The sequence below is a fragment of the Caulobacter sp. DWR1-3-2b1 genome (assembly GCF_049895765.1).
Classification (GTDB): domain Bacteria; phylum Pseudomonadota; class Alphaproteobacteria; order Caulobacterales; family Caulobacteraceae; genus Caulobacter.
In genome coordinates, this window is record NZ_JAFCSZ010000017.1 from 1 (window position 1) to 56,067 (window position 56,067).

Annotated in this window: 51 protein-coding genes and 1 pseudogene (1 of these 52 only partly in view); 31 read left to right on the forward strand and 21 right to left on the reverse strand. The window is 65.3% G+C overall.

Annotated features, from left to right (window positions below; all coding sequences use genetic code 11):
• Positions 1-505: 505 nt before the first annotated feature.
• Positions 506-1,102, reverse strand: a complete 597-nt coding sequence (locus tag ACP69S_RS14655) for a TetR/AcrR family transcriptional regulator (RefSeq protein WP_425998404.1) — start codon at positions 1,100-1,102, stop codon at positions 506-508.
• Between the two features lie 187 nt (positions 1,103-1,289).
• On the opposite strand from ACP69S_RS14655, the gene ACP69S_RS14660 reads away from it, so the two are divergent.
• Genes ACP69S_RS14660 through ACP69S_RS14670 form a run of 3 tightly spaced genes read left to right on the forward strand, consistent with a single transcriptional unit; the run spans position 1,290 to position 7,005 of the window.
• The gene (locus ACP69S_RS14660) at positions 1,290-2,435 is read left to right on the forward strand and encodes an efflux RND transporter periplasmic adaptor subunit (RefSeq protein WP_425998406.1); all 1,146 of its coding nucleotides are present in this window, start codon (positions 1,290-1,292) and stop codon (positions 2,433-2,435) included.
• Between the two features lie 12 nt (positions 2,436-2,447).
• Positions 2,448-5,561 (forward strand): efflux RND transporter permease subunit, encoded by a 3,114-nt coding sequence (locus ACP69S_RS14665; RefSeq protein ID WP_425998407.1) that lies wholly within the window; start codon positions 2,448-2,450, stop codon positions 5,559-5,561.
• A gap of 31 nt (positions 5,562-5,592) precedes the next feature.
• Positions 5,593-7,005, forward strand: coding sequence for an efflux transporter outer membrane subunit (locus ACP69S_RS14670; RefSeq protein ID WP_425998409.1), 1,413 nt, complete (start codon positions 5,593-5,595; stop codon positions 7,003-7,005).
• Positions 7,006-7,122: 117 nt separating this feature from the next.
• On the opposite strand, the gene ACP69S_RS14675 is transcribed toward ACP69S_RS14670, so the two are convergent.
• Together ACP69S_RS14675 and ACP69S_RS14680 are read right to left on the reverse strand one after the other, a co-directional pair.
• Complete coding sequence (locus ACP69S_RS14675) at positions 7,123-8,271, reverse strand: hypothetical protein (RefSeq protein ID WP_425998411.1); 1,149 nt, start codon at positions 8,269-8,271, stop codon at positions 7,123-7,125.
• Between the two features lie 107 nt (positions 8,272-8,378).
• Positions 8,379-8,846: an Lrp/AsnC ligand binding domain-containing protein gene (locus ACP69S_RS14680; protein WP_425998413.1), complete on the reverse strand. Its 468-nt coding sequence runs from the start codon at positions 8,844-8,846 to the stop codon at positions 8,379-8,381.
• Positions 8,847-9,279: 433 nt separating this feature from the next.
• Between ACP69S_RS14680 and putA the strand changes: the two genes are divergently transcribed.
• The 6 genes from putA to ACP69S_RS14710 all read left to right on the forward strand — a co-directional run bounded on the left by putA (position 9,280) and on the right by ACP69S_RS14710 (position 16,507).
• Positions 9,280-12,369, forward strand: coding sequence for a bifunctional proline dehydrogenase/L-glutamate gamma-semialdehyde dehydrogenase PutA (gene putA, locus ACP69S_RS14685; protein ID WP_425998415.1), 3,090 nt, complete (start codon positions 9,280-9,282; stop codon positions 12,367-12,369).
• A gap of 40 nt (positions 12,370-12,409) precedes the next feature.
• Complete coding sequence (locus tag ACP69S_RS14690; protein ID WP_425998417.1) at positions 12,410-12,673, forward strand: antitoxin; 264 nt, start codon at positions 12,410-12,412, stop codon at positions 12,671-12,673.
• On the forward strand, positions 12,670-12,957 hold the full coding sequence (locus tag ACP69S_RS14695) for a type II toxin-antitoxin system RelE/ParE family toxin (protein ID WP_425998419.1): 288 nt from the start codon (positions 12,670-12,672) through the stop codon (positions 12,955-12,957). The genes ACP69S_RS14690 and ACP69S_RS14695 overlap by 4 nt, the downstream gene beginning before the upstream one ends.
• Positions 12,954-13,268: an ACT domain-containing protein gene (locus ACP69S_RS14700; protein ID WP_425998421.1), complete on the forward strand. Its 315-nt coding sequence runs from the start codon at positions 12,954-12,956 to the stop codon at positions 13,266-13,268. Before ACP69S_RS14695 ends, ACP69S_RS14700 begins: the two co-directional genes overlap by 4 nt.
• 225 nt (positions 13,269-13,493) lie before the next feature.
• Entirely contained in the window at positions 13,494-14,816 is a 1,323-nt protein-coding gene (locus ACP69S_RS14705; RefSeq protein WP_425998423.1) for a glycoside hydrolase 5 family protein, read from the forward strand.
• A 71-nt stretch (positions 14,817-14,887) separates the two neighbouring features.
• Positions 14,888-16,507: a carboxylesterase/lipase family protein gene (locus ACP69S_RS14710; protein WP_425998425.1), complete on the forward strand. Its 1,620-nt coding sequence runs from the start codon at positions 14,888-14,890 to the stop codon at positions 16,505-16,507.
• Between the two features lie 110 nt (positions 16,508-16,617).
• On the opposite strand, the gene ACP69S_RS14715 is transcribed toward ACP69S_RS14710, so the two are convergent.
• Positions 16,618-16,995 (reverse strand): group I truncated hemoglobin, encoded by a 378-nt coding sequence (locus ACP69S_RS14715; RefSeq protein ID WP_425998427.1) that lies wholly within the window; start codon positions 16,993-16,995, stop codon positions 16,618-16,620.
• 103 nt (positions 16,996-17,098) lie between these two features.
• Here ACP69S_RS14715 and ACP69S_RS14720 point away from each other — a divergent pair, with 103 nt between their 5' ends.
• On the forward strand, positions 17,099-17,542 hold the full coding sequence (locus tag ACP69S_RS14720) for an RrF2 family transcriptional regulator (RefSeq protein ID WP_425998429.1): 444 nt from the start codon (positions 17,099-17,101) through the stop codon (positions 17,540-17,542).
• A gap of 4 nt (positions 17,543-17,546) precedes the next feature.
• On the opposite strand, the gene carA is transcribed toward ACP69S_RS14720, so the two are convergent.
• Entirely contained in the window at positions 17,547-18,713 is a 1,167-nt protein-coding gene (carA, locus tag ACP69S_RS14725; RefSeq protein ID WP_425998431.1) for a glutamine-hydrolyzing carbamoyl-phosphate synthase small subunit, read from the reverse strand.
• Between the two features lie 299 nt (positions 18,714-19,012).
• On the opposite strand from carA, the pseudogene ACP69S_RS14730 reads away from it, so the two are divergent.
• Together ACP69S_RS14730 and ACP69S_RS14735 are read left to right on the forward strand one after the other, a co-directional pair.
• Positions 19,013-19,282: pseudogene (locus ACP69S_RS14730) on the forward strand (DUF1272 domain-containing protein); the annotation flags it as partial.
• A 135-nt stretch (positions 19,283-19,417) separates the two neighbouring features.
• A complete protein-coding gene (locus tag ACP69S_RS14735) occupies positions 19,418-19,585 on the forward strand; it encodes a hypothetical protein (protein WP_425998433.1) in 168 nt (55 codons plus the stop codon).
• Positions 19,586-19,600: 15 nt separating this feature from the next.
• Here ACP69S_RS14735 and ACP69S_RS14740 read toward each other — a convergent pair whose 3' ends face one another.
• Positions 19,601-20,761, reverse strand: coding sequence for an alpha-hydroxy-acid oxidizing protein (locus tag ACP69S_RS14740; protein ID WP_425998435.1), 1,161 nt, complete (start codon positions 20,759-20,761; stop codon positions 19,601-19,603).
• 599 nt (positions 20,762-21,360) lie between these two features.
• Here ACP69S_RS14740 and ACP69S_RS14745 point away from each other — a divergent pair.
• The 4 genes from ACP69S_RS14745 (at position 21,361) to ACP69S_RS14760 (ending at position 27,473) form a co-directional block, all read left to right on the forward strand.
• Entirely contained in the window at positions 21,361-21,732 is a 372-nt protein-coding gene (locus tag ACP69S_RS14745; RefSeq protein WP_425998437.1) for a hypothetical protein, read from the forward strand.
• A 67-nt stretch (positions 21,733-21,799) separates the two neighbouring features.
• A complete protein-coding gene (locus ACP69S_RS14750; RefSeq protein WP_425998439.1) occupies positions 21,800-23,086 on the forward strand; it encodes a TolC family protein in 1,287 nt (428 codons plus the stop codon).
• Entirely contained in the window at positions 23,083-24,336 is a 1,254-nt protein-coding gene (locus tag ACP69S_RS14755) for an efflux RND transporter periplasmic adaptor subunit (protein ID WP_425998441.1), read from the forward strand. The genes ACP69S_RS14750 and ACP69S_RS14755 overlap by 4 nt, the downstream gene beginning before the upstream one ends.
• A gap of 8 nt (positions 24,337-24,344) precedes the next feature.
• Entirely contained in the window at positions 24,345-27,473 is a 3,129-nt protein-coding gene (locus ACP69S_RS14760) for an efflux RND transporter permease subunit (RefSeq protein ID WP_425998443.1), read from the forward strand.
• 628 nt (positions 27,474-28,101) lie between these two features.
• On the opposite strand, the gene ACP69S_RS14765 is transcribed toward ACP69S_RS14760, so the two are convergent.
• The gene (locus ACP69S_RS14765) at positions 28,102-28,254 is read right to left on the reverse strand and encodes a hypothetical protein (protein ID WP_425998445.1); all 153 of its coding nucleotides are present in this window, start codon (positions 28,252-28,254) and stop codon (positions 28,102-28,104) included.
• A 72-nt stretch (positions 28,255-28,326) separates the two neighbouring features.
• Complete coding sequence (locus ACP69S_RS14770) at positions 28,327-29,328, reverse strand: glycoside hydrolase family 43 protein (RefSeq protein ID WP_425998447.1); 1,002 nt, start codon at positions 29,326-29,328, stop codon at positions 28,327-28,329.
• 413 nt (positions 29,329-29,741) lie between these two features.
• Between ACP69S_RS14770 and ACP69S_RS14775 the strand changes: the two genes are divergently transcribed.
• Entirely contained in the window at positions 29,742-30,701 is a 960-nt protein-coding gene (locus ACP69S_RS14775) for an alpha/beta hydrolase (RefSeq protein ID WP_425998449.1), read from the forward strand.
• Between the two features lie 171 nt (positions 30,702-30,872).
• Here ACP69S_RS14775 and ACP69S_RS14780 read toward each other — a convergent pair whose 3' ends face one another.
• The 4 genes from ACP69S_RS14780 to ACP69S_RS14795 form a co-directional block, all read right to left on the reverse strand.
• Positions 30,873-32,375 carry a tryptophan halogenase family protein gene (locus ACP69S_RS14780; RefSeq protein ID WP_425998451.1) on the reverse strand — a complete coding sequence of 501 codons (1,503 nt, stop codon included), beginning with the start codon at positions 32,373-32,375 and terminating at the stop codon, positions 30,873-30,875.
• Between the two features lie 17 nt (positions 32,376-32,392).
• Complete coding sequence (locus ACP69S_RS14785) at positions 32,393-33,424, reverse strand: cupin-like domain-containing protein (RefSeq protein ID WP_425998453.1); 1,032 nt, start codon at positions 33,422-33,424, stop codon at positions 32,393-32,395.
• Positions 33,421-34,143, reverse strand: coding sequence for a SapC family protein (locus tag ACP69S_RS14790; RefSeq protein ID WP_425998455.1), 723 nt, complete (start codon positions 34,141-34,143; stop codon positions 33,421-33,423). The genes ACP69S_RS14785 and ACP69S_RS14790 overlap by 4 nt, the downstream gene beginning before the upstream one ends.
• Before the next feature lie 111 nt (positions 34,144-34,254).
• On the reverse strand, positions 34,255-37,356 hold the full coding sequence (locus ACP69S_RS14795; RefSeq protein WP_425998456.1) for a TonB-dependent receptor: 3,102 nt from the start codon (positions 37,354-37,356) through the stop codon (positions 34,255-34,257).
• Between ACP69S_RS14795 and ACP69S_RS14800 the strand changes: the two genes are divergently transcribed.
• Positions 37,295-37,552, forward strand: a complete 258-nt coding sequence (locus ACP69S_RS14800) for a hypothetical protein (protein WP_425998570.1) — start codon at positions 37,295-37,297, stop codon at positions 37,550-37,552. The genes ACP69S_RS14795 and ACP69S_RS14800 overlap by 62 nt on opposite strands.
• Positions 37,553-38,170: 618 nt before the next feature.
• On the opposite strand, the gene ACP69S_RS14805 is transcribed toward ACP69S_RS14800, so the two are convergent.
• Positions 38,171-38,749: a fasciclin domain-containing protein gene (locus tag ACP69S_RS14805; protein ID WP_425998458.1), complete on the reverse strand. Its 579-nt coding sequence runs from the start codon at positions 38,747-38,749 to the stop codon at positions 38,171-38,173.
• Positions 38,750-39,117: 368 nt separating this feature from the next.
• Between ACP69S_RS14805 and ACP69S_RS14810 the strand changes: the two genes are divergently transcribed.
• A complete protein-coding gene (locus tag ACP69S_RS14810; protein ID WP_425998459.1) occupies positions 39,118-39,822 on the forward strand; it encodes an HAD family hydrolase in 705 nt (234 codons plus the stop codon).
• On the opposite strand, the gene ACP69S_RS14815 is transcribed toward ACP69S_RS14810, so the two are convergent.
• Positions 39,779-40,885, reverse strand: coding sequence for an acyltransferase family protein (locus tag ACP69S_RS14815; RefSeq protein ID WP_425998567.1), 1,107 nt, complete (start codon positions 40,883-40,885; stop codon positions 39,779-39,781). The two genes, ACP69S_RS14810 and ACP69S_RS14815, sit on opposite strands and share 44 nt — an antisense overlap.
• Positions 40,886-40,992: 107 nt before the next feature.
• On the opposite strand from ACP69S_RS14815, the gene ACP69S_RS14820 reads away from it, so the two are divergent.
• From ACP69S_RS14820 to ACP69S_RS14830, 3 genes are all read left to right on the forward strand, one after another.
• On the forward strand, positions 40,993-41,382 hold the full coding sequence (locus ACP69S_RS14820; RefSeq protein ID WP_425998461.1) for a group III truncated hemoglobin: 390 nt from the start codon (positions 40,993-40,995) through the stop codon (positions 41,380-41,382).
• 207 nt (positions 41,383-41,589) lie between these two features.
• A complete protein-coding gene (locus ACP69S_RS14825) occupies positions 41,590-42,090 on the forward strand; it encodes a 2OG-Fe dioxygenase family protein (protein ID WP_425998463.1) in 501 nt (166 codons plus the stop codon).
• 135 nt (positions 42,091-42,225) lie between these two features.
• Positions 42,226-42,615, forward strand: coding sequence for a hypothetical protein (locus tag ACP69S_RS14830; protein ID WP_425998465.1), 390 nt, complete (start codon positions 42,226-42,228; stop codon positions 42,613-42,615).
• Here the strand turns inward: ACP69S_RS14830 and ACP69S_RS14835 are convergent.
• Positions 42,587-43,504: a LysR family transcriptional regulator gene (locus ACP69S_RS14835; RefSeq protein WP_425998568.1), complete on the reverse strand. Its 918-nt coding sequence runs from the start codon at positions 43,502-43,504 to the stop codon at positions 42,587-42,589. The two genes, ACP69S_RS14830 and ACP69S_RS14835, sit on opposite strands and share 29 nt — an antisense overlap.
• A gap of 146 nt (positions 43,505-43,650) precedes the next feature.
• Here ACP69S_RS14835 and ACP69S_RS14840 point away from each other — a divergent pair, with 146 nt between their 5' ends.
• From ACP69S_RS14840 to ACP69S_RS14870, 7 genes are all read left to right on the forward strand, one after another.
• Positions 43,651-44,568, forward strand: a complete 918-nt coding sequence (locus ACP69S_RS14840) for an NAD(P)-dependent alcohol dehydrogenase (protein ID WP_425998467.1) — start codon at positions 43,651-43,653, stop codon at positions 44,566-44,568.
• 71 nt (positions 44,569-44,639) lie between these two features.
• Positions 44,640-46,538: a DNA primase gene (dnaG, locus tag ACP69S_RS14845; protein ID WP_425998469.1), complete on the forward strand. Its 1,899-nt coding sequence runs from the start codon at positions 44,640-44,642 to the stop codon at positions 46,536-46,538.
• A 569-nt stretch (positions 46,539-47,107) separates the two neighbouring features.
• Positions 47,108-49,063, forward strand: coding sequence for an RNA polymerase sigma factor RpoD (gene rpoD, locus ACP69S_RS14850; protein WP_425998471.1), 1,956 nt, complete (start codon positions 47,108-47,110; stop codon positions 49,061-49,063).
• A 168-nt stretch (positions 49,064-49,231) separates the two neighbouring features.
• Positions 49,232-49,513: a type II toxin-antitoxin system RelE/ParE family toxin gene (locus ACP69S_RS14855; protein ID WP_425998473.1), complete on the forward strand. Its 282-nt coding sequence runs from the start codon at positions 49,232-49,234 to the stop codon at positions 49,511-49,513.
• 156 nt (positions 49,514-49,669) lie between these two features.
• The gene (locus ACP69S_RS14860; RefSeq protein ID WP_425998475.1) at positions 49,670-49,978 is read left to right on the forward strand and encodes a HigA family addiction module antitoxin; all 309 of its coding nucleotides are present in this window, start codon (positions 49,670-49,672) and stop codon (positions 49,976-49,978) included.
• 138 nt (positions 49,979-50,116) lie between these two features.
• Positions 50,117-50,458: an ArsR/SmtB family transcription factor gene (locus tag ACP69S_RS14865; RefSeq protein ID WP_425998477.1), complete on the forward strand. Its 342-nt coding sequence runs from the start codon at positions 50,117-50,119 to the stop codon at positions 50,456-50,458.
• Between the two features lie 3 nt (positions 50,459-50,461).
• Positions 50,462-50,920: an SRPBCC domain-containing protein gene (locus ACP69S_RS14870; protein ID WP_425998479.1), complete on the forward strand. Its 459-nt coding sequence runs from the start codon at positions 50,462-50,464 to the stop codon at positions 50,918-50,920.
• Between the two features lie 139 nt (positions 50,921-51,059).
• Here the strand turns inward: ACP69S_RS14870 and ACP69S_RS14875 are convergent, their stop codons facing one another.
• The 3 genes from ACP69S_RS14875 to ACP69S_RS14885 all read right to left on the reverse strand — a co-directional run bounded on the left by ACP69S_RS14875 (position 51,060) and on the right by ACP69S_RS14885 (position 53,181).
• On the reverse strand, positions 51,060-51,821 hold the full coding sequence (locus ACP69S_RS14875; RefSeq protein ID WP_425998481.1) for a hypothetical protein: 762 nt from the start codon (positions 51,819-51,821) through the stop codon (positions 51,060-51,062).
• A gap of 107 nt (positions 51,822-51,928) precedes the next feature.
• Positions 51,929-52,231, reverse strand: a complete 303-nt coding sequence (locus ACP69S_RS14880) for a S8 family serine peptidase (protein ID WP_425998483.1) — start codon at positions 52,229-52,231, stop codon at positions 51,929-51,931.
• Positions 52,228-53,181, reverse strand: coding sequence for a S8 family serine peptidase (locus tag ACP69S_RS14885; protein ID WP_425998485.1), 954 nt, complete (start codon positions 53,179-53,181; stop codon positions 52,228-52,230). Before ACP69S_RS14885 ends, ACP69S_RS14880 begins: the two co-directional genes overlap by 4 nt.
• A gap of 132 nt (positions 53,182-53,313) precedes the next feature.
• Here ACP69S_RS14885 and ACP69S_RS14890 point away from each other — a divergent pair, with 132 nt between their 5' ends.
• Complete coding sequence (locus ACP69S_RS14890) at positions 53,314-53,814, forward strand: RNA polymerase sigma factor (protein WP_425998487.1); 501 nt, start codon at positions 53,314-53,316, stop codon at positions 53,812-53,814.
• A complete protein-coding gene (locus ACP69S_RS14895) occupies positions 53,811-54,572 on the forward strand; it encodes an anti-sigma factor family protein (protein WP_425998489.1) in 762 nt (253 codons plus the stop codon). Before ACP69S_RS14890 ends, ACP69S_RS14895 begins: the two co-directional genes overlap by 4 nt.
• A 110-nt stretch (positions 54,573-54,682) precedes the next feature.
• Here ACP69S_RS14895 and ACP69S_RS14900 read toward each other — a convergent pair whose 3' ends face one another.
• The 3 genes from ACP69S_RS14900 to ACP69S_RS14910 all read right to left on the reverse strand — a co-directional run.
• Positions 54,683-55,012: a (2Fe-2S) ferredoxin domain-containing protein gene (locus ACP69S_RS14900; RefSeq protein ID WP_425998491.1), complete on the reverse strand. Its 330-nt coding sequence runs from the start codon at positions 55,010-55,012 to the stop codon at positions 54,683-54,685.
• Between the two features lie 187 nt (positions 55,013-55,199).
• On the reverse strand, positions 55,200-55,799 hold the full coding sequence (locus tag ACP69S_RS14905) for a hypothetical protein (RefSeq protein WP_425998493.1): 600 nt from the start codon (positions 55,797-55,799) through the stop codon (positions 55,200-55,202).
• A gap of 170 nt (positions 55,800-55,969) precedes the next feature.
• On the reverse strand, positions 55,970-56,067 hold the end of the coding sequence (locus ACP69S_RS14910; RefSeq protein ID WP_425998494.1) for a flagellar hook protein FlgE. Its footprint extends 211 nt past the window's final position; the window shows 98 of its 309 coding nt (coding positions 212-309); the start codon falls outside the window, past its right edge; the stop codon is at positions 55,970-55,972.

The window sequence follows — 56,067 nt, forward strand, 5'->3', positions numbered from 1 at the left end:
GGTGGAGTTCAGGTTTTGCAGCGCGATAAGCGCGCCGCTGTTCGTGTTGATGCTGTTCAGCGCCATTGCGAAATGAGGTCCTATTCGAGGATGCCCGACGTCATTTTGACTGCCGGGAGGCTTTTGCCTGTCTGCAATTTCGCCCCATGCAATTTATTCCGAGTAAATCTGGATGGTTAACGCGTGCGATATGGGTTTTCGACGGCGAATTCGTCAAATTTGCCGGAAATACAACCTTAAATAGGCTCTCAAATCACTAAAGTACTTACACGACTATTTACGGGATAAAGAATAGGCGCTGCGGCATAGGGTCGCGGCAGGCGGTAACCTTATCAACCCGTCGCGGCTCGGCCCTACCTCCGACACAAGGGCTAGAGGGGGCCAGCCAGGGCCACCGACGATCGCGACACTGTGCGTCAGGCGCGGGTGATCGCCCGGTCAAAGGCCCGGCGAGGCAAGGCTCGTTGGAAAATCTTGCGGTCAGGTCGACCCCTTGGCGGGGCGGTCAGTCCAGAATGCTTCTCAGCGCCCTCTGGAACACGATGGCGAGGGCGGCGCGGTCGGTATCGGGGTTATTCACCGCCCTCATTACGAGGCCATCGAACAGCACGCCGATCATCTCTGCGCGAGCCTTGAAGTCGGCGTCGCTCCAATGCGGCTTGCGGGTGCGCTCAAGCATCCTGAGGCCCAGGAGTCGCTCCTGGGCGTCTGCGGCGCGAACGATGGCGGCGACCTTGGGATTGCGCGCCGCCTCGGCCAGCACCTCAAGCACCAGAGCCGCCCGGCTCTGGTCGTAACACTTGTCCAGCGCGTCGGGCAGGTGATCGAGTATGGCGTCCAGCACCGGTTCGGGCCGGAGTTCCAGTTCGGCGAACTTCTCGCGCATCTCCGCTAGGTCCTGGGCGACGATGGCCGCGATGATCGCCTCCTTGTTCTCGAAGTATCGATAGATCTGGCCGACGCTTAGGCCGGCGGCCTTGGCGATATCGGCCATGCTGGCGCCATGGAATCCGGACAGCCGCACCTGATCGCAAGCGGCGTCGAGAATTTGCTGCCGCCGGAGTTCCACCGTCGGTCGGCCCGATTGCGCCTCAACGCCCATTGCAAATCTCGTTGCGCATTACATTTCCGTTAGGTCAGCCAAAAAGCGGGCCGTCGGTGTTGACTTGCGACAGCCTCGCACTTATGTCCACCCTTGAATGAGAATGAACGTTCATTCTCATGTTGTTCATCAAACCGGCTTCGTCAAGGGCAAGAGCTCGGCGGACCCGACGCCTCCGGGGTTTCACATGCAATTCCAACGTTCGACGGCGACCGCCGTCGCGCTCGCCGCTATTTCGTTGACCCTGGCCGCCTGCGGGCAAAAGGGCGCCGGCGGCGCGCAAGGCATGGGCGGTCCGTCCAATGTCGGCGTTATCGTCGCCAGGACCGAGCCGGTGAATCTGACCACTGAACTGGCGGGCCGAACCTCAGCCTATCTGGTTTCGGAAGTGCGGCCGCAGGTCGGGGGCATCGTCAAGACACGCCTCTTCCAGGAGGGCGGCTATGTCCGCGCCGGCCAGGCGCTGTACCAGATCGATGCCGCCACCTATCAGGCCGCCTATAACAGCGCTGCCGCGGGCCTGGCCCACGCGCAGGCCGCCTACACCGCCGCCAAGCTGAAGGCCGACCGCTTCGGGACCCTGGTCGCCACCGGCGCCGTCAGCCGCCAGGACAATGACGACGCCCAGGCCGCCAGCCAGCAGGCCGCCGCCAATGTCGCCGCCCAGAAAGCCTCCGTCGATGCCGCCCGCATCAATCTTGGCTACACCCGCGTAACGGCCCCGATCTCGGGTCGGATCGGCAAGAGTTCGGTGACCCCCGGCGCTCTGGTCACCGCCAGCCAGACTGCGGCCCTGGCCACCGTTCAGGACATGTCCAGGGTCTATGTCGACCTGACCCAGTCCTCGGCCGAACTTCTGAAGCTGCAACGCGACATGGCCAACGGCCAGTTGGGTCGCTCGGGATCGGCCCAGGTGACTCTGAAGCTGGAGGACGGCTCGACCTACCCCACGGCCGGCCGCCTGGAATTCTCGGACGTCACCGTCGATCCGACCACCGGCTCGATCGGTTTGCGCGCCACCTTCGCCAACCCCAATGGCGTGCTGCTGCCGGGCATGTATGTCCGCGCGGTGCTCAGCACCGGCACGGCCCAGAACGGCATGCTGATCCCCCAACCCGCCGTCAGCCGCGACCCCAAGGGCAATGCGACCGTGATGGTCGTCGGCGCCAAGAGTCTGGCCGAGCCCCGCGTGGTCGTCGCCAGTCAGACCATTGGCGACAAGTGGCTGGTGACCAGCGGCCTCAAGCCTGGCGATCAGGTCATTGTCGAGGGCCTGCAAAAGGTCCGCCCCGGTGCGCCCGTAAAGGCCGCCGTCATCACCGCCCAACGCTAAGGCCTGTCCGCCATGCTTTCCCGCTTCTTTATCGACAGGCCCATCTTCGCGTGGGTCATCGCCATCGTCATCATGCTGGCCGGCATTCTCGCCATCCGCACCCTGCCGATCGCCCAGTATCCCAGCATCGCCCTGCCTCAGATCGCGGTCAGCGCCAACTATCCCGGCGCCTCGGCCAAGACCGTCGAGGACAGCGTCACCCAGGTCATCGAACAGAAGATGAAGGGCCTGGATGGCCTCGAATACATGTCGTCGAGCAGCGACAGCTCCGGCTCGGCCACGGTGACCCTGACCTTCAAGGCTGGCACCAATGTCGATATCGCCCAAGTGCAGGTCCAGAACAAGCTGCAGACGGCCACCGCGCTGCTGCCGCAAGAGGTGCAGCAACAGGGCCTCAGTGTGGTCAAGTCGACCCGCAACTTCCTGATGATCGTGGGCCTTTATTCCAAGGCCCCGGGCACGACCAATGTCGATCTGGCCGACTATGTCGCGGCCAACCTGCAAGACCCGCTGAGCCGCGTCGAAGGCGTGGGCGACGTCCAGCTGTTCGGCGCGCAATACGCCATGCGCATCTGGCTGGACCCCGACAAGCTGGCCAGCTTCTCGCTGACCCCGACCGACGTCACGGCGGCCATCCGGGCCCAGAACGCCCAGGTCTCGGCCGGCCAGTTGGGCGGCACCCCCGCCGCGCCGGGCATGGCCCTGAACGCCACCATCTCGGCGCAGTCGCGCCTGCAGACCCCCGAGCAGTTCCGCGCCATCATCGTCAGGAACACCACCGGCGGCGCCATCGTCCATCTGAGCGACGTGGCCCGCGTCGAGCTCGGCGCCGAAAGCTATTCCTACAACGGCCACTTCAACGGCCACCCGGCCGCGGGCCTGGCCATCAAGCTGGCTCCCGGCGGCAACGCCCTGAACACCGCCGAAGCGGTCAAGGCCCGCATGACCGAGCTCTCCAAGAGCTTCCCGGCCGGCTTCGAATACGTGGTTCCCTACGACTCCACGCCCTTCGTCGAGCAGTCGATCCATGAGGTGGTCAAGACCCTGATCGAAGCGGTGATCCTGGTCTTCATCGTCATGTTCCTGTTCCTGCAGAACTGGCGCGCGACCCTGATCCCGACCATCGCCGTCCCGGTCGTCCTTCTGGGCACCTTCGGCGTGCTGGCGCTCTTCGGCTACTCGATCAACACCCTGACCATGTTCGGCATCGTGTTGGCCATTGGCCTGCTGGTCGATGACGCCATCGTCGTGGTCGAGAACGTCGAACGGGTGATGAGCGAAGAAGGCCTCTCGCCCGTCGAGGCCACCCGCAAGTCTATGAAGGAAATCAGCGGGGCCCTGATCGGCATCGCGCTGGTGCTGTCGGCCGTGTTCGTGCCCATGGCCTTCTTCGGCGGCTCGCAGGGCGTGATCTATCGCCAGTTCTCGATCACCATCGTCTCGGCCATGCTGCTGTCGGTGGTCGTCGCCCTGGTGCTGACCCCGGCCCTTTGCGCCACCCTGCTCAAGCCTGTCGCCAAGGGCCACACGGTCTCTGACAAGGGCTTCTTCGGCTGGTTCAACCGCAGCTTCGATCACGCCAGCCGCAACTATCAGCGGTCGGTTCGCGGAATCCTGGGCAAGAGCGTCCGCTGGATGGCCATCTATGGCGCGATCATCCTGGTCATGGCCTTCCTGTTCATGCGCATGCCGAGCTCGTTCCTGCCCGAAGAAGACCAGGGCACCATCTACACCCTGGTGCAGCTGCCGGCCGGCGCTACCGACGAGCGCACCCAGGGCGTGCTCAAGCAGGTCGAAACCCACTTCCTCAAGGACGAGGCGGTCAAGTCGATCTTCACCGTCTCCGGCTTCAGCTTCGCCGGCGCCGGTCAGAACGCCGGCATCGCCTTCATCAGCCTCAAGCCGTTCGAGGAGCGCAAGAGCGCGCAGATGAAGGCTCCGGCCGTGGCCGGCCGCGCCTTTGGCGCCTTCTCCCAGATCCGCGACGCCATGGTCTTCCCGATCGTGCCGCCCGCGGTTCAGGAGCTGGGCAACGCCTCGGGCTTTGACTTCCAGCTGCAGGACACCGGCGGTGTGGGTCACGAAGCCCTGATCAACGCCCGCAACATGATGCTGGGCATGGCCGCCCAGAACCCGGTGCTGGCAGGCGTTCGCCCCAACGGCCAGGACGACACCCCGCAGCTGCGGATCGATGTCGACCAGGCCAAGGCCGGCTCCATGGGCCTGACCACCGCCGACATCAACGCGGCGCTCAGCACGGCCCTGGGCGGCTCCTACGTCAACGACTTCATCGACCGCGGCCGCATCAAGAAGGTCTATGTCCAGGCCGACGCGCCGTTCCGCATGAAGCCGGAAGACCTGAACCGCTGGTACGTGCGCAACAACACCGGCCAGATGGTGCCCTTCTCGGCTTTCGCCACCACCGCCTGGACCTACGGCTCGCCGCGCCTGGAACGCTATAACGGCCTGGCGTCGGTCAACATCCAGGGCACGCCCGCTCCGGGCCAAAGCTCCGGCGCAGCCATGGCCGCCATGGAAGAGATCGCCGCCAAGCTGCCCCCGGGCATCGGCTATGAATGGACCGGCCTGTCGGCCCAGGAACGCGAGTCCGGCAACCAGGCGCCCGCCCTGTACGCCATCTCGATCCTGGTCGTGTTCCTGCTGCTGGCGGCGCTCTACGAGAGCTGGTCGATCCCGCTGTCGGTGATCATGGTCATTCCGCTGGGCGTGGTCGGAGCCCTGCTGGCCACAACGCTGCGCGGCCTCAGTAACGACGTCTATTTCCAGGTCGGACTGCTGACGACCATGGGTCTGGCCGCCAAGAACGCCATCCTGATCGTCGAGTTCGCCAAGGACCTCTATGAGAAGGGCACGCCCCTGATCGAGGCCACCCTGGAGGCCGTCCGCATTCGTCTGCGGCCGATCATCATGACCTCGCTGGCCTTCATCTTCGGCGTGCTGCCCCTGGCGATCTCCAACGGCGCGGGTTCGGGCAGCCAGCACGCCATCGGCACCGGCGTGATCGGCGGCATGCTCTCGGGCACCCTGCTGGCGATCTTCTTCGTCCCGCTGTTCTTCGTGGTCGTCGAAAAGATCTTCAAACCCAAACACAAGCGCGTCGAATAAACGCCCGCGACTCCAGCGGAGAGCCCCCAAAATGCATAGAGCCATGCTTCTGCGTAACCTCACCCTGACCCTGCTGGCGGCGACCTCTCTCACCGCCTGCACCCTGGCCCCGCCGCACCAGCGCCCGGCCCTGCCGGTCGCCCAGACGTGGCCGACGGCCCAGCCGGCGGGAACCGTCTCCGCCGCCGATCTGGGCTGGCGCGAGGTGTTCGAGGCCCCTCGCCTGCAAGGCGTCGTCGAACTGGCTCTGGTCCAGAACCGCGACCTGCGCGTCGCCCTGCTCAATATCGAGCGGGCCCGTGCCCAGTACGGCGTCCAGCGCGCCGCCCTGTTGCCGGGCATCAATGCCGGCCTCTCGGGCTCGCGCGCCCGGACCCCTGCGTCGGTCAGCCAGTCCGGCTCGGCCATCGAAACCGAACAGTACAGCGCCAGCGTCGGCTTCACCGGCTATGAGCTGGACCTGTTTGGCCGCGTCCGCAGCCTCAACCAGGCCGCGCTCCAGAACTGGCTGGCCGTACGCGAAAATAGCCGCGCCGCCCAGATCAGCCTGATCTCGGAAGTCGCCGGAACCTGGCTGACCCTGGCCGCCGACGAGGACCTGCTGGCCCTGGCCCGCGACACCCTGGCCGCGCGCGACCAGTCCCTGAAGCTCACCCAGAGCCGGGTGGACGCCGGCGCGGCCTCGACCCTCGACCTGCGCCAGGCCCAGACCCTGGCCGAACAGGCCCGGGCCGACGTCGCCGCCTTCGTCGCCCAGGTGGCCCAGGACCGGAACGCCCTGCGCCTGGTCGTCGGCGCCGAGGTCCCCGCCGACCTGATGCCGGCGGGCGGTCTCATCACCGCCCAGATCATGCCCGACCTTCCGGCCGGCGTGGTTTCCGATGTTCTGACCCGTCGTCCCGACGTGCTGGCCGCCGAACACCAACTGGCCGCCGCCAGCGCCAATATCGGCGCGGCCCGCGCGGCCTTCTTCCCGCGCATCGCCCTGACCGGCTCGGCCGGCGCAGCCAGCGGCGAGCTTGGCGACCTGTTCAAGAGCGGCTCGGGCGCCTGGAGCTTCGCGCCCAGCATCAGCCTGCCGATCTTCGCGGGCGGGGCCAACAAAGCCGGCCTGGACGGCGCCCGCGCCAGCCAGGGCATCGCCGTGGCCACCTATGAGAAGACCGTGCAGACGGCCTTCCGCGAGGTCGCCGACGCCTTGGCAGTGCGCGACACCGTCGCAGACCGCGTGGGCGCCCAGGAACGTCTGGTCGCCGCCGCCGCTGACAGCCAGCGCTTGGCCCGGCAGCGCAACGAGGCGGGTCTCGACAGCAATCTGACCCTGCTCGACGCCCAGCGGACGCTCTACGGCGCCCAGCAGGCCCTGATCGCGGCGCGGCTGGTCCGTGCGATCAACCTCGTCACCCTCTACAAGGTCCTCGGCGGCGGATCGCCCGCCACCTGAGAACCTTACCCCACCCCCGGCGACGGTCGGGGGGAGGTTCGCCTCGTCACCCCCCCGATGACGGCGAACCCGAAGAGGCGCGCTCCTCCCCCCAAACCTGGGGCGCGCCTCTTCCTCCTATTTGGGCTTGCTGCTCGCGGGCGGTGGGACCGGCCAGGGCAGGCAGTCGCGGACATAGCCCCATCGCCAGCCGAGGCGGCCTTTGTGAACCGCAAGGCAGACAACAGAATTAGGTTGAGCACTGGCGAAGCGCTTAGATGATACTTTGACACCTCCGAACTTATCGTAAGGCGCGGAAATGTTGCGCAAATAGAGTGTGGGATCATTATCTGCCTCACCTCCAGTTGTGTACAATATCGTTTGGACTCTCTGGGGCGCGGATTCATCCAGAAGCACATTCGCGAAACTGAGAGCGCCCCATACCCACACCGCCGAGAAAAAGAACGCTGCAAAACGCTCCGTCCGCCTCTGCTCAATGAAGAAAATCAACATGACAGCGAGCGATGTGACCAAGCCCGTCACTATGAGCGTTGGTAACCAGTCAAACACATTGAGATCGAGCATTGCCCGAAGCCCAAGGGTGCAGGCCGGAAGGGCAAAAAGCGTGAACAAACCTACCGTCTGCTTTTCTCTCGTAAGAGATACCGCCCCACGCCAGCGCAAGGCAATTGCTAGAACTATGAGCGGCACCACAACGCCTGACAGGACCGCGATCTCATAAGGACGCGGCCAAAACAATATCCATCCCCCAAGCGGTATCCCGCAGAGATCGAGCACCGATATTGCCAACCCGAAGCGGGACACAGCGTCTTTGCGCCTATCGGGCGTAGAGCCAAATCGCTCGTCCGCCTCTAGGCGTTCCTGCTCTTGAGCGGTTTCAATCTGATCAAGGTCTGGCAATATTTGCAGCCAGGCGATCCAAACAGGATTGGAAAGTACGTCTGCTGTCAGACACAGCCCTTTGCCGGCCCCAGGCCGGACGCACAGTTCTAGTGTGCTGGCAAAGATGCGGAAACCCACGACATCCGCTCGTAGAAGTACGTTGCGGCCAAACAGACCAGCGTCTTGGACACGATCAGGGAGCAATCGCGTGCAGCTCACCTTGAGCGAAATGGCGGAATACGTCGCTAGTAGACCTGCTCCGAGTATCAATAAACCCATGAATATATCGAAATAGATATTTCCACGCCGGTGAAGGTCAATAAAGCAAACGACAAGAACGGCTACAGTGATGAAGCCCCCAATCGTCCACACCCACACCTTCAACGGCGACGCCCGCACCTCGCCATCCGGCGCAATACCCCTCGCCCTTCGAACTCTCGCCAAACCCGCCCCCGACACGCGATAATTGAATCAGGCGTAGCCCACACGCCCTACAGCGGCAACTGCACCGTGCTCTTCACCTCTTCCAGCACCGCATAGGTCCGCGTCTCGCGCACCCCCGGCATCTTCACCAGGATGTCGCCGAGGAACCCGCGATAGGCCTCCATGTCGCGCACGCGGGCCTTGATCAGGTAGTCGAAGCCGCCGGCCACCATGTGGCACTCCAGGATCTCGGGCGCGCGACGCACGGCGGCGGCGAAGTCCTCGAACACCTCGCCGGTCGTGCGCTCCAGCATCACCTCGACGAAGATCAGCAGGGCGCGATCAACCTTGGCGGGGTCCAACAGGGCCGCATAGCCGACGATGTAGCCGCGCTCGCGCAGGCGGCGCACGCGGTCGAAGGTGGCGGCCGGCGACAGATTGCACTGCTTGGCCAACTCGGCGTTGGTGATGCGGCCATCGGCCTGCAGCACCCGTAAAAGCCGGCGATCGGTGTCATCAAGAGTGGAAATGGCCATTTTCACCTTTCATCGAAGATCGTTCGGAAAATAACTGTCATAAACAAAGCACATTCAGCAAACTTGGCTTTACACCATCAATCGCCCTAGTCGGTTTCGCACCGCCGTTCCTCCAGACGGCGCCCGGAGTCCCTGGGACCTGTCCCCATCCTGAAGAGGGGACACCAGCGGCGCCTTATCCCCCAAAGGCGCCGCCGAGAGCGGAAGGGACGCGCGGCCTCCCCCCCAGTCGCGTCCCTTCCCACCTCTCCCTTTAAGCGCCATTCTGATCGCGTCCACGGCAGTTCAGCCTTCACCCACACGGCTGGAGCAAACATGCGGCTGGCGGGTTAATCGACGAATTTCCTGCAATCAGACCGGCTCACAAACGAAGCACATTCAGCCCAAGGCTACTTATACCGTTGATCATCAAACCACCCCAAGGGCGAAGCGCATGACCGACTGGGACAGCCTCGACAACGGCAAGTATCGCGACGAGGCCGCCGTGATCAGCGACCTGCTGGCCGCCGCGCCGATGACCTCGGAAGACCGCGCCGCCGTCCGCGCCGAGGCCGAGGCCCTGGTCCGCGGCGCCCGCCGCAGCGTCCGCAAGCAGGGCGTGGTCGAGAGCTTCCTGCAGGAGTTTTCCCTGGGCACCCGCGAGGGCCTGGCCCTGATGTGCCTGGCCGAGGCCCTGCTGCGCACGCCCGACGACGACACTCGGGACAAATTGATCGCCGAGAAGATCGGCTCGGCCGACTGGGCCAGCCACCTGGGCGGCAGCGACAGCCTGTTCGTCAACGCCTCGACCTGGGGCCTGATGCTGACTGGCAAGATCGTCGAGCCTGACGTCCAGGCCAGGAACGACCTGCCCGGCTTCATCAAGAAGATCGCCGGCCGTCTGGGCGAGCCGGTGATCCGCGCCGCCGTCGGCCAGGCCATCCGCATCATGGGCGAGCAGTTCGTGCTGGGCCGCACCATCGAGGCGGCCATCAAGCGCGCCGCCCACGATGGCGACATCTGCAGCTTCGACATGCTGGGCGAAGGCGCCCGCACCGCCGCCGACGCCGAGCGGTATGAGAAGTCGTATGCCGACGCCATTCAGACCGTTGGAAAATTGTCGAACAAGGCTGGCCCGGAAACTGGTCATGGCGTGTCGGTCAAGCTGTCAGCCCTGACCCCGCGCTATGAAGCCACGCAAGAGGCCCGGGTCTGGGACGAGCTCTATCCGCGCGTCCTGCGCCTGGCCCTGATCGCCGCGAAATATGATCTAAATTTTACCATCGACGCCGAGGAAGCCGACCGCCTGGCCCTGTCGTTGAAGCTGCTGGACCGCCTGTGCCGCGAGCCGGAACTGGGCCAGTGGACCGGTCTGGGCCTTGCCGTTCAGGCCTATCAGAAGCGCTGCCCCGAGGTGATCGCGCGCTTGGCCGCCCTCTCCCAAGAGACCGGCCGCCGCCTGATGGTGCGTCTGGTCAAGGGCGCCTATTGGGACAGCGAGATCAAGCGCGCCCAGGTCGCCGGGCGACCGGACTATCCGGTCTATTCGACCAAGCCGGCCACCGACCTTTCGTACCTCGTCTGCGCCAAGGCCCTGATCGCCGCCGCCCCGCACCTCTACGCCCAGTTCGCCACCCACAACGCCCACACCCTGGCGGCCGTGGTGCGGATGGCCAGAAACGCCGGCGTCGAGATCGAACACCAGCGCCTGCATGGCATGGGCGAGGCTCTGTATAAGGCCGCCGACGACCTCTATGACGGCCTGACCGTGCGGGCTTATGCCCCGGTCGGCGGTCATGAGGAGCTGCTGCCCTATCTGGTCCGCCGCCTGCTTGAGAACGGCGCCAATACCAGCTTCGTCCACGCCCTGCTCGATGAGCGGGTGCCGGTCGAGAAGGTCATTGTCGACCCCATCGACGCCGTCGAGGCCCATCCCGACCGCCACGCCAAGATCCCGACCCCGATCAATGTCTATGGCGACCGCCGCCAGAATTCGACCGGTATAGACCTGTCGACCAAGGTGGAGCGCGACCGCCTGACCGCCGCCCTCGCCCAGTTGGACGCAGTGACCCTCTCAGCGGGCCCTCTGGTCGGCGGCAAGATGTCGGCCGGCGCGACACCGCAGCCGGTGGTCAGCCCCTCAGACCATGGCCGCGTCGTCGGCGTGGTCTCGGAAGCCCAGCTGCCGCAGATCGACCAGGCGTTCAAGCTGGCCCGCGCCGCGCAACCGGCCTGGGACCGCTCCGGCGGCGCTGCGCGCGCCAAGGTGCTGCGGGCCATGGGTGACGCCCTGGAAGCCAATATCGACCGCTTGATCGCCATCCTGTCGCGTGAAGCCGGCAAGACCCTGAGCGACGGCATCGCCGAGGTCCGGGAAGCCGCCGACTTCTGCCGCTACTACGCGGTGCTCGCCGAAGACCAGTTCGGCGACGGCGAGGTGCTGAAGGGGCCGGTCGGCGAGACCAACGTGCTGCGCCTGGCCGGTCGCGGCGTGTTCGTCTGCATCAGCCCGTGGAACTTCCCGCTGGCCATCTTCACAGGCCAGATCGCCGCTGCTCTCGCCGCCGGCAACGCCGTGTTGGCCAAGCCCGCCGAACAGACCCCGCTGATCGCCATGGAGGCTGTGAAGCTCTATCACGCAGCGGGCCTCGACCCGCGCCTGCTGGCCCTGCTGCCGGGTCGCGGCGAGACCGTCGGCGCCGTGCTGACCAGCCACGAAGGCTTGGACGGCGCGGCCTTCACCGGCGGCACCGACACCGCTTGGCGCATCAACCAGACGCTCGCCCAGCGCCAGGGCCCCATCGTGCCGTTCATCGCTGAAACCGGCGGCCTCAACGGCATGTTCGTCGACACCACCGCCCAGCGCGAACAGGTGATCGACGACGTCATACTCTCGGCCTTCGGCTCGGCCGGCCAACGCTGCTCGGCCCTGCGCCTGCTGTTCCTGCCCCATGACACCGCCGACCACATCATCGAGGGCTTGAAGGGCGCGATGGACGCCCTGGTGCTGGGCGATCCAGCCTTGGCCGTCACCGACGTCGGCCCGGTGATCGACGCCGACGCCAAGGGCGCGCTGGACAAGCACATGGTCCGCCTGAAGCACGAGGCCAAGATCCTCCACGCCCTGAAAACCCCGGCCGCCGGCACCTTCTTCGCTCCGGTCCTGGCCGAGATCCCCGCCGCCGACTTCCTGGAGCGGGAGGTGTTCGGCCCCGTCCTGCACGTGGTCCGCTACGCGCCCGAGGATCTGGAACAGGTGGGCGGCGCCCTGGCGGCCCGCCGCTATGGCCTGACCCTGGGTATCCATTCGCGGATCGAGAGCTTCGCCGCCGACGTCCAGCGCCTGGTCCCGGCCGGCAACACCTATGTCAATCGCTCCATGACCGGCGCGGTCGTCGGCGTGCAGCCGTTCGGCGGCGAAGGCCTGTCGGGCACCGGCCCCAAGGCCGGCGGCCCCCACGCCCTGCTCCGCTACGCGGTCGAGCGGGCGCTGAGCATCAACATCACGGCCCAGGGCGGAGACCCGGCGTTGTTGAACCTGTAAGTGGCTTGACGTGAACGGCCATGGGCGAGACCCTTAGCTCATGGCCGACGGCTTCGACATTCACATCGACAACGAGCAGGCCGCCAAGCTGAAGGCGGCGGCGAGTCGCGCGGACATGTCTCCAGAGGCCTATGCCTTGGCGCTGATCAACGTAGGGCTTGCGAGCCTGCCTGCCGCGACGATCGATCCTGACCCGGCTATTGACGAAGCCATCGCCGACGCCGTCGAACGGGGTGAGGAACCGGCAATCTCGCTGGACGATTTCCGCAGCCGGCTGCGCCGCTTCGGCAAGGGCGCGGATTGAGCTTCACCGTTTCAATCTCGGCTCGGGCCCAAGAGGAGCTACGCCGTCTCGACCTCCAGCTTTCCGCTCATAGTCCCATAGCCGCCGCCCGGCTAGGCTTGCTCTTTGAAACGGCCTTGGACAGCCTGGTTGAAGCGCCGATGCGAGGGCGCCTGGTCGGGCGGACAGCCCGTGAGATCAACATTCCATTCGGCCGGAGCGCTTATGTCCTCCGCTACCGCGTCGGTGGATCACGCGTGATCATCACCCGGATCTGGCATGGTTTGGAGGATCGCCAGCCGTGAGCGGTGAAACCACCCTCTCCGCCCTGCCGGCCGCAATGGAGCCCGTCCTCAGCGACGAGGTCTGGATGTTCGCCACCCTGCCGCCCGGCGACGCGGTCCCGCGAGGCGTCACGCCGCTAATGACCTATGGCGAGGCCGAAGGCCTGACCCTGATCCTAAGGCGGGACGAAGCTGAGGCGGCGCGCTTGACCTGCATATTCCCCTGCCGGCGGATTACTCTGAACATCCATTCGTCGCTGGAGGCCGTCGGCTTCCTGGCCGCCTTGCTGCCGCCGCTGGCGGCGGCCGGCATCGGTGTGAACCCGGCCTAGGGCTATTTTCACGACCATCTGTTCGTGCCCGCCGACCGCGCCGAAGAGGCAATTGACATCCTGCGCGCGGTCGCTGCCCAAGCGCGATAAACGCTTCAGGCTTCACAACCCTCGCGGGCATGAACTAAGCTGGTCGTGAAAATGATCCAGGCGGTTGTTAGCGCTACCCGGTCAAGCCATTGTCGCCGCTGGCGCGCCGGCAGAGAGCGCGACGGAGGACACTTCATGACGACCCTTTCCCGCCGCGCCATGCTGGCGGCTTTGGCCGCCACGCCCGCCCTAGGCGCCGCGACCGCCAAGCCCAAGGGGTTCGTAGGCGTCGCCGGCGGCAAGCTGGTCCTGGATGGCAAGCCGTATCGCTTCGTCGGGACCAATCTCTGGTACGGCGCGTGGCTGGGCTCCCCCGCCGCCTATGGCGACCGCGCCCGGCTGGGGCGTGAACTCGACAAGCTCAAGAGCCTGGGCGTCACCAATCTGCGGGTGCTGGGCTCGGGCGAGCGCTCACCGGCCAAGGTGGCGATGGATCCCACCTTTCGGGGACCTGGCGAGGACTACAGCGCGGACCTGCTGACGGGCCTGGATTTCCTGCTGGCCGAGATGGCCAGGCGCGACATGAAGGCCGTGATCTATCTCAACAATTTCTGGGATTGGTCGGGCGGCATGCCGGCCTATCTGAACTGGACCGGAAACGGGACATGGTTCCAGCAGGGCGACCCCGCCCATCCCTGGCCGGAATATCCAGACTACTCGGCCCGCTTCTACGGCGACGCCAAGGCCAACGCCCTGTTCCGCCACTTCATCCGCGCCGTGGTCGGCCGCACCAGCGCCATCACCGGCAAGCCCTATCGCAACGACCCGACCATCATGGCCTGGCAACTGGCCAACGAGCCGCGTCCGGGGGGGACCGAGGACTTCGGGGTCAAGAACCTGCCGACCTATTATCGCTGGATCGACGAGACAGCTACCTACATCAAATCGATAGACCGACATCACCTGGTCTCGACCGGCAGCGAGGGCGCGATGGGCTGCCTGGAGCGCGAGGCCTGCGTGGTCGAGGCGCACAAGCCCGCCTCCATCGACTACATGACCTTGCATGTCTGGCCCAACAACTGGAGCTGGATCGCCTTCAAGGACCAGCCCGGGACCTACGAGGCCGGCGAGGCCAAGTGCCGCGACTATGTCACGCGTCACATCGCCTTGGCCAAGGGGCTGAACAAGCCGCTGGTGATCGAGGAGTTTGGTCTGATCCGCGACGACCGCGCCTTCGCGCCCGGCGCGGCGGCCACCTACAAGGACCGCTTCTACAAGACGATCTTCGACATGACCCTGGCCGATATGAAGGCCGGCGGCCCGGTGGCGGGCACCAACTTCTGGGCCTGGAACGGCGAGGGTCGCGCCCAGCAGCCGGACGCCTGGTTCAAGCGCGGCGACACCAGCTTGGTCGGCGACCCACCGCAGGAAGAGCAAGGCCTGTTCGGGGTGTTCGACGCCGACATCTCGACGCTGTCTGTCGTCGCCGAGCACGCCAAGGCGGTCGCCCGACTCTAAATCCTGTCCACCGGTGTCATTGCTTGTGGTAACCCTAGCCACAAGCTCGTCAGAAGCCGCTGGAGGACGCCATGGACACCCGCCACACCCTCGACCGTCGAGGCCTGCTGCTCGCCGCGGGCGCGGCTGCCTTGACGCCGTCCGCAGGCCTGGCAGCCGGCGCGGCGCGCTCGCCCGTCGTGGCGACCACCGCCGGCAAGGTGCGTGGCGCGAGCGCCGAGGGGGTCCACGCCTTTAAAGGCCTGCGTTATGGGGCCGACACGGGCGGCGCCCGCCGCTTCATGCCGCCGATCCGGCCGCAACCCTGGTCCGACACCAAGGACGCCCTGACCTATGGCGCGGCCTCGATGCAGACGGGCAAGGGCGAGGATGGCGAGACGCTGTCCGAAGACTGCCTGTTCCTCAACGTCTGGACGCCTGCGAAAACCGGCAAGAAGGGCCTCGCCGACGGCGTCAAGCGGCCGGTGATGGTCTACATCCACGGCGGCGCCTATAACGGCGGCTCGGGCGGCAGCCCGCTCTATGATGGGACCGGACTGTCCAAGCGCGGCGACGTGGTGGTGGTCACCGTCAATCATCGGCTCAACGCCTTCGGCTATCTCTATCTGGCGCGCCTCTTCAACGATCCCAGCGTTGCCGACAGCGGCAATGTCGGTCAGCTGGACCTCGTTCTGGCCTTGGAATGGGTGCGCGACAACATCGCGACCTTCGGCGGTGATCCGGGCAATGTCACGGTGTTTGGACAGTCCGGCGGCGGGGGCAAGATCGCCACCCTGATGGCCATGCCGGCGGCCAAGGGCCTGTTCCATCGCGCCGTCACCATGAGCGGCCAGCAGGTCACGGTGGGCGGCCCGTTCAACGCCACCAAGCGCGCTCAGCTGTTTGTCGACAAGCTGGGGATCAGCGAGTTGGCCCAACTGCGCGCCCTGCCCGCCGACCAATTGCTGAACGGGTTGAAGGCCATCGATCCCGTCGCGGGCTCGGGCGGCGTCTATATGGGTCCGGTGCTGGACGAGCGGTCCCTCACCCGCCATCCGTTCTTCCCCGACGCCGCGCCTCAGGGCCTGGGCGTGCCGATGATGGTCGGCAACACCCACGACGAGACGCGTGGCTTCGTCGGTTACGACAAGAAGATGCTGGAGCTGACCTGGGACGAAGTGATCGCCCGCCTGCCCGGCCAGTTCAACGCCCGCGTCGACATCGACCCGGCCACAGTGGCCGCTGCCTATCGCAAGATCTATCCGGACTATTCGCCGTCCGACGTGTTCTTCGCCGCCTCGACGGCAGGCCGCTCGTGGAAGGCGGCGATCATCCAGGCCGAGGAGCGGGCCAGAGCCGGCGCGCCGGCCTATGTCTATCAGGTCGACTGGCGCTCGCCCCGGGACGGCGGCGTCTGGGGCGCGCCCCACACCATCGACATCGCCCTGGTGTTCGGCACTGTGACGGCGAAGGGCTCGCTGGCCGACGGCGGCGCGGACTCGGTGGCCATGTCCAACCAGATGAGCGACGCCTTCATCGCGTTTGCCCGCACCGGCAATCCCAACACCGCCGCGATCCCGGCGTGGGAGCCCTACACCCTGCCCCGCCGCCAGACGATGGTGTTCAACACGCCCTCGAAGCTGGCCGACGATCCGCGCGGGGCGGAACGGGAGCTCTTCAACAAGGTCCCGTTCACGCAGTTCGGGACCTAGAGCATTTTCCGATAAGTGTGAAACGGTTATCGGATCGAAAAATGCTCTAAACTTCTGATTTAGAGCCCTTTTCGCCCGACCCTGATGAAGCCATTAAGTCGGAAAGGGCTCTAGGCCAGAGCAGGCTCGCGGCCCAGGACGTCGTCGCGGACGCTCTCGGCGATCTTGGCCACTTCACCGATGTCCGCGGTGCTGACGCCCAGCTCGGTCAGGGTGGCGGCCAGGTTCTCGACCACGGCGTCGAAGTGGCCGTCGTTGAGGCCCCGCGCCACCAGATGGGCGTGACCGCGACGCATGTCGGCGCCGGTGTAGGTATTGGGGCCACCAAAGGCCATCACCAGAAAAGCGCGTTGCTTGCCAGCCTGATTGGCCATGTCCACGCCGTCGAAGAAGTGGGCGATACGGTCGTCGGCCAGCACCTTGCCATAGAAGATGTCGACAGCGGCCTTCACAGCGGGGGCGCCGCCTATGCGTTCGTAGAGGGTCATGAGACGTCCGATTAAGTGGTGTTTGAGATACCAGTTTTAAACTGGTGCGCTACATACCACTTATGATCAAGCTCGCAACTGATTTGACGAACATGGTTCCCCGATGCGTCTGACCCTGCACACCGACTACGCGTTGCGGACGTTGATCTTCCTGGCCGCGGGAAACGGGAAGAGCGCAACGGCGCCGGAGATCGCCAGGCGCTACGGCATTTCGCAGAACCATCTGGTCAAGGTGATCCAGCGCCTGCGCGGCCTGGGCTATCTGACGACTTCGCCAGGGCGAGGCGGCGGGGTGAAGCTGGCCCGGCCGGCCGACAGCATCCGAATAGGCCAGGTCGTACGCGACACCGAAGACAGCCTGGCCCTGGTCGAGTGTTTCGAGATGGAGACCAACACCTGCCCCCTGGCCGCGGCGTGCCTGCTCAAGGCGCGACTGCACGAGGCGTTGAACGCCTATCTTGCTGTGCTTGATCGCTACACCGTGGCCGATCTGGCGACCAATGGCGGCCAGCTCATGACCCTGCTAGGCGAGCCGGCCGCGTCTTGAGGTCCTACTTCGCCGCGTCCATCAGGCCGGCGAAGCGCTCGAACAGGTAGAGGCTGTCGGTCGGGCCGGGCGAGGCTTCGGGATGGTGCTGCACCGAGAACACCGGCTTGTCCGTCAGCTGGATGCCGGCATTGGTGCCGTCGAACAGCGAGACATGGGTCCCCGTGACCAGGGCCGGCAGGCTGGCGCTGTCTACCGTGAAGCCGTGGTTCATCGAGACGATCTCGACCTTGCCGGTCGTGAGGTCCTTGACCGGGTGATTGGCCCCGTGGTGGCCCTGTTCCATCTTCACTGTCTTGGCGCCGAGCGCGAGGGCCAGCATCTGGTGGCCCAGGCAGATACCGAACACCGGCTTGCCGCTGGCGACCAGCTTACGGATCTCGGGCACCGCATATTCGCCGGTCGCGGCCGGGTCGCCCGGGCCGTTGGACAGCAGCACGCCGTCGGGATTGCGGGCCAGGATGTCCTCGGCCGAGGTATTGGCCGGCACTACCGTGGCGCGGGCGCCGACATGGGCCAGGGCCCGCAGGATGTTGCGCTTGACGCCGTAGTCGAGGACCACGACCTCGTACTTCGGCTTGTCGAGCTTGGCGTAGCCTTCCGGCCACGACCACAGGCCCTCGTCCCAGGTGAAGGTCTGGGTAGTCGAGGCGTCCTTGGCCAGGTCCAGGCCTTCCAGGCCCGACCATTCGCGGGCCTTGGCGACCAGGGCTTCCAGGTCGAACACGCCGTCGGGCGAGTGGGCGATGACGCCGTGCGGCATGCCGGTCTCGCGGATCTTGCGGGTCAGGGCGCGGGTGTCGACGCCGGCCAGGCCGACCATGCCGCGACGCTTCATCCAGCCGTCGAAGTCGCTATTGGCGCGCCAGCTTGCCGGATCGGTCGGAACCTCGCGGAAGATCGCGCCCCGGGCTGCTGTTTCCGACGCGCCGGACATCTGTTCGAGGTCCTCGGTGTTGGTCCCGACATTGCCGATGTGCGGGAAGGTGAAGGCCACGATCTGGGCCATGTAGGACGGGTCGGTCAGGATTTCCTGATAGCCGGTCATGGCGGTGTTGAAACACACCTCGCCGACCGCATCGCCGACCGCGCCGCAGCCTACGCCTTGCAGGATCGTGCCATCGGCCAGGGCCAAGACACCGGTAACGCCGGGGAGAAGGTCTTTAGACATCTCGGGAGCGCCTCCTAAAAACGCGTGGCCATTGTCGCAAAAAGACAGGCCGGGGGTAACCCCGCCTAGCCCGGCGCGCCCGAGCATCTTCCTGCAAGAAAGCGGTCAGGCTTCTGGCCCGACCGCCGCGCAAACGGCGGCGTATCTAGGGGGTGGCGGAGGGGGGGTCAACCCCTTCGATCACGGGAGTCCGGCCGCGCCGCCACATTCCCGTGATATCCCAATGAGCCCTCTCGCCGGGGCGCGTCGCGATCCCTAATGGTGCAAGGCTTACCACATCCAGACGACGGAGAACGGCCGTGCTCGAACTGCGCCCGAATTGCGAGTGCTGCGACCGCAACCTGCCGCCCTCCAGCGACGAGGCGCGCATCTGCACCTTTGAATGCACCTTCTGCGCCGACTGCACCGAGAACCGGTTCTTCGGCGCCTGTCCCAACTGCGGCGGCGATCTGGTTGCCCGGCCCATCCGGCCGGAAGGCAAGCTGCATCGCTTCCCGGCCTCGATGCGCCGCGTGGTGAAGGCTCACTCGGCCTGCGCCAGCCTGCGTCCGCCCGAGCCCCGTCCGTCCTGGGCCACGCCCTTGAGAAGCCATCAGGTCGGAAAGGGCTCTAGTCTTCGTGGCAGATTGGCCACGCAACAGACAACTTGTAGCGGGGTCGCGTCCTTCCAGGAATAGGCCGCGTTAATACCTTGAAGCTCATCAGTGGAGCTTCCAAGGAGCAGACCAAGGACCACCCTCAGCGCGCCCCGCCTCACCACCACCGAAGGCTCCAAGTTCAGCCTCACCGGTCCTGGTGAAACGGCGCTGCGCCTGATGCTCGTGGCCGCCCCGCCGATCAGTGTGACGATCTTCGTCGTCCAATCTTTCTAACCAGATTTCCGGATTCTAGCTTCTGACCAGCCCTGCCGCCCGCAGGTCGGCCAGCGTCGGATAGCCGTCGACCGCCATCAGCAGATCGGCCTCCGCCAGGATGCTGCGCAGGACGTGAACGATCCCCGCCACGCCGTCCAGCGCCAGGCCATAGGCATAGGGCCGACCCACGCCCACCGCCGCCGCGCCCAAGGCCAATGCCTTGACGACGTCGCTGCCCGACCGCACGCCTGAATCGAACATCACCGGGGTATCCCCCGAGGCCTCGACCACGCCCTTGAGCATGTCGATGGCCGCCAGCCCGCCATTGGCCTGCCGGCCACCATGGTTGGAGCAATAGATCCCGTCCACGCCGCCATCGATGGCCCGCCGCGCATCATCCGGATGGCAAATGCCCTTCAGGATCAGCGGCAGCTTGGTCAAGGACCTCAGCCACGGCAGATCGGCCCAGGTCAGGGGCTTGCCGAAGGTGCGGCCCCACTGGGCGACAGCGGCTTGCGGGTCCTCCTCTGGTGGTTTGGCCAGCAGGGCGCGGAACGCTGGATCCGACATGTAATTGGCCAGGGCGTGGCCGCGCAACTGCGGGAAATTGGCCTCATTGAGGTCGCGCGGCCGCCAACCGGTGACCCAGGTGTCGAGCGTGACGACAATGGCCTTGAAGCCCGCAGCCTCGGCCCGGCGCACCAGGCTCTCGGCGACGCCCTTGTCCTTGGGCGTATAGAGCTGGAAAAAGCCCGGCGTATCGCCCAGGGCGGGCGCCACCTGCTCCATCGGGTCGTTCATCAGGGTCGAGGCGACCATCGGCACACCCGTCGCGGCCGCCGCCTTGGCGGTGGCGATGTCGCCGTGGCCGTCCTGTGCGCACAGGCCAATCACCCCGATGGGCGCCATGAAGATCGGGCTCGGCAGCTTCAGGCCAAACAACTCAATGGAGAGGTCGCGCGTGGTGCAGTCGACCATCATCCGCGGAACGATGCCCCAGCGCTTGAAGGCTTCGGCGTTGTGGTCCTGGGTGAACTCGTCGCCGCAGCCGCCCTGCACGTAGGACAGCGTCGCTGGCGGCAAAGCTGCGCGGGCACGCCCTTCGAGGCTTTTAAAATCCACCGGCAGGGTCGGCTTCACACCGCGCATCAGGCCGCCGAAATAGATCTCGTTCTGATAGTCGCCGAACGCCATGCACGCCTCCCGTTTTTCGATCTTCGAGAGCAACCTGAACAGCGATCAGACGCGATGCAAGCCCGGTGACGCGCTGATGACCTGCAAGGCGGCTTGACGCCCGGGAGCGACCCGGCGACGGGAAGGAGATGCGTACCCCGTCCAAGACCGCCATCACCACCATCGGCGTCGATGCCGGCGACACCCTCTGGCACTGCTAGAGCCCTTTCCGACCTGATGGCTTCATCAGGGTCGGGCAAAAAGGGCTCTAAATTAAAAGTTTAGAGCATTTTTCGATCCGATAACCGTTTCACACTTACCGGAAAATGCTCTAGCGGGCCTGCCGCTCACCTGAACTACCGCAGGTCGCGCGCCGGTTGACCGAGGATGGGGAGGCGCCAGCAGCCGAGATTTGCTCGTTCCGGACTCCGTGAAGAGCGCCACAGACTGACGATCAGCTGATGGGCACGAATATCTGCTTTCCACTCTAGCCTGCCGTCCAGGGACCTGCGCCAGCGGCGAGGCCGCGCCATGAATTGACCTTGAGACCCGACCGGACAGCGGACGTCCAAGGTGACTGCGGCATCGGGTCCCGCTTGCATCCGCTTCACTCGAAGCGCATGAGCAATTTCATGGCCTTGGTGATGTTTCGATGGACAAGCGGGTGGCTCGCCATGCTGTGCGTGGCGATCATGCTGGCGTTTGTCGGTCAGGGCGCGGCTCAGGCCTTTGAAAACGCCGAGCACGCCGGCCACCATGCGGCCCAGGCTGATGCGCATCATTATTGCGATGAGAGCGGCCATGACGAACCCGTCGACCATGCGGGCGAAAGCCATCACCATCACAGCGCCGACCATCACTCAGTGAGCCTGGGCGTGGATGGGGCGGCCCCCAGCCTGTTCCCGATGTCGCGCCAGAGCCTGTTTCCGGCGTGCAGCGTCCATCGCCCCGGCCTGGCCGGCTACGGTATCGAACGCCCTCCCAAGGCCTGATCCAGACCCGACTGTCTGAAGCCGCGCGGCCGCAGCGCCGCGCCGATCCTTGCCCTGGAGATTTCCTATGTTCCCGTTTTCGCCGGGCCGCGCGCCCGTTCGTCGCGTCGCGGTCCAGACGCGCGCGCTCCTGCTGAGCGCCGCCCTTCTGGCCGCAACGCCCGCCTTTGCCCAGACCATCCTGTCGCTCGACGACGCCCTTCGCAAAACCCTGGCGGTCGACCCGGCCGCCGCTGGCGCAGCGGCGCGCCTAAACGCTTCGAAAGCCCATGCCCGCCAGGCCGACACGCGGCCCAATCCCAGCCTCGGCGTCGAGATCGAGAACTTCACCGGCAGCGGGCCGTTCTCGAAACTGGGCCGCACCGAGGCCACGGTTTCGTACCAGCAGACCTATGAGCGCGGCGGCAAGCGCCAGGCGCGCACCGCCCTGGCCCAGAGCGAGATTGGTCTGGCGCAGGCTCGCGCCGAAGTTCGCCGGCTTGATCTGGCCAAGGCCGTGCAACTGGCCTTTGTCGAGGTGCTGGCCGCCCAGGCTCAGGTCACCGTCGCCGAGGATCAACTGATGATCGCCCAGCGAGCCGAACGCGAAGTCAGCCGCCGCGTGGCCGGGGCTCGCGATCCGCTGTTCGCCGGCGCCCGCGCCGACGCCGAACTGGCCCAGGCCCGGGTCAGCCTGGACAGAACCCAAGCTAATGCGCGCAATGCTCGCGCGGCCTTGGTGGCCTACTGGAACGGCGCCGCCGAGTTCGCCACGCCGGCCGAGCTGTTCGAGGACATCCGCCGGCCGGAGGGCTTGGCCGGGGCCAGCGAGATCGCGGACCTGAAGCTGCTGGCGGCCGAACAAGCGGTCGCCGCCGCGCGCATCGCCGTCGAGCAGACCCGCGCCGTGCAGGATCCCACGGTCAGCCTGAGCGTCCGTCACCTGCAGGATGAGGGGGCCTTGGCCCTGGTGGTGGGCGCCACCATCCCCCTCGGCCGCTACGACACCAATCGCGGGGCCATCGACCGGGCTCGCGCCGAGCGCCTGGCGATCGAGGCTGACCTGGGCGCCCTGCGGATCGAGCGTGAGCGCGAAATCGCCCGGTTGATCGCCCGCCGCGCCGCCGCCGCCGCAGAGGTCCGCAAGACCGACGCCGAGGTGCTGCCCAATGTCCAACGCGCGGTGGCCCTGGTGCGCGAAGGCTTCAATCGCGGGGGCTTCAGCTATCTGGACGTGATCTCCGCCCAGCGAGCGTTGATCGAGGCCAAGGCCCGCCGGGTCGAGATCCTTAAGGCCTTTCATCAAGACGGGGCGAGCCTGGATCGCCTGACCGGCGCGCACGCAGTGCTCGCCAGCACGGAGACCCAGCCATGAGCTTTACCCTAACCCGCCGCCCGCTGTGGGCGCTGCTGCTGACCTGCGCCGCCCTCAGCCTGACCGCCTGCGGCGACAAGGCCGCCAAACCCGATGAGCACGGCGAGACGGAAGCCGATTTCGAGCGCGGCCCGCACAACGGCCGCCTGCTCCGCGACGGCGATTTCAGCCTGGAAGTGACAATCTTCGAGACCGGGGTCGAGCCGGAGTTCCGGCTGTATGGCTATCGCAAGGACAAGCCTCTCGATCCTCGCCAGGTGAATGTCGAGGTCGCCCTGACCCGCCTGGGCGGCAAGGTCGATCGCTTCAGCTTCAACCCGCAGGAGGACTATCTGCGCGGCGCGGGATTGGTGCGCGAGCCGCATTCGTTCGACGTCGCGGTGACCGCCCGCGAGGGCGGCAAGGCCCATGCCTGGCGCTACGCATCCTATGAAGGGCGCACGACCCTGTCGAAGGTGGCCGCTGAGGCTGGCGGCGTCAAGGTGGAGGTCGCGGGGCCGGCGACCATGGGCGAGGCGGTGACCCTGAGCGGTCGCATTGAGGTGACTCCCGAAGGCAAGGGCGAGGTTCGCGCCTGGTATCCCGGCCGGATCATGAGCCTTCGCGGCGAACTGGGACAGATGGTCCGCAAGGGCCAGATCCTGGCCCGCGTCGAGTCGTCGGAGAGCCTGCAAACCTATTCGATCCCGGCTCCGATCTCGGGCCAGATCATCGAGAAGAACAGCAATGTCGGCGACGTGGCCTATGACCGGCCGATCTTCGTGATCGCCGATCCCACCAAGCTGCATGCCGAGCTGTTCGTTTACCCGCGCGATTCCGAACGCGTTCGCGTCGGCCAGAAGGTCGAGGTCCGCAGCCTGTCCGGCGCCGACCGCATCCTGGCCACGGTCGAGTCGATCCTGCCTTCGGTCGACGTGACCAGCCAAACCCAGCTGGCCCACGTCCACCTGCCCGATGGCGCCGGCCCTGCGTGGCGCCCTGGCCTCGGCGTCGAGGGCGGCGTCACCGTCGCCTCGCGACCTGTGGCCCTGGCCGTGCGCACCGGGGCGATCCAGCGCTTCCGCGACTTCGACGTGGTCTTCGCCCGCATCGGCGATACCTATGAGGTGCGGATGCTGGAGCTGGGCGTCCGCACGCCGGAATGGACGGAGGTTCTGGGCGGGCTCGAACCTGGAACCACCTACGTTACGGACGGCGCCTTCCTGATCCGCGCGGACATCGAAAAGTCCGGCGCGAGCCACGATCACTAGGAGGCGTCATGTTGAACCGCATCATCCGCGCCTCGATCGCGCATCGCTGGGCTGTCATGGCCGCCGTCGCCCTGTTGGCGATCCTGGGGCTGTGGAGCTTCCAGCGTCTACCCATCGACGCCACCCCGGACATCACCAATGTCCAGGTCCAGATCAACACGACAGCCGCCGGCTATTCGCCAATGGAGGCTGAACAGCGGGTCACCTTCCCGGTCGAGACGGCCATCGCCGGCCTGCCGGGCCTGGACCACACCCGCTCGATTTCGCGCTATGGCCTCAGCCAGGTCACCGCCGTGTTCCGAGACGGGACCGACCTCTATTTCGCACGTCAGCTGATCAATGAGCGATTGCAGTCGGTTCGCGGCCAGCTGCCGGACGGGGTCGAGCCCGAGCTTGGCCCCATCGCCACGGGGCTAGGCGAAATCTTCATGTACACGGTTGAGGCCAGCCCCGGGGTCCGCAAGCCAGGCGGCGGCGCCTATACGCCCGAAGACCTGCGCACCCTGCAGGACTGGGTGATCCGGCCCCAGCTGCGCAACACGCCTGGCGTCACCGAGGTCAACACCATCGGCGGCTATGTGCGCCAGTATCACGTCACCCCTTGGCCACAGCGGCTGGCGGCCTATGGCGTGACCCTGGATGAGGTGGTGGCGGCCCTGGAGGCCAACAATGCCAATGTCGGAGCCGGCTATGTCGAGCGCCATGGCGAGCAATATCTGGTCCGCACGCCCGGTCAGGCCGTTGGGATCGAGGACCTGCAGCGTATTGTCGTCGCCAATCGCGGCGGCGCGCCGATCCGCGTCGCCGATGTCGCCGACGTGATCATGGGCGAGGAGCTGCGCACGGGCGCCGCCACCGAGAACGGCCGTGAGGTCGTTCTGGGCACGGTGCTGATGCTGGTCGGCGAGAACAGCCGCACCGTCTCGCGCGCCGTCGCGGCCCGGCTGGAAGAGGCCGCCAAGGCCCTGCCGGCCGGCGTCACTGCCAACCCGATCTACGACCGCACCGACCTTGTCGATCGCACCATCGCCACGGTCGAGACGAACCTAGTCGAAGGCGCCCTGCTGGTAATCGTCGTGCTGTTCCTGCTGCTGGGCAATATCCGCGCGGCCCTGATCACGGCGGCGGTCATCCCGCTGGCTATGCTGATGACCATCACTGGCATGGTCCAGACCCGCACTTCAGGCAATCTGATGAGCCTTGGGGCCCTGGACTTTGGCCTGATCGTCGATGGTGCCGTGATCATCGTCGAGAACTGCCTGCGCCGGTTCGGCATGGCCCAGCACCAGCTGGGACGGCTGCTGACCCGTGAGGAGCGCTTCGACCTAGCCGCTGAAGCCAGCGGCGAGGTGATCAAGCCGTCGCTGTTTGGCGTGCTGATCATCACGCTGGTCTATGTGCCGATCTTCGCCCTGACCGGGGTGGAGGGGAAGATGTTCCACCCGATGGCGATCACGGTCGTCATTGCCCTGACGGCGGCGCTGCTGCTGTCCCTGACCTTCGTTCCAGCCGCCATGGCCCTGTTCGTCACCGGCAAGGTCGAGGAGAAGGAAAGCCGGCTGATGGGCCTGGCTCGCCGGGCCTATCAGCCGGCCCTGGCGACGGCGCTGCGGCTCAAAGCCGTCTTCGTCGGCGGGGCCGTCGTTCTGGTGCTACTGGCGGGCCTTGCAGCCTCGCGCATGGGGTCGGAGTTCATTCCCAATCTCGACGAGGGCGACATCGCTATGCACGCCCTGCGCATTCCCGGAACCAGCCTGACCCAAGCGGTAAAGATGCAGGCGGTGCTGGAGGCCCGGATCAAGACCTTCCCAGAGGTCGACAGGGTAGTCAGCAAGATCGGCACGGCCGAGGTTGCCACCGATCCCATGCCGCCCAGCGTCGCCGACACCTTCGTGCTGCTTAAGGACCGCAAGGACTGGCCTGATCCGCGTAAGCTCAAGGCTCAGCTGGTCGCCGAGCTGCAGGAGGCGGTCGAGGCTGTGCCGGGCAACAATTATGAGTTCACCCAACCCATCCAGATGCGTTTCAACGAGCTGATCTCCGGCGTCCGTTCGGACGTGGCGATCAACATCCATGGCGACGACCTCGACGTCCTGCTGTCCACTGGCCAGGCCATCGAGCAGGTGGTCGGCGGGATCGAGGGCGCCCAGGACGTCAAGGTCGAGCAGGTCACCGGCCTGCCGGTGCTGCAGATCACGCCCGACCGCAACGCCTTGGCCCGCTTTGGCCTCAACATTGCTGACGTGCAGTCGGTTGTCGCCACGGCGATCGGCGGAACCACGGCCGGTCAGATCTTCGAGGGCGACCGGCGGTTCGACATCGTCGTGCGTCTGCCCGAAACCCTGCGCGGCGATCTGGATGGCATAGGGCGATTGCAAATCCCCCTGCCCGCCACGGACGGCGCGCGGAGCTTCGTGCCGCTGGCCGACGTAGCCCGAGTAGAAACCACGATCGGGCCTAACCAGATCGGTCGTAGCGACGGCAAGCGCCGGATCGTCGTCACCGCCAATGTTCGCGGCCGCGACCTGGGCTCGTTCGTCACGGACGCGCAAAGGGCGGTCGCGCAGCAGGTCGAGGTTCCGGCCGGCTACTGGATCACCTGGGGCGGCACGTTCGAGCAGCTGACCTCGGCGGCCCGCCGCCTGCAGTTGGTGGTTCCGGCGGCCTTGGCGGTCATCTTCGGCCTGCTGTTCTGGTTGTTCCGCTCATGGAAGGACGCCGCCGTCGTGTTCTCCGGCGTGCCCCTGGCCCTGACCGGCGGAGTGGCGGCCCTGCTGATGCGCGGCTTGCCGCTGTCGATCTCGGCGGCGGTGGGTTTCATCGCCCTGTCGGGCGTGGCGGTGTTGAACGGGGTGGTGATGATCACCTTCATCCGTGGCCTTATCGACCAGGGCAAGGGCGTGGACGAGGCGATCTCCGAAGGCGCCCTGACCCGTCTGCGACCGGTGCTAATGACCGCTCTGGTCGCCAGCCTGGGCTTTGTGCCGATGGCTTTCAATGTGGGGGCAGGATCAGAGGTGCAGCGCCCGCTGGCTACCGTGGTGATTGGCGGCATCGTCTCCTCGACCATCCTCACCCTGCTCGTGCTGCCAGCGCTCTTTGCCTTGGCATCGCGACGCCGAAAACCGGTCCTCTGAACAACAACGCTTCCGCCGCTCGTGTGATGCGGCGGGAGCGCTTCGCACACCACAAAGGCGGGCAAGCTGTCCCGGCTGGGCAAGACACCGGCCGGGACTTTGACGCATCACCTCCCCTGACCTTCGCTATAACCGGGTCTCTGGCAGCCTCGCGCCAGAAGGAGACCCTCGCGCCGGCCCAGAAATACGGCATTCGTTTCACGAAGAGATCGGGCGAAATCAGCCGATCAACTGAGTGGTTCGGCGCCTCCCCGATAGTAAGGTGAGAGGACTGCGCAGGGAGTACGCCATGGGCCGATGGACCTCGTTGCACTCCGCCGACATTGCCTGGAGCCCTTTCCGAGCCGATGGCTTCATCAGGGTCGGGCGAAAAGAGCTCTAAATCAAAAGTTTAGAGCATTTTTCGATCCGATCGTTTCACACTTATCGGAAAATGCTCTAGCGTCGTGAGCAGACAAGCATCGACAATGACATCGCAGACCTCACCCGATGTCCCCGGCAGAACAGTGCGCTGCCGGGTTAGAGATACATCACTTCACGTCCTGCGATAAGCGTCGAGTTCTGACAGAGTATTTCATTGGAGGTGCTCAATAGTGGCAGGGGCAACAATCCGACTGCACCTGCTTTACTAGGAAATCACCGTCTCTCGGGAGATTTCGATGCCCTGATCCACCAGGAGCTCTTCAACGTTGCGTGGGGACAGCGCGTATTTGGCGTACATCATGACCGCCAGGCGGATCACCTCGGGCGAGATGTTGAAGTAGCGGAACGGGTTACTCATCCTCGCAGGCTACCGACCGGAGGGGGGGGCGGCAATTTAGTCTGACAAAGCCAGCGGCAGAGATTTGCAGGTTCAGAGAACTGGTTCTGATACTCCCGCCTGGGTTTGCACCACAGGCCGCAAGGCGCCGTCGGCTTGGTAGTGAAGGGGCTCGACTGTCACGGCTCGGCGTCCGATCGCGCCGTTCTGATCGCCGATGGTCAGGGATGCGTTGTGCAGGAAGATGTACCAGGAGCCCTTGAACTCGACGATGCCGGGATGAATTGTGAAGCTATACTTGCCTGGCCCCGTGAGCTCGCCTCGATAGGTCCACGGGCCGGTGATAGCGGGCGCCGTCGCATAGGATACGTGCTCGTCCCGCTGGGTTGAGCGATCGAGCGAGGCGTAGGTCAGATAGTACAGGTCCTCTCGCTTGTGCAGCCAGGGTCCTTCCTCGAAATGCGGAGGGGTGATTTCCGTGATCGGACCGTCGATCTCGATCATGTTCGTCTTGAGCTTGGCGATATAGGCTTGGCGATTGCCCCAGGCGATCCACGTCGCGCCGTCGTCATCGGTGAACACCGTAGGGTCGATGTCTTCCCAGCTGTGGGTCCCCTTGGGCGTCATCTGATTGGTGATGAGGGCGGTCCCGCGCGCGTCGACGAACGGCCCGGTCGGCCGGTCCGACACCGCAACGCCAATGGCTTTGCCAGGGTGCGAGCTGTCATGCTCTACAGCGGCGTAAAAGTAGAACTTTCCGTTCTTTTGAATGGCCTGCGACGCCCAGGCGTCCTTCAAGGCCCACTTGAAGTCGGTCGCCTTCATGATCGGCGGGTAGGATGTCCAGGTTTTCAGGTCCGTCGTGGAATAGACCAGCCACTCCCGCATGTTGAACATCTCGTCGCGTTGAGCCTCGTCGTGGCCGACATAGAGAAAGAGCTGCTCCCCGACGACGAGAGGCGCTGGATCCGCCGTGAACCTGTCGCGGAACAGGGGATTTGAGCCCGGCTCGACGGCTTTCCCATCTTGCGCCCAACAGGGCGACGCGACCGAAATGGCCGTCACGACAGCAAGCCCCACCCATCTCCAGTTCATCTTCATGTTCCTTGCTGCGTTCCGCATGATTACTCAGACAAAATTACGCGTCAACCGCACGGCCCCTGTTCTCAAGCTCGGGTCGGTGATCGACAGGGCAGCTGGCCGCAACCCGTCAGCCGGCTAAGCACCCGGATAAGGATCGAGGTCATACTAGCCTTCCGGTCCTGCCGGAACGTGGAGAGCAGCGGGCGAATTTCTGTCCGGCACCTGTTGCATAGGCTAATCTGTTAGCGCTACCATTTGTCAGACATAAAAGGATCTTGTGCGGCCAGGCGATGAGCATGCGGGGCGTTCTCCGCAGCACTCAAGGGTGGGCCGGCTGTGAGGCGCGGCGGCTTTGGCCACTCCTGTCTCGCGCCGGTCAATTCGGACATCCGTCACCGGATCAACAGGCAAAAGGGAGAAACACCATGAGAAGTCATGATTTCGCGCTGTCCAATCGTCTGACAGGGCCTCTTCGCGCGGGGCTCGGCGCGATGGCCTTGGCGCTGGTCTTTGCGGTCGGGGCTCAAGCCCAGGACGACAGGATGACGCCGATCCCTATCCCCGCCCAGCCTGACGCAATCTTGCTGGACACAGGCCCATTGCCGGGCGCGATCGCGCCGGAAGCGTGGCACCGCCAGTACAACAGCGTCTTTGCTCGCAATGTCACGGTCGCGACGCTGACGCCCTTCCTTCCGGATCCGGCCAAGGCGACGGGATCGGCGGTCATTGTCGCCCCGGGCGGCGGGTTTCGCACCCTGTCGATGGAAAACGAAGGCTGGGATGTCGCCCGTGCCCTCGCCGACAAGGGCGTGGCCGCCTTCGTGCTCAAATACCGGCTCAACCCGACCCCTGAGGACATGCCAGGCTTCGAGCGTTCGATGACCCAGATGTTCTCGGCGACCGCGCAGAGGCCACGACCCGACGCGCAGGCGATGGTCGCCGGCCTGGCTCCGCAGATCGCTGACTCGCGCGCGGCCTTCGCCCTTGTGCGCCAAAGGTCGGGTGAGTGGCGGATCGACCCGGATCGCATCGGCATGGTCGGCTTTTCGGCCGGGGCCATGCTCACCTTGGCTACGACGCTGTCGGGGCATGACGCCAAGCCGGCCTTCATCGGCCTGATCTACGGCCCGCTGTCACCCGTGACCACCCCGGCCGACGCCCCGCCAATGTTCGTCGCCCTCGCCGCAGACGATCCGTTCTTCGCCAACAGCGGCGTGGGGCTGATCGATAGCTGGCGATCCGCCAAGCGCCCCGTCGAGTTTCACCTCTATGAGCAGGGCGGACATGGCTTTGGCATGTATCAAAAGACCACGACCAGCACCGGTTGGTTTGACGCATACCTGCGCTGGCTCGGCATGCACGGCATGCTGAAGTCGAAATCCTGAGAGTTCTTGGCCGGCCTTACAAACGCGGGCCGGCCTTTTGCACAGACGAGCGCCTCACCCTATCGGCCCACGTCCAGAACCCCGATACACAGACGCGGCGGGCCCCAAATCGGAGCGGGATCTCGCGCAGCGTGGCCACGGGCTGCCCAGCACGTCGGCTTCGGTCGCAGCCTAATTTGGCGAAGGCGGCCGCGCACTCGGGCAGTAGCTGTCGATGAAAGCCTGATGGCTGGGCATCTCTCGGACGGCCCGTTCGATGCTGCCCTTCAGATCGCCCAGCGCCCTCTTCAGCTGCTCGGGCGGCACCAGATGACCCATCATGTGGTGACTGCTCGGCTCGACCTTTTGGCCCAGAAGCACCTGTAGCCAGGAATCGACCTGAAATAGTTCCCCGGGCGTCTGGTAAACTTGGGCGCTCTCGCGAAATAGAGCGATGCGCTGAGCCAAGCTATCGGGGATCTCCATAGTTCGGCAATAGTCCCAGAACGGACTGTCAGTCCGCTCGGTCGCCTTGTAGTGCAGGATGATGAAGTCACGGATCTTCTCCAACTCATCCTCGGCTAGCCGGTTATAGCGTTCGACCAGGGCGTTGGTGACGCCGCCAAACGGAAACAGCTGCATCAGTCGGGTGACGCCGATCATGATCATATGGATCGACGTGGACTCCAGAGGCTCCACGAAACCGCTGGCCAGGCCCAGGGCGACGCAGTTCTTGCTCCAGGTTTTTCGGCGACGGCCGGCCCCATACCGGATCACGCGTGGCTCGATCAGCGGCTCGCCCTCTATCTCGGCCAGTAGCTGGGCGCGGGCTTCATCATCCGACATATAGTCGCTGCAATAGACCAGACCGTTGCCGACCCGATGCTGCAGCGGGATCTTCCAGCGCCAACCAGCCCTGTGCGCGATGGCGCGGGTATAGGGGACAGCCGGCCCGGTAGAGGTGGTCTGTACAGCCAGGGCGCTGTTAGTTGGTAGCCAGGGACTCCAATCATCCCAGCCGGCCTTCAAGGTCTGTTCGATCAGCAGCCCGCGAAAGCCGGTGCAGTCGATGAAGAGATCGCCCTCGATGACCTCGCCGGACTCCAGGACCAGCGCTTCGATGAAGCCGTTGTCGGCCCGCTGGCTGACACTGGCGATCTTGCCCTCAAGCCGCCTCACACCCCTGCCCTCGCTCATCTTGCGCAGAAAGCGGCCATAGAGCGTGGCGTCGAGGTGATAGGCGTAGTTGGTTGTGGCTTCATTATCGGTGAAGAATTTTTCAGCCTCGGCAGCTTTCAGTTCGAAGCAGTAGTCGCCCAGGTCGCCGCCAAAGCCCTGGGCTCGGGCTTGCAGCCAGAAGTGATGAAAGCCGCCCATCCAGGTCGATTTGCCGACCTGCCCGAACGAGTGGATGTAACGGTCGCCGATCTGCCCCCAGTTCTCGAACGAGATGCCCAGTTTGAAGGTCGACTGGGTCTCGCGCATGAACTGCGCTTCATCGATGCCGAGCAGGGCGTTGAAGGTTCGCGCCGTCGGGATCGTCGATTCACCCACCCCCACCGTGCCGATGTCGTCGGACTCTACCAGGGTGATGTCGAGTAGCGGCCCCAGTTGCTTGGAGAGCGCGGCGGCCGCCATCCAGCCTGCCGTGCCGCCCCCGGCGACGACCACCTTCCTTACGACTTGCCCGCTCATGGCGCTCTTCCTCATGCCTATCGGTTCAGTCGGTCCAGAAGATAGGCGCGCAGCCGGCGCGCCTTGGCGAGGTCCATCGGCCCCAGCGCGCCGCGAGCGGCTTCGGGCAGATGGGCGCCGGCCTGATCTGGGGGGCCAAATAGGTAGTAGTCGAACAGGGCCTTCCAGCCCTGCTTCTCGAAATCGGGGCGATCGCGCAGGCTTAGCAAGCCGTGCAGCAGAGTGTTCATGGGTGTGTCCATGAAGGCCGGCGCGGCGTTCCACCAGTAATTCACCAGCACATTGAACGGATCGAGCGCCTCGACCTGATGCCACCATAGGGCCGGGTAAACCAGCACGTCGCCGGGTTCGAGGTCGGCCACCTGTGCAACGGCCAGGGCATCGCGAAAGCGCGGATGCCGGTCGAAGTCCGGCGCTTCGAAGTCGACCATGCTGACGACCTGCCCCCCTGGGGTCGGCTCCAGCGGGCCCGGATAGAGGTTGGCGACCTGATCCGGCGGAAACAGCGTGAAGCGACGATGACCCACAGCGCAGACTGCGATGTTGTTGGACATGTCGTAGTGGGCCGCGGCCACGGTGCGATTGCCGATCCAGAGGCCGGCCATCGGCGGCAGGGCGCCGAACGTCTCCACTCCAAGTCCAAGATCGTTCTCGGCGGCCAAGCCCGGCAAGAAGGCCCGCAGATCAGTTGAGCCCATATAGAGCGATGGCGCGTCAGCCTTGTCGAACCCGGCCTCGACACGCTGCAAAAACGCGTCGAGCACGATGCGCTCGGCCCGGAAATTCATTGCTGTCCGGCTGTCGTCGTAGAAGAAGCGCCCCCTGATCGCGGGCTCGCCAACATAGGCCAGCAACCGCTCGCCCCCGTCGTGGGCCAGCAGATAGTCTATGGCTGCCCGTGGCGACTCCAGCCCTAGGCGAACTAGCGGCCAGTCGCGCGCCAGTCCCTTCAACAACATCGGCGTCTGGCCGTGCAGCACCGCCTCGAACGGGATTTCAGCCGCCGAGGCGACCGTGGTTGTCAGAATTTTGCGCGGGGGCGAGGTCACGGCGTCGTAAGCCGCCGGTTTTTCAGTTCGACCAGATGTTGGACGTTCCCCAGCGACGAGATGATCCATTGGGCGGCGCGCAGAAGTCCCGCTTTGTGCATCCGCTCCAGGTCGGCGCCCGACAAGGCCGACAAACGGTCGGCGTCAATCGTGTGGAAATCGGGCAGGTCGTAGGACGCCCCGCCATCCAGGGCGATATTGATGTCGACCGGCGCGATCAGGTCCAGAGCGACGAAGGCGGCATACATCTGCGGCGCCACGTCCAGCCCGTCATAGATCGTCCCCAGCACACTCATCACATGCTGAAGGTAAGGCGCGTTACCGCCCGCAGGAAGGAACAGCGGCTGGCCCTCGCCAGAGCTGATGCGCGGGTGGTCCAGATCGACATGAATCATCGGCGCAGGTTCAGAGCCGTCGCCTGGATCCTGCAGGGCGATGGAAAACGCGCCCCGCTGCTGAACCGCAGGAACATAGCGAGCCCCCCACACCTCATCGTCGAGAAACAGATTTTCGTCCCGGTCCAGCCCCAGCAGGGCCACGGCCTGATAATCGCCGTTCTGATCCTTACGCAGCAGGATCGGATACTCGCGCTGGACCTCTTCGAATTCGGTCGGCAGCACCAGGGCGAGATTGATCGTGTCGCCAAACCTCGAACCATGTCCCGTGATCACACGCAGCTCGGCGTGATCGACATTATTGAGCAGCACTCTATTGGTCATACGCGCCTTCCGAGCCGGATCGGGCCTGAGTGAGGCCCGATCCTAAGCTGATCTCGAAGAAAAAGGCCGCTGCGAACAGCGACCTTTCCCCTCGTCCTCCAGACGTTCGGTCTAGAAGCGGTAGCGAGCGCCGAGGAGGAAGCGCCTGTCCAGCTCCTGCGCGAACCACAGTTGGTTCACATCACGTCCGTAGGTACGCAGGCTTTCGCGAGTCAGGTTGATGCCTTCGAACGAAACGGCCAGCTTTTCGGTCACATCATAGCTGATGTTGAAGTCCAGCTGGCCGAAGGGCTCGACGAACACCGGGTTACGCGAACCACCGCGGTTGGTGGCTTGCAGGAACCGGTCGCGCCAGTTGTAGGCCAGGCGAGCTGACAGCCCGTTCTTGTCGTAGATCAGGGTCGCGTTGGCAGTGTCGCTCAGACCCAGCAGGGCAAACTGGTCCTGGCCAGGATCTGACGCGATGTCGAAGTCGACGTCGCCGCGAACCATGGTGTAGGCGCCGGCGACGCCCAGGCCGGTGTCACCGAAGAAGTGCTGGGCGGCGACTTCGAACCCATGGATCTTGCCGGTCCGGTTGTTGATCGGACGCGAGACGTTGAAGTTAAACAGCGGATCCTGAGCGTTCGGCTCGATATCAAAAGCCGCCAGGATCTGATCGGCATAGGCTTGGTTCAGGTCGCCGCTCGGACCGCGATTGGCCTGGAACGCAGCCGTTGCCGCCGCCACCGAGCCGGTCTGCTGGATCAGAGCGGTCATCGTGAACAGGTTCACGTCGGTCTGGTTGGCGCCGATCGCGGTCAAGCTGGCCCGGGCGTTGCCGGATCGGGTGCCCGCCGCGCCGGAGCTGGCGTCACGCAGACCAAACAGGTTCTGGGTGACGGTGCCCGTGCCGACGAAGTTGTTCACGCGTTTTTCGAAGAAACCGGCCGAGATGTAGCTGCTCGGCTTGTAGTACCACTCCAACGAAACATCGAAGTTGTCAGAGATCAGCGGCTCCAGATCCGGGTTTCCGCTGGTGCCGAGCGGGATAGCGCCGTTGGCGACCGGACGGTTGGGCGCGCCGGCCGTTTGCGAGGCAAACAGGCTGCCGTAGTCAGGGCGGGCGATGGTGCGGCTGAAGGAGAAGCGCCCGACCAGGTCGTCGGTCAGGTCGACCTGGAAGTCCAAGGACGGCAACAGGTTGCTGTACTTGCCGTCGCCGGAGACGGGAACGTAGGTTGCCGTGGTATCGACACGGAAGTCGTTGTCCGCCGTCCAAACGATGGCCCGGGGCGTGCGGATCAGTGAAACCGACTCAACGTCAGTCTGCTCATAGCGCACCCCGGCGACGAGCGTAGCCCGACGCCCAGCCAGTTCCGCCTTCCAGGTAAGCTGGGCGTAGCCAGCCATGATGTCTTCATCGACGCGGTTGTTATCCTGGCCCGTGACGCCCACCGCGTTGCCGCGCGCCGTGTAGACGGGCGACAGAGCGTTGTAGAGATCGATGGCGTCAGCGCGGAACGAGGTCAGGCCGGCCCCGGACTGTTTGGGATCGTAGGTATTAAACTGACAAGCCAGGCAGAAGCTGGTCACCAAGTTGCCGGCGTACTGCTGCACGTCACGCGGGCTGGAGATACCCCAACTGCCAAGGTCTTGCTGGGTGTTGAGGCTGGTCTGGACCATTTTGGACGTACGGTAATCGACACCGAAGTCAAAGCGGCTACCGTTGTCATCCAGGTCCCAGGTCGCATCGGCGCGGAATTCCTTGATGTCATGCTGCTGGCGCTGGGCCGAGGTGCGGGCGACTTGGCTGCCCAGGTCGCCGGCGTCAAGAACCCCGTTACCGTTGCCGCGCGGCGCGGCGTCGTTGATGGCTATGGTCTGGACCGGGATCTTACCGCTGTAGTCGACCGAGTGCGCGGAGACGATCGGTGCGCCGATGCTGACCGAGGTCATGCTGGTGCCGTTGCGGCCGTCGGGCGAGCTGTCGGTTTTCGAAACATGCCCGTCGACATTGACCCGGAACGTTTCGCTCAGCTCCCATTCAGCGTTCAGGCCGTAGGACTCTAGGGTGTCCTTGTTGGCCCGGAACTGCTGTTCGAAGCCCATGTCTTTGGTGCCGCTCAGCGTTTCCTGCAGCAGCACTGCGGTAGCGACGACGGGATTGCCGTCGAAGGTCACGCGGTCGAACGGACGATTGAACCAGTTGGTGCTGTCGTTGCGGCGCTCGTAGGCCTTGTTCTGCGCATACAGCGCATCACCCGTAAGGGTCAGGTTGTCGGTTGGGCGGAACTGCACCGACAGCTGACCATTGATACGCTCCCGTTCGCCTTCGGCGAAGTGGTAGCGGCTGTCATTGGGAATCGCGACGAGGACATTGCCGTTGGCAGGCGCATTGGTGATCTGCGTCGTGCCGTTGTTACGGACGAACCCGTTGGCCGGATTGATGAAATCGGAATAGCGCCGGATATTCCAGTCGTTGGACGTGGCGCTGCGGCCCGTGAAATTACGCTTCTGATAGCTACCGAACAGACCGATACCGAACTTCTCGGAATCGTCGAGCCAGTTGAGCAGGCCTGAAATCTCAGGCGTGAACTTGTCGGCGCCTTCCTGGCTCTTCTCGACGCCTTCGTCATAGACGCCTTTGATTCCCAGGCTACCGCTGAGGCCTGATTTGCCGTCCAGTGGGCGGCGGGTCTTGACATTGATCGTGGCGCCGATGCCGCCCGACGGGATCGCAGCGCGGCCCGTCTTGTAGACCTCAAGCGTGGTGACGCCTTCCGAGGCGAGATTGGAGAAGTCGAACGAACGGCTGGTGCCGCCAGCAAAGTCGGCCGACTGGTCGCCGCCGACGGTGGCGACATTGGCGGTCGGCATGGTCCGGCCGTTGACCGTCACCAGATTGAAGCCGCCGCCGAAGCCGCGCACCGTCACTTGGGAACCCTCACCGTTGGTCCGGTCGATGGACACCCCGGTGATGCGTTGCAGCGATTCAGCCAGGTTGGTGTCGGGGAATTTGCCGATGTCTTCGGCCGAGATCGCGTCAACTACGCCGCTGTTGGTACGCTTTATCTGGATTGCGCGCTCAAGCGACGCGCGAATGCCCGTGACGACAACCTCGTCCACCGTCTGGCTGTCCGCAGCCTGACGTGCCTGGGCATGTCCAGCCGTGAGCATCGCTGACAGCGCTATCAAAGATACAGATGTCGTGAGTCGTCGTTGCCGCTTCATGATCGTTTCCCCGCGCGTGCCGCCCGATGGTGGGCTTATTTATTTTTACAACGCTGTCAAAATTTGCACGGCAGCGGGTGTTTCGACCCAAGCGGGACAACCTAACAACGAAGGTGACGGTAGCGGTAACATCGATATTTGGGATCGTCAAGCGGCGCAGATGTTCCGAAAAATGACTTTGACAGCGCTATTTTAACAAATCTTCGACAATGGGAATGACCGGCTGAGACATTTTTCGCGGCGTGATAATTTTACAGATGAAGTATTTTTTGCCCCAGAAAGCACAGCCTGAACGACGCCTGTGCTGCGAGCTGTGGAACGGAATCCGACGCAACGCTGCTTAGGTGCGTCTCGCCAACAGACGGTCGCTGGGAATGGGGTCGACAGGGCAGTTGGCGGTGATGGCTGATGCAAAGGATCCCCATTCTGGATCAAGGCGAAGCCCTGCCGCGCCGTCTTTCCCGTTCACCACGAGCTGACTCGGCGGTTCGCGACGCCCTATGAGCGAAGAGAGCTGCGGTTGCGCTACGACGACTCCCATACCCTGGCGCGCCAGCGGTCGCCGGGGTCCCTGACCTCATCTCGGTCAGGACGATATCCACCATGGCGTCGCCAACGAGGTGGAGGCCCGGCCGACACGTGCCGTCGCTGCGCATAGCGGACCACGGCCAGGCCCCAACGACCAGCATCTGGCCCAGGCAGCGATCACTCTGCTGGGTGATGCCGCTGAGCCGCTCCTGGGTGAGAGGTTTGGAACGAGGTCTTGGACATTCGATGACGGGCGAATGGGAGCCTCACGCTTTTTCGGCGAGTCCTAACTCGGCGCAGCGCTTGGTTTCGCCAGCAGACCATCCAGCGGCTGCAGCACACCGTTGCTGGCCAGGCTTTCCTGCCCCGTGATACGCGCGCTGGCGCCGTCAGAGGCGGTGGCGATCAGATCCTCGCCGCTCCGCGTAAACGTCAATAGATTCCCTCCCATGGTTCGCATCTGCGCGCCCTTGCCCGCGGACCGGTCAACGGCCGCGACTATGTCAGCGCGTGTGAGGGCTCCGGGCACGATGTGAGCGCGCAGCAGGGCCGCTCCCTCAGCCTTCATGGCTGGGTCTGCGAAATTCGCGCCCGTCGCGCCATTGAGAGCAGGGTCTACCGGGGCGAACACAGTGTATTGACCCACCCCGTCCAGGGCTGCGCCGAGGCCAGAGCTGTTGAGCACCATAGCTAGACCGCCATAGGCCTTGTCGGCTTGCAGCGCGGCGGCCAGTGTCCGGTTCGGCGCGCTGGCTTGCACGTCCGCTGTGGATTTCTCCGCCCCGGACTTGTCTGGGCGGTCACCACAGCCAGCGAGAGCAAGTATGGCGAAAGTTGTCAGCGCCAAGCGCGTCATGATTGCCATTTCACGTTTCCCGCTCAAGGCGGACGTTGCCGGCGTGACCTCTCGCGGGAGCTCCCTCCGCCGGCGCCAAGTTTCGAACTTTGCCTGCGCTAGCGTCCCGTTCTGGGCGAAATGGCTCGCCTATGTAATCTGGACCGATCCGACCCCCTCGCCGGCCCTCCCGAACCAGACCTTCCCAACGTCCGAGAAGAGTGGTGGGCTCAATCGGTGACCGGTTGACTGACGGCTCCTTTAGCGCCTCTCGCTCGGATGCGGCCTGACTGCTAAGTGCTCGCGCGTGCGGTCCTGGCCGCCGAACTGGCAGGCCTTCGCAGGCAACTTGCCTGAAAATGCCGAGGCAAGTGCGTAATGGACGGTTCGAAAACACAATGAATTCAATAATAACAGTCGGCGTCGACGCCGACGATACCCTCTGGCACAGCGAGAGCCTGTTTCGCCTGACTCACAAGCGGTTTGTAGACCTGCTGGCCGAACACGGCGACGAGGAGCGCATCAACGCGCAGCTGGCGGCAACCGAGAAGCGCAATCTTCGGCTCTATGGCTACGGGGCCAAGGGCTTCACCCTGTCGATGATCGAGACGGCCATGGAGCTGACGGATGGCGAGGTCTCGACCCGGGTGATCCGCGAGATCCTGGCCGCCGGACGCGAGATGCTGACCGAGCCGGTCGAACCCCTGCCCGGTGTCGAGCACGCCCTGGCCGAACTCTCAAAGCGCTACCGCCTGATCCTGATCACCAAGGGCGATCTGCTGCACCAGGAGCAGAAACTGGCGGCCTCGGGCCTGGGCGATCTGTTCGCCGCGGTCGAAATCGTTTCCGAGAAGGATGCCGATACCTATCGCCGCACTTTCGCGCGGCACGGCACGGGGGCCGAGCAGGCGGTGATGGCCGGCAACTCGATGCGGTCCGACATCCTGCCGGCCCTGGCGGCCGGGTCGTGGAGCGCCCTGATCCCCTACCCGCTGGTCTGGGCCCACGAGGCGGCGGAAGCGCCGGTCGATCACCCGCGCTACGCCGAGCTGGCTTCGATCAGCGAGCTTCCGGCTTGGGTGGATCGGATCGCGACAGGCTGAGTTTGGCGATCCAGTCCCGCGCCGGGCGCTCGAAGAACACCAGCGACAGATATGCGATCGGGATCAGCAGCAGCACCCAGGCCAGCACCCACAGCCGCATGGCGTCGCCGTTCAGGCCCCACATCCCAAAGCCAACCCAGTTCAGCGCGATCTTCAGGGCGATGGGGTGCAGCATGTAGAGGGTGAAGCTCAGCTGCGCCCACGGCGCAAGACGGCGGGTCACAGGTCCGACCTGACCGGCGGCGTCGGCCGCCACCCCGGCGAAACCGATGGCGTACATCACCAGCAGCAGTAGACCGCGCGGCAGGCCCGCGCCAGAGCCGATCAGGAAAGCGGCCAGCAGGCCCCACATCACCCAAGGGGCCGCCGGCAGCTTGGCCAGCGTCGGACGGATCTGGAAAGCCAGCATGCCCAGCAGGAAACCCGGGACCGCGCGGGCGACGCCGAAATTATAGCTCCACTGCGAGAAGGTCTCGCCGTCGCGCGAGACCCAGAACAGCGCCACCAGGCTGCCGACCGCGCCGACGGCGGTCCAGATCCGGCCGCGCGCGGTGATCCAGAACAGCAGCGGGAGGGCCAGGTAGAGCCACATCTCGGCGCTGATCGCCCAGCTGACGAAGTTATAGGTCTGGGCCTTACAGACGCCCCAGGCGTGGATGAGCAGGATATTGGGGACAATGCAGGAAGCGTCGTAGCGCGAGGGGTCACGTTCGTTGATCAGCCCGGCCGAACCGGCTGCGGCGATGGCGACGAACACCATCAGCGTCAGCCAGTGTAGCGGTCCCAGCCGCGCCACCCGCTTCTTCAGAAAATCGCCGTACTTGGCGAGGCTTGTCAGGCGGCCGGTATAGATGGCGGCCATCACATAGCCGCTGATCACGAAGAACAGATCGACCACCAGGCTGAAGCTCTTGATCGTGTCGTCGGCCAGCTGCCAGCGGCCGTCCAGATTGATGAAGCGGTTGAAGTGGAAGACCACGATCATCAGCGCCCCGACGATCCGCAGGGCGTCCAGATGCAGCATCTCGTCGGAATCGGGCTTCAGCGGCGGCAGCTTGATCATGGCCAAGGAGTGGGCCGGGGCTCAGAAACGGTCAAGTTGGCGGTACGTGGAACAATCTGATTCAAGTCATGGTTTGGCTTGGAACTCAGCCACACCATCTATCGATCATGACCTTGCAAGCCGCACCCTTTACCGACGCCGAGATCGACGCCCTGGTCGAGACCTTCTACGCCAAGGTCCAGCAGCACCACCGCCTGGGTCCGGTCTTCCAGAAGGCGATCGGCGACGACGGCTGGCCCGAACATCTGGCGACGCTGAAGCGGTTCTGGGCCAACGTGCTGCAGGGCGGGGGCGGCTACAAGGGCTCGCCCATGGCCACGCACCAGCGGGTCGAGGGCATCAGTGAGGGCCTGTTCACACCCTGGCTGGGCCTGTTCCACGCCACCTGCGCCGAATTGTTTGACGCGCCGCGCGCCGCCCTGGTCGGAGCCAAGGCCGAGCGCATCGCCCGCAGCCTGAAACTGGGTCTGTTCTTCCGGCCCGAGGCCCTCGTTTGAGCGCGACCGGGTTCCGCCAGGCGCTGGTCGAGACCGGTTTCGTCCGCGTCGACGCTGATGAAGCCAAGACCCTGCTGGGTCGGGCCGCGGTCGCGGACTGGACCGCCTTCGCAAACAGCTGGAACGATCTTGGCCTCGATGGCTTGATGGCCGATGGCGGGCGCTATCGCAGGCGCCGCTTCGCCGCCTTCGATAGCGCCCGGAGAGGTGGTCCGCAAGCCCCACCAGCCGCACTATCAAAGCCGCGACTACAACGCCCTGAACGGCGGCGTGCAGCGCTGGTTCGAGCCGGTGACCGACGCCGTAGCGGACCATGCCGTCACCCGCGCGGTGATCCGGGTGGGGCTGGAGCTCTTTCATCCCGTTACCGAAAATCCGCCGACGTCGTGGCATGTCGAACTGCACCAGTTCCGCATCGAGGCTCTGGCCGGACAGGCGGGCCTGCCGACCCCGGAGGGCGCCCACCGCGACGGCGTCGACTGGGTGATCGTCATGCTGATCGACCGGATCAATGTGCTCAGCGGCGTGACCGACATCTTCGCACCCGGCGGCAAGAGCCTGGGCAGTTTCACCCTGACCGCCCCGGCCGACATGGTGCTGCTGGACGACCTGCGGGTACTACACGGCGTCACCCCGATCCGCCCCGAAGACCCTGACAGACCGGCCCTGCGAGACGTGCTGGTAGTGACATTTCGGCATGAGATCTAACTCCCGTCAGAGCTAGAGCATTTTCGACCTCATTGCCGCGAAAAGGGCTCTAAACTGCCAAGTCCAAAGGCTTCATCCTCCGCCTGCGATAGAATGATCGCGGTCGCAGGGTGTTGTAAGGAAGCGATGGCCATAATGAAGACGACCGGGCTGGCCTTCGCCGGCATCATGGGCATTATAGTTTTGTTTCAGGTCGCGCTCATCCTGGGCGCACCTTGGGGTCATTTGACACTCGGTGGCCAGTGGCAGGGCGCTCTGCCGCTGAAGATCCGGTTGATCCCGGTGGTTTCGGTTACCCTGCTGCTCGCCATGAACCGTATCGTTCTGGGCGCCAGCGGCGTGCGGCCTCGATGGGGCCCTCGTTGGCTGATCTGGCCGGTTTGCGCCTATTTGGCGGTCGGGATCGCCGTGCATATCGTCACGCCGTCAGCAGCCGAGCGAATGTTGTGGCTGCCGGTCCTGACGATCCTTTTTGGCCTGTCCTTGTGGATCGGGATCAGGCCTCCGCCGCTCCGCGCGCCTTGAACTCTGACGCCAGAAGATCAAAGACGATCCTGAAACGGCGACTCTTTTTGAGCTCGCGGTGCGCCACCAGCCAGATGGGAAACATCAGGGGCTCGAGGTCTGGCAAGGCCCTTGTGACCTTCGGCTCGGCGTCACCGATCGAGCCATCCAGGATGCCGATGCCGACGCCCTGCTTCACCAACTCCCACATCACCAGGTAGCTCTCGGTCAGGATCGGTAAGTTTCGCTCCGTCAGGGGCAGGCCCATAGCGATCAGACCTTTAAGGAACATGCCCGAGCCGTCGATGCTGATGAAGTCGGCATGGCGCAGGTCGCAAGGCAGGCGCGGGCTGCCGAGCCTTTCGAGATAGGCAGGCGTGGCATAGAGCCGGGCCGGTACGTCCCGGATTTTCAGCGCCACTAGGTCTGGCTCAACAGGGCGGAAGTTGCGGATGGCGATATCTGCCTCGCGCCGCCGCAGATCGCTGGCCCGGCTAGAGACGACGATCTCAACCTCGATCCCCGGATGGCTTATTCTCAGCCTCGCCAAGAAGGCCGGCAGGACGAAAGCTGCATAGATTTCGCTGGCTGCCAGCACGACCTTGCCCTCGACAGACTGGGTCTGGCCCGCCGCCGTCAGCGACATACGGTTGGCGGCCTCTCCCATCGCCCGCACATGATCCAGTAATTCCAGCCCGCTGGGGGTCATCGACAGCCCACGCCCGACACGCTCGAACAAGACAACACCCAGCTGACTCTGAAGCGCATCGACCTGCCGGCCAAGCGTAGATTGCGTCATCCCCAGGACCCGGGCGGCCGCAGACAACGACCCTTCTTCGGCGGTGATCAGAAAGGCTCGCGCCCGGTTCCAGTCGAATCCAATTGCTCGCCAATCCATGCAAAAATGCATATCATTCAAGTGTAAATACTCAATGTTTCTGCATGGATCTGGCGTCTAGAAGAAGGGCAGAGCCACCCGACAGGACCCCTGGAATGAAAGCAGCAATCTACAGGGCTTACGGGCCGCCCAGCGTCGTGCGCCTGGCTGATGTCCCCATGCCCACACACGGACCCAAGGAGGTCTTGATCCGCATCCGAGCGACGACGGTCAGCTCCGCCGACTGGCGGGCGCGAAGCCTGGCCATGCCGGCAGGCTTCGGGGCGATGGCCCGCCCGGCCTTTGGGCTGATCGCGCCCCGTCAGCCTGTTTTGGGTACCGAACTGGCCGGAGAGGTCTCGGCGACAGGCAAGTCCGTCAGCCGTTTCCGGGTCGGCGACCGGGTCTTTGCGTTCGCCGATGCCCGCTTCGGCTGCCATGCTGAATACAGGGCGATGCCCGAACACGGTCTCATCGCCCACATGCCCGCCAATCTGTCCTTCGAGACCGCTGCCGCCCTGTGTTTCGGCGGAACCACAGCCCTGGGGTTCCTTCGCGACAAGGGCAACCTCAAGCGCGGGGAACGCGTGCTTATTGTCGGCGCGTCGGGATGCGTCGGATCCGCCGCCGTGCAGTTGGCGCACCATTTTGGCGGGAGGGTCACCGCCGTCTGCAGCGCCGCCAATCTGGACCTCGTTCGGGGAATCGGGGCCGAAGCCGTCATCGACTACAAGGCCCAGGACCTTGCCGCCATCGGCCAGACCTTCGACATCATCCTCGACACGACGGGAACCGCGCCCTTTGCGCGCTGCGGTCAACTGCTCAAGCCCGGTGGCCGACTGCTGGTCGTTCTAGGAACCCTGGCCCAGACGCTGGGCCTGGGGGGTCCCTCGCGCGCTAGTGGCCTAAGCATGATCGGCGGGGTCCCGCGGGTCCAGCCAAAGGACCTGGAGCTCCTCGCTCAACTGGCCCAGGCCGGTCACTTCCAGCCCGTCATCGACCAGGTCTTCCCTCTGGAAAATGCCGTACAAGCCCATGCCTATGTCGACAAGGGCCACAAACGCGGCAGTGTGGTCCTCACCGTCAGCAAGACATAGCAGTCCGGCCTCGGGCCACGATCCCTTGATGCACGCCCTCGCGCCATGGCCTATGCTACAGGCCATTCGCCATGCGTTTCGACGACCGCTTCCTTGAAGAACTGAAGTCCCGCCTTCGCCCTTCCGATGTCGTCGGAAAGTCGGTCAAGCTGCGGCGGCAGGGGCGCGAATATGCGGGGCTGTCGCCCTTCACCAAGGAGAAGAGCCCGTCGTTCTTCGTCAATGACGACAAGGGCTTCTATCACTGCTTCTCCAGCGGCAAGCACGGCGACATCATCAGCTTTCTGCAGGAGACCGAGCGGCTGACCTTCACCGAGGCGGTCGAGCGACTGGCCTCCGAGGCCGGCATGACCCTGCCCGAGCCCGACGTCCGCGCCGCCCAGGAAGACCGCAAGCGCCAGGGCCTGGGCGACTGGATGGAATTGGCCGGCGCCTGGTTCGAGGCCGAGTTGCGCCGCCCGGTCGGCAAGGACGCTCGCGCCTATCTGGAACGTCGCGGCCTTCCCGAGAGCGAGTGGAGCCGCTTCCACATCGGCTTCGCGCCCAACAACCGCACCGGCCTGAAGGACTATCTGATCGCCAAGGGCGCCCAGCCGGGCGACCTGGTCGAGGCAGGCGTGCTGATCGCGCCAGAGGACGGCGGCGCGCCCTATGACCGCTTTCGCGACCGGATCATCTTTCCGATCACCGACACCCGGGGAAAGGTCGTCTCGTTCGGCGGCCGGGCCATGGATCCCGCCGCCCGCGCCAAATATCTGAACGGTCCCGAGACCAGCCTCTTCCACAAGGGCCGGTTGCTGTACGGCCTGTACGAAGCCCGCAAGATCCTGCACGCCGCCCAGGCCGCCGCGCCGACCGAGGCCAATCCGATGGTGGTGGTCGAGGGCTATATGGACGTCGTCGCCTGTCACCGGGCCGGCGTCGCGGCCGTGGCCGCCATGGGCACGGCGATGACCGAGGAGCAGATGGAGGTGCTGTGGCGCCTGCATCCCGAGCCCACCCTGTGCTTCGACGGCGACAAGGCCGGCCAGCGCGCCGCCAGCCGGGCCATGGACCGCGCCCTGCCCCTGCTAAAGCCCGGTCGCTCGTTCAAATTCTCACTGGTGACCGGCGGCAAGGATCCTGACGACGTTCTGCGCGAGCAGGGCCCTGCGGCGCTGAAGGCCCAGCTGACCGCGACGACGCCCTTCGTCGAGCAGTTGTTCAACCGCGAGCGCGACCTGGAGCCTCTGGATACCCCCGAGCGCAAGGCCGGCCTCAAGCAGCGCCTGCGCGCCGCCGCCGCGACCATCGCCGACAAGGATCTGGCCCAGGCCTACAAGGACGATCTGCTGGGCAAGCTGGACGCCCTCTTTCCGCGCGCGGGCTTCACGCCCAATGACGGCGGAGGCTACGGGAGCGGGCGCCCGTTCACCCCGCGCGGTCAGTGGAAGAACGGTAAGCGCGAGCCGCCCGACCCCGGCATCCGGGGCGTGGCCCGCGCCCAGATAGCTGAGCGCATCAACCCCTTCCACGCCGCCATCGCAGTGGCTGCCATCGACCATCCCGGCTGGGCGCGGCCCTATGACGAGGCCATCGAGCGGGTGGGCTTTGGCGATCCGCGCCTGCGCCCCCTGGCCCACGAGCTGTTCGAGGCCCTGGTCGATGACATGCACGACGACGCGCCGTTCCGCGAGATCCTGGCGCGCAAGGGCTTCGCCCCGCAGCTCGCCGAGTTGGAACGCGTCGCCAAGGCCCTGGACGGCGCGCCGTTCCTCGACCCGAACATGGAACAGCACCGCGCCAAGGTCTTATGGTCGGCCTGCTACGAAGCGGTGATCGAAGTCGCCAATTCCGAACAGGCCCTGGAATCCCTGCGCCGCGAACCCGTCACCGCCGGCAGCCTGACCGCCACCCGCGACCTGCGCACCCGCATCGCCGTCCTGCAGCGCCAGATCAGCAATCTGGAGTTCTGGCAGGGGGCTAGCTGATCAGGCCCCTATCCCTAATTCCGTCTCCCCGGCGAATGCCGGGGCCCAGATTCAGTATGAGCATTTGGGGATGACGCGCCTTCCGACGGTGCAGAAATTTACGCGCTCAGGGTTCGATCTGGCACCCGACATTCGCCGGGGAGAGCGGAAGTAGAGGTTGCAGAATGACTACTGCCTCTTGACACCGCCCCCCTGCCCCGCCATTTGCCGACTCAAGGATTTGCTAAGCAGCTGATTGACATCGAGCGGGCCGCCGTACTCCGCGCGCGCCCTTACCGAAACAGGATGTCACCCTCGCCGCCGACGTTGGATCCCAGTGGTCGCGGACCCTCAAGGTCGTAACGCATGAGACCGCGCTGAAACGCCGTCGTCTCCGCCGAGAGTATTCTGGCGGAGTAACTATTCGTGGCGAACGTTCAGTGCTGGTGGCATGCGACACTTTGTGGCCGAGATCTTTTTGGGAAACGACGAAACGGACGGCGCGGCCCAGGCTGGCGGGACCTTTTCGGAACTAGAATTTTTTCGGCGCGCCTCTCGCGGGGGATGTTTCGCCGACCTCGGAGACCTTGATGAGCAACAATTCCTCGGCCGATACGGAAGCGCCTGAGTCCACCGGCAGTGATGGGCCGCTCCTCGACCTGACCGATGCGGGCGTAAAGAAGTTCATCAAGCAGGCGAAAGCCCGCGGCTTCGTCACGATGGAAGAACTGAACAAGGTGCTGCCTTCGGAAGAAGTCAGCCCCGACGCCATCGAAGATACGCTGGCCATGCTCAGCGAAATGGGCGTCAACGTCGTCGAGGCCGAAGAAGACGCCGAAACCGGCGAAGGCGGCGAAGTCGTCGCCCGCGAAGACAACCAGCAGGTCATCACCTCCGACAAGCCGTCGGCCTATGACCGCACCGACGACCCCGTGCGCATGTATCTGCGCGAGATGGGCTCGGTTGAGCTGCTGTCGCGCGAAGGCGAGATCGCCATCGCCAAGCGAATCGAAGCCGGTCGCGACACCATGATCCGGGGTCTGTGCGAAAGCGCCCTGACCTTCGAAGCCATCATGGTCTGGCGCGAGGAACTGGGCACGGGCCGCATCCTGCTGCGCGAAGTGATCGACCTTGATGGCACCTACGCCGCCATCAACGGCGTCGCCGCCCAGCCGGCGGCCGATGACACCGAAGCCGAACCGTCCGAGCCCGTCGATGACGAAGCCGCGCCCAAGCCGGAAGCCGAAGGCGACGACGAGGACGATTTCGACGACGGCGCCGGCCCCACTGTCAGCGCCATGGAAGGCGAACTGCGCGAAGGCGTGATGGCCATTCTCGACGCCATCGCCAGCGAGTTCGAAACCTTCCGCAAGCTGCAGGACAAGCTGGTCGGCAGCCGCCTGCGCGGCGAAGACCTCAGCGACAACGACCGCAAGGCCTATGAGGCCCTGTCGCAGACCATCATCCTGCACCTGAAGACGCTGAAGCTGAACAACAACCGCATCGAGGCGCTGGTCGAGCAGCTCTATGCGATCAACAAGCGCCTGATCGGCCTTGAAGGCCGTCTGCTGCGTCTGGCTGACAGCTATGGCATCAGCCGCAGCGAGTTCCTCAAGGCCTATTTCGGCTCCGAGCTGAACCCGACCTGGTCGGATCAGGTCAAGAGCATGGGCGTGCGCTGGACCAAGTTCGTCGAGAACGACCAGACCTCGGTCGTGGATATCCGCAGCGAGATCGCCGCCCTGGCCACAGAGACCGGCGTGCCGATCGACGACTATCGCCGCATCGTCCAGACCGTCCAGAAGGGCGAGCGCGAAGCCCGTCAGGCCAAGAAGGAAATGGTCGAGGCCAATCTGCGCCTCGTGATCTCCATCGCCAAGAAGTACACCAACCGCGGCCTGCAGTTCCTGGACCTGATCCAGGAAGGCAATATCGGCCTGATGAAGGCTGTCGATAAGTTCGAATATCGCCGCGGCTACAAGTTCTCGACCTACGCCACCTGGTGGATCCGTCAGGCCATCACCCGCAGTATTGCTGACCAAGCAAGAACCATCCGCATCCCGGTCCACATGATCGAGACGATCAACAAGATCGTCCGCACCAGCCGCCAGATGCTGCACGAGATCGGCCGCGAGCCGACCCCCGAAGAGCTGGCCGAAAAGCTGGCCATGCCGCTGGAAAAGGTCCGTAAGGTCCTGAAGATCGCCAAGGAGCCGATCAGCCTCGAAACGCCTATCGGCGACGAGGAAGACAGCCACCTGGGCGACTTCATCGAAGACAAGAACGCCATCCTGCCCATCGACGCGGCCATCCAGAGCAACCTGCGGGAAACCACCACCCGCGTGCTGGCCTCGCTGACCCCACGTGAAGAGCGCGTGCTGCGCATGCGTTTCGGCATCGGCATGAACACCGATCACACCCTCGAAGAAGTCGGCCAGCAGTTCTCTGTCACCCGCGAACGCATCCGGCAGATCGAGGCCAAGGCGCTGCGCAAGCTGAAGCACCCGAGCCGGAGCCGGAAGCTGCGGAGTTTCCTGGACAGCTAAGGCTGGATCCTCGGATCGAAAACGCACACGCCCCGGTCGAAAGGCCGGGGCGTCTTTCGTTGTGGGCGGGGGTTTAGCCTCCCGCGTACGTAGCGCATAACGCTACAGAAAATTGACTTCCGTGGCGCAGTACGCTGCACTTTTCTCGTTAGAAGGAGCTAACGGGGGATGATCCAGAGTTGGAAAAGTGATGACCTCAAAGCAGTGTTCGAGGGCAGGACGCCGAAAGGCTTTCCCGCCACCCTCGCTAAAAAGACCCGCCGCTTACTCGCGCAGATGAGCGCCGCAACGGATGTCGAGCAACTCCGCTTTCCGCCAGATAATCGCCTTCAACAGCTGGCCGGCGATCTGGCCGGGAAGTGGTCGCTGAACGTCAATGACCAGTACCGCCTCGTGTTTTCGTGGGGGACCGACGGTCCCGAGGAGGTCTGGTTCGGCGACTGTCACTAGAGCATTTTCCGATAAGTGTGAAACGGTTATCGGATCGAAAAATGCTCTAAACTTTTGATTTAGAGCCCTTTTCGCCCGACCCTGATGAAGCCATCAGGTCGGAAAGGGCTCTAGCCCCGCGTTTGTAATCTTGGCCCCGTTCACGGAGGAACGGTAATGGCCACTTTTTTGGACTATAACTTCGTCTCGCCGCTTCTCCACTCTGGCGAGATTCTTCGCGAGGACTTCATGGCCCCACACGGCATGACAGCCGGCGCGCTGGCTCGCGCCATGGGCCTGAAGGACAGGACGCGCACCGAGCGCTTGACCCGCGAGACCCAGCCCGTCACGCCCGATACGGCGATGCGTCTGGAGCGCGTGTTCGGCGCCAACGCCCAATTCTGGATGAATCTGCAGGCCCAACACGACCTCTCCAAGGCCGTGGTCCAGCACCGAGCCGACTATCAGTTAATCGAACTCGTCTAATCCCTAAAGCGGCGCGAAGCCGCCATCGTCACGCGTCCGGCCCGCGCCAGTCGCCGGCGCCTCCGACCGGCCGCAAATAACTCAAGCAATCTCTTCAGTTTCTCTTGCCATCTTTCGCCGGCCGGAATACTAAAGCATATGCTTCATCAAACACCCACCCTGGACCGCGTCTTCCATGCGCTGGCCGATCCCGCCCGGCGCAGCATGCTGGAACGGCTGTCGGCTGGCCCCGCCTCGGTCAGCGAACTGGCCCAGCCCCTGCCCATGAGCCTGTCGGCGGTTGGCCAGCACTTGGCCGTGCTGGAGGCGTCCGGCCTGGTGAAAACCGAGAAGGTCGGGCGGGTGCGGACCTGCACGCTCGACGCCGGGGCCCTGATCCAAGCCGAGAAATGGATCAACGAACGCCGCATCGGCTGGGAGCAGAAGCTCGACCGGCTGGGCGAATTCCTGGCGCAAACCAAGCCCGGAACGGAGACCTGACCTATGGCCGACATTACTCACGCCACCTTTTTCCTCGAGCGGGTCTCTGACGCCGCCCCGGCCCGCGCCTTCCACGCCTTTACCGACCCGGACGCCCGGCGGCGCTGGTTTTTCAAGACTGACAGCTGGTCGCTGCACGCCCATTCCGGCGGCGAACTGGCCATCGGAGCCCAGGAATCCAGCCGCTTCAGCCCGCCGGGCGCGACGGTGCTGATCACCAATGACAGCATCTATCTGGACGTCGCCCCTAACGAGCGGCTGATCTTCGCCTATGCCATGACCCTTGGCGGCGCGCCGCTGTCGTCCTCGCTGGCCACGGTGGAGTTCCGGGCCGAGGGCAAGGGAACGCGGCTGGTCTTCACCGAACAGGGCGCCTATCTGGACGGCAATGTCGCCGGGCGCGAGGAAGGCACCCGGGAAATGCTGGAATTGCTGGCTGCGGAATTAGCGCGGGCGGCGTAGTCACGCGCAAAGGGGCCCGGCGCTTGGCCGGGCCCCTTCCCCCCCGCCGCGCTCCAGCACGGGACGGGGGTAGAGCCTGTCTCATTCAAAATTGCCCATTTGATGAGAATTTCCGGCTCTAGATCAGTGCGTTTGCCGCCTAGTCGCGACGGACCCAGGCCGAGCCCGCGCCATTGGCCGAGGCGTTGGCGCCGGACTTCGACGCCGAGCCGGAAAGGCCCAGCGCGCCGGCCGGGGCGACGGAGCCCTTGCGCGCCTTGGCGCTGCCCGAACCCGAGCCATTGGCAGAACCGGAAACGCCATCGCGGCTGACCGCGCCGGTCGCAGCCCTAGCGCCATCGCCGGTCACTCGGGTCGAAGAGGCCGCATCGCGGGCGGAACCCACGGCGTCAAGAGCACGTCCCGTCGTCGAGCCGGCCCGATCACGGACGTTGGCGACGGCGACGCTCGCCGCTTCACCGGGGCCAGCAAGGTCCGGCATTCCCACCTGGCCCGCACCGCCAAATGCGCCCGAGGCCATGCCGCCCAGACCGCCAGCCGCCGCCGAGCCTGAGCCCGAAGCCTGACCGGCGCCCGAGGCCTCGAGTTGCGGCGCGCGGGCCGAGCTGGCCGTGCGCTCCGCCGCGCTGCGGGCGCGGGTGGTCGTATCCCGGGCCTTGCCGCGCGCGGTGTCGGTGGTTCCGCGAACCCGCGAGCCCACGCCGCTGGCGTCAGGGCCGGTCAGCCGACCCGCGCCGCCGAACGCCCCGCCAAGATTGCCCGAGGCTCCGCCCAAACCGCCAGTGAGGCCGCCGGTCAAACCGCCGCCGCCGGAACCGCCGAGGAGCTGGGCTTGCGCCATTGGAGCGACAAACAGGGCCGCGACGGCGGCTGTGGTCATCAGGAAAGGTGTCTTGCGCATGGGGTGTCTCCTTGCATTGGCCCCTAAGCGTTAGGGGGAGGCGCGTATTCAGCGCCTCCTGCTTGTCCAACGACCCTGCCCCGGCGTTTCTTCCCGCCCTGCGAAATTTATTGCGGCACGAAGCCTCGGCCGAAGACGGTGTCGCGGCCGGGCGCACCAAGGTCCTGCGCCGACGCCGCCAACCGCTCGACCGCTCGCGTGGCTCCGGCGGGATCGGGCGCGGGCAACAGGCGGGCCAGATGGCCGGCGACGATGGGCGAGGCGAATGAAGTGCCGCGCACGCTGGCCGCGCCGCCGCCGGGTCTGGCCGCGCGCAGGCCGGCGCCGGGCGCGGCGAAATCCACATGCAGCGCCCGGCCTGCTTCCGGCAGAGGGCGCCGGCGGGCGTCGACCCCGGTCACCGCGATCACGCCGGGATAGGAGGCCGGATAGAGCGGCGGCGCGGCGGGCCGTCATTTCCGACGGCGGCCACCAACAGGCAGCCGCGTGCGCTGAGCGCCCGCACCGCCGCTGCCAGGGCGGCGTTGGGCGGACCCACCAGGCTGATATTGACCACCGGCGCGCGCGAGGCGGCCATCCAGCCTAAGGCCGCGACGATGGCCGAGGCCGAGCCGCCGGCTTTCCCGTCGCCATAGACGTCGGCGACCAGGATCTGGCCGCCCTTCCCCGCGCCGATCAGGGCCGCGGTGGCGGTGCCGTGGACCGAGGCGCGCGTCGAACCGGCGAAAGCCCGCTGCTCGACACGAACGCCCGCGAAGGCCGCGTGCCGCGCGTCCACTCCGGTGTCGAGCAAGCCGACCTTGATGGCCGCGCCCTCCCCTGAAGGCGCGGCGGCGACCGGCGCCGGAGCGGCTCCACCCGCGTCGAGATAGATGTGATTGTAGTCATAGGTTCCGGACGGATCGGTCTGACGCAGCCGCGCCACCGCCTTACGGACATCCACGCCCTTGGGCGGCGCCAGGGCGACCAGCGCGACGCCCAGCTCCGGATCGGTCTGGCTTCTCAGCACCGTAAAGCCCGCCGCCCGCGCCGCGTCCAGACTGGCCGGATCGGGCGACACCGCCAGCACCTCGCCGCGAACCACGGGCTGACCCAGCTCGTCAATATCCAGCCGGCGCGGCTGGGCCCGGACCAGGTCGCGCAGCCGGTCCAGGCGCGCGGCGGCCAGCAGCTCCGGCGTCAACCGCCTCGCGGCGCCTTCGATCCTGTCCAACCGACCTGTCGCATCAGGCAGAGCAGGCAGGCCCGCAGACGGCAAGGTGGGCAAACCTGGGCCGCCCGGCAGCAACTGAGCCACGGCCGGCACGTTGGTCGAAAGGACGATGACGCTAGCCAGGGCCAGGAGGGTTCGGCGGGGCATGGTCGATATAAACTCCTGCTGCCGTTTCACAACGCCCGGAATCGGCGAAGGTTGGGGCCGTTGGGCGAAATCCGTCGGGTCATGGATTAAACGTCCGACCTCAGCCGTTTCTTCCTCAGGACGACAACGACCTTGGATACGTTTCAGACCGCCCTGATCGACTTGCTGCCCCGGCTGCGCCGCCTTGCGCGGATTCTGGCCTGGGAGCCTGCCGACGCAGACGACCTGACGCAACTGACGCTTGAGCGGGCCTTGGTTCGCCGCGACCAGTGGCGCGACGGCACAAGGCTCGACAGCTGGGTCTTTCGGATGATGAAAAACGCCTGGATCGACGAAATGCGCAGCCGCCAGCGGCGCGCCCGCGTGCTGGCGCCGGAGGAGTTGGGCGACAGCATCGCCGATCCCGGCTCGGCCAATCTGGACGCCCGCCTGGGCGTGACGGCCGTAGAGCGCGCCCTGGCCGCCCTGCCTGAAGAACAGAAATTCGCCGTCGCCATGGTGCTGGTCGAAGGCCTGTCCTATCAGGAGGCCTCGGCCGTGCTCGACATTCCCATCGGCACCCTGACCAGCCGCCTAGCGCGCGGTCGGGCGGCCTTGCAGACGACGCTTCTGGCGCAAGGGGCCCAGCCATGACCTTCGACGACGAAACCCTGGGCGCCTATGTGGACGGCGAACTGGACGCGGCCGCGTCGGCGGTGATCGAGGCCACGGCGCGGACCGACCAGGCCCTGGCCGTCCGCATCGCCGACGCCCGACAGGTGCGGAGCATGATGTCCGGGGCGTTCGCCTCGGTCGTGGCCGAAGCGCCGCCCAAGCGGCTGATCAAGGCGGTCGCCTCGACACCCAAGCCGGCGCAGGCCCCGAAACCTGCTCAGGCCCCAAAACCTGCTCAGGCCAAGGTCATCCCGTTTCGCAAGCCTGCTCCGCCGCCCGCGCCTTCACAACAGCCGCCGCCGCAGTGGAGCCGTCCGGTCTGGGGCGCCATGGCCGCCTGTCTGGCTGTCGGAATCGCGGTCGGCGTCGTCGCGCCCTGGGAGTCGAAGACCGACACAGGCCTCTCGCCCAGTCCCCTGGTCGTCGCCGCCCTAAACACGCAGGCGTCCGGCCCCAATGCCGGGCCGGTGCGCATCGGGCTGAGCTTCAAGGCCAGGGAAGGCGGCTATTGCCGGACCTTCGCGGCGGGAGCGACGGCGGGCCTGGCCTGTCGCGAACGCGGCGCCTGGACGGTGAAAGCCGCCGCTCCGACCGCCGCCGGCGACGGCGGCGGCGCTTACCAGACGGCGTCCAGCCAGACGCCCGCCGCCGTGCTCGACGTGATGGATGCGCTGATCGAGGGCGCCCCGCTGGACGCCCAGGCCGAGGCCAAGGCCCGCAAGCGCCGCTGGCGCTAGAGCCCTTTCCGACCTGATGGCTTCATCAGAGTCGGGCGAAAAGAGCTCTAAATCAAAAGTTTAGAGCATTTTTCGATCCGATAACCGTTTCACACTTATCGGAAAATGCTCTAGGTTCGCGCCGTCAGCCCGAGTTGCTCGGTCACCTTAGCCATCGGCGATCCGCGCGGCACGACCAGCCACTGTCCGGGACTGGAGGCGTTGGCGGCCACCACCGCGTCCTTGGGGCACAGGTCAAAGCATCCGACCTCGATGACGCCGATGCTGGCCTTGCGACCCTTGCCGCCGCCGGCGGCCTGCCTCAGCGCCTTGCGCAGGCTCTGGTCGCCGTCCTCGCCAAAGCCGCCGTCCAGCTTCTTCGAACATTTGCGGCAGACCAGCACGACATGGGACCAGTCCGTCTTTACCGCCTTGATCGCCTTGATGGGGGCCTTGCTCATCATCGCCTCGAACGCGGCGAAAGGCGCCGCGCTCAACAGATAGGGAGGCGCGGCCCACGCGCAAAATGGCGTCAGCGTCCGTTGAAGCCCGGGTCCTTGAAGAAGAACAGGCTCAGCGCCAGCACCGCCGCCGCGTCGCGGTCTGGTGAGCCCTTGGGCGGCAGATAGAAGGCAGGGGCCATGCCGCTCAGGCTGACCCCGCCAATATCCACGCCGTCGCAGCTGAAGACATAGCCCAAGGCGCCGCCGCCGCCGATCGGCATGCCGCCGACACGCTGGGTGCGAACCCGCAGGACGATCCCCTCATAGCGAAACTCGCCCGCCCGCTGCGGCGCCGCCATGCCGGCCAGGCCTTTCCCCTGGAAAGGGCCAGGGTCAGGTGGGCCTTGATCGGCGTCTCGCCGCGTCGGTAGTCGCAGACAAAGGCCAGGTCGTCGCGATCGAACGTGATCCAGCCCAGGGCGATCTTGCCCTGCCCGCCCGCGCAGGATCCGGTGACGGGCGTCGCGAAACCGGGGGCGCTGACCGTGAAGTCGGCGCTCATCTGGTCCTTCGAAAAGACCTTGGAATCATTGAAGCCGCCGCTGACGGCCTTGGTGCGCACCGTCGCGCCGCCGATGTACTCCCCTACCGCATAGCCCGGGCGCAGCAGGCTTTCGCCCTTGCGGCCCTGGAGCTTGAGATTTTCGGTCCGGGCCATCATGGCCTCGACGCTATCGGCGGCCTGAGCGGGGCCGCAAAGCAACAGTCCGGCCGCGACAGCGACCGCGAGAACGCATCTGGCCATGTCTTGCTCCCCCCAAAGCTCGTGAGCCCGCAAGCTGGAGTGGAACGATCACGCCCGGAGCGGGGAAAGGTCAAGTCGCTCCCCGGGGAATTTGGGACAGGACCCGGGGAGCAACAGCCAGACGTCCTTCCGCCGGGGGGAGCGGGCGGGACGTCTGGAAAGCGGCGCGGCTAGACCTTCATGTCCAGCAGCGCGCCGGTCATTTCGTCGGCGGTCTTGGCTACGGCGACGTTGGCGGCGAAGTCGTTCTTGGCCGAGACCTGCTGGA

Excerpts from the sequence above, each read along its gene's own strand:
- ACP69S_RS14710 (WP_425998425.1), top strand. The coding sequence starts at position 14,888 with ATGGACACCCGCCACACCCTCGACCGTCGAGGCCTGCTGCTCGCCGCG.
- ACP69S_RS14865 (WP_425998477.1), top strand. The coding sequence starts at position 50,117 with ATGCTTCATCAAACACCCACCCTGGACCGCGTCTTCCATGCGCTGGCC.
- ACP69S_RS14895 (WP_425998489.1), top strand. The coding sequence starts at position 53,811 with ATGACCTTCGACGACGAAACCCTGGGCGCCTATGTGGACGGCGAACTG.
- ACP69S_RS14830 (WP_425998465.1), top strand. The coding sequence starts at position 42,226 with ATGAAGACGACCGGGCTGGCCTTCGCCGGCATCATGGGCATTATAGTT.
- ACP69S_RS14815 (WP_425998567.1), bottom strand. The coding sequence starts at position 40,885 with ATGATCAAGCTGCCGCCGCTGAAGCCCGATTCCGACGAGATGCTGCAT.
- ACP69S_RS14820 (WP_425998461.1), top strand. The coding sequence starts at position 40,993 with ATGACCTTGCAAGCCGCACCCTTTACCGACGCCGAGATCGACGCCCTG.
- ACP69S_RS14745 (WP_425998437.1), top strand. The coding sequence starts at position 21,361 with ATGAGCAATTTCATGGCCTTGGTGATGTTTCGATGGACAAGCGGGTGG.
- ACP69S_RS14810 (WP_425998459.1), top strand. The coding sequence starts at position 39,118 with ATGAATTCAATAATAACAGTCGGCGTCGACGCCGACGATACCCTCTGG.
- ACP69S_RS14875 (WP_425998481.1), bottom strand. The coding sequence starts at position 51,821 with ATGCGCAAGACACCTTTCCTGATGACCACAGCCGCCGTCGCGGCCCTG.
- ACP69S_RS14860 (WP_425998475.1), top strand. The coding sequence starts at position 49,670 with ATGGCCACTTTTTTGGACTATAACTTCGTCTCGCCGCTTCTCCACTCT.
- ACP69S_RS14855 (WP_425998473.1), top strand. The coding sequence starts at position 49,232 with ATGATCCAGAGTTGGAAAAGTGATGACCTCAAAGCAGTGTTCGAGGGC.
- ACP69S_RS14795 (WP_425998456.1), bottom strand. The coding sequence starts at position 37,356 with ATGAAGCGGCAACGACGACTCACGACATCTGTATCTTTGATAGCGCTG.
- ACP69S_RS14805 (WP_425998458.1), bottom strand. The coding sequence starts at position 38,749 with ATGGCAATCATGACGCGCTTGGCGCTGACAACTTTCGCCATACTTGCT.
- ACP69S_RS14900 (WP_425998491.1), bottom strand. The coding sequence starts at position 55,012 with ATGAGCAAGGCCCCCATCAAGGCGATCAAGGCGGTAAAGACGGACTGG.
- ACP69S_RS14770 (WP_425998447.1), bottom strand. The coding sequence starts at position 29,328 with ATGAACTGGAGATGGGTGGGGCTTGCTGTCGTGACGGCCATTTCGGTC.
- ACP69S_RS14740 (WP_425998435.1), bottom strand. The coding sequence starts at position 20,761 with ATGGCGTTCGGCGACTATCAGAACGAGATCTATTTCGGCGGCCTGATG.
- ACP69S_RS14655 (WP_425998404.1), bottom strand. The coding sequence starts at position 1,102 with ATGGGCGTTGAGGCGCAATCGGGCCGACCGACGGTGGAACTCCGGCGG.
- ACP69S_RS14680 (WP_425998413.1), bottom strand. The coding sequence starts at position 8,846 with ATGGCCATTTCCACTCTTGATGACACCGATCGCCGGCTTTTACGGGTG.
- ACP69S_RS14905 (WP_425998493.1), bottom strand. The coding sequence starts at position 55,799 with ATGGCCAGATGCGTTCTCGCGGTCGCTGTCGCGGCCGGACTGTTGCTT.
- carA (WP_425998431.1), bottom strand. The coding sequence starts at position 18,713 with ATGTCTAAAGACCTTCTCCCCGGCGTTACCGGTGTCTTGGCCCTGGCC.
- ACP69S_RS14780 (WP_425998451.1), bottom strand. The coding sequence starts at position 32,375 with ATGAGCGGGCAAGTCGTAAGGAAGGTGGTCGTCGCCGGGGGCGGCACG.
- ACP69S_RS14765 (WP_425998445.1), bottom strand. The coding sequence starts at position 28,254 with ATGAGTAACCCGTTCCGCTACTTCAACATCTCGCCCGAGGTGATCCGC.
- ACP69S_RS14715 (WP_425998427.1), bottom strand. The coding sequence starts at position 16,995 with ATGACCCTCTACGAACGCATAGGCGGCGCCCCCGCTGTGAAGGCCGCT.
- ACP69S_RS14840 (WP_425998467.1), top strand. The coding sequence starts at position 43,651 with ATGCCCACACACGGACCCAAGGAGGTCTTGATCCGCATCCGAGCGACG.
- ACP69S_RS14870 (WP_425998479.1), top strand. The coding sequence starts at position 50,462 with ATGGCCGACATTACTCACGCCACCTTTTTCCTCGAGCGGGTCTCTGAC.
- dnaG (WP_425998469.1), top strand. The coding sequence starts at position 44,640 with ATGCGTTTCGACGACCGCTTCCTTGAAGAACTGAAGTCCCGCCTTCGC.
- ACP69S_RS14885 (WP_425998485.1), bottom strand. The coding sequence starts at position 53,181 with ATGCCCCGCCGAACCCTCCTGGCCCTGGCTAGCGTCATCGTCCTTTCG.
- ACP69S_RS14760 (WP_425998443.1), top strand. The coding sequence starts at position 24,345 with ATGTTGAACCGCATCATCCGCGCCTCGATCGCGCATCGCTGGGCTGTC.
- ACP69S_RS14755 (WP_425998441.1), top strand. The coding sequence starts at position 23,083 with ATGAGCTTTACCCTAACCCGCCGCCCGCTGTGGGCGCTGCTGCTGACC.
- ACP69S_RS14720 (WP_425998429.1), top strand. The coding sequence starts at position 17,099 with ATGCGTCTGACCCTGCACACCGACTACGCGTTGCGGACGTTGATCTTC.
- ACP69S_RS14665 (WP_425998407.1), top strand. The coding sequence starts at position 2,448 with ATGCTTTCCCGCTTCTTTATCGACAGGCCCATCTTCGCGTGGGTCATC.
- ACP69S_RS14690 (WP_425998417.1), top strand. The coding sequence starts at position 12,410 with ATGGCCGACGGCTTCGACATTCACATCGACAACGAGCAGGCCGCCAAG.
- rpoD (WP_425998471.1), top strand. The coding sequence starts at position 47,108 with ATGAGCAACAATTCCTCGGCCGATACGGAAGCGCCTGAGTCCACCGGC.
- ACP69S_RS14670 (WP_425998409.1), top strand. The coding sequence starts at position 5,593 with ATGCATAGAGCCATGCTTCTGCGTAACCTCACCCTGACCCTGCTGGCG.
- ACP69S_RS14775 (WP_425998449.1), top strand. The coding sequence starts at position 29,742 with ATGAGAAGTCATGATTTCGCGCTGTCCAATCGTCTGACAGGGCCTCTT.
- ACP69S_RS14705 (WP_425998423.1), top strand. The coding sequence starts at position 13,494 with ATGACGACCCTTTCCCGCCGCGCCATGCTGGCGGCTTTGGCCGCCACG.
- ACP69S_RS14750 (WP_425998439.1), top strand. The coding sequence starts at position 21,800 with ATGTTCCCGTTTTCGCCGGGCCGCGCGCCCGTTCGTCGCGTCGCGGTC.
- putA (WP_425998415.1), top strand. The coding sequence starts at position 9,280 with ATGACCGACTGGGACAGCCTCGACAACGGCAAGTATCGCGACGAGGCC.
- ACP69S_RS14660 (WP_425998406.1), top strand. The coding sequence starts at position 1,290 with ATGCAATTCCAACGTTCGACGGCGACCGCCGTCGCGCTCGCCGCTATT.
- ACP69S_RS14835 (WP_425998568.1), bottom strand. The coding sequence starts at position 43,504 with ATGCATTTTTGCATGGATTGGCGAGCAATTGGATTCGACTGGAACCGG.
- ACP69S_RS14790 (WP_425998455.1), bottom strand. The coding sequence starts at position 34,143 with ATGACCAATAGAGTGCTGCTCAATAATGTCGATCACGCCGAGCTGCGT.